Annotated in this window: 52 protein-coding genes (2 of these 52 only partly in view); 26 read left to right on the top strand and 26 right to left on the bottom strand. The window is 70.7% G+C overall.

The features are described from left to right. Positions 1-712, top strand: partial view of a cupin domain-containing protein gene (locus AB0C19_RS18805; RefSeq protein WP_357186734.1) — the 3' portion only. 566 nt of this gene lie to the left of the window's left edge; only the last 712 of its 1,278 coding nucleotides appear in the window; the start codon falls outside the window, past its left edge; its stop codon occupies positions 710-712. A gap of 131 nt (positions 713-843) precedes the next feature. Beyond that, on the top strand, positions 844-3,063 hold the full coding sequence (fxsT, locus tag AB0C19_RS18800) for an FxSxx-COOH system tetratricopeptide repeat protein (protein ID WP_357186731.1): 2,220 nt from the start codon (positions 844-846) through the stop codon (positions 3,061-3,063). Between the two features lie 91 nt (positions 3,064-3,154). On the opposite strand, the gene AB0C19_RS18795 is transcribed toward fxsT, so the two are convergent. The 5 genes from AB0C19_RS18795 to AB0C19_RS18775 form a co-directional block, all read right to left on the bottom strand. Next, positions 3,155-3,817, bottom strand: a complete 663-nt coding sequence (locus AB0C19_RS18795; protein WP_357186728.1) for a hypothetical protein — start codon at positions 3,815-3,817, stop codon at positions 3,155-3,157. Further along, a complete protein-coding gene (locus tag AB0C19_RS18790; RefSeq protein WP_357186725.1) occupies positions 3,814-6,489 on the bottom strand; it encodes an FtsK/SpoIIIE domain-containing protein in 2,676 nt (891 codons plus the stop codon). The genes AB0C19_RS18795 and AB0C19_RS18790 overlap by 4 nt, the downstream gene beginning before the upstream one ends. After that, positions 6,482-7,555, bottom strand: coding sequence for a hypothetical protein (locus tag AB0C19_RS18785; RefSeq protein ID WP_357186722.1), 1,074 nt, complete (start codon positions 7,553-7,555; stop codon positions 6,482-6,484). Before AB0C19_RS18785 ends, AB0C19_RS18790 begins: the two co-directional genes overlap by 8 nt. A gap of 6 nt (positions 7,556-7,561) precedes the next feature. Continuing rightward, a complete protein-coding gene (locus AB0C19_RS18780) occupies positions 7,562-7,822 on the bottom strand; it encodes a hypothetical protein (protein WP_030490934.1) in 261 nt (86 codons plus the stop codon). Between the two features lie 152 nt (positions 7,823-7,974). Further along, positions 7,975-8,367: a hypothetical protein gene (locus AB0C19_RS18775; RefSeq protein WP_210818727.1), complete on the bottom strand. Its 393-nt coding sequence runs from the start codon at positions 8,365-8,367 to the stop codon at positions 7,975-7,977. A gap of 140 nt (positions 8,368-8,507) precedes the next feature. Between AB0C19_RS18775 and AB0C19_RS18770 the strand changes: the two genes are divergently transcribed. Genes AB0C19_RS18770 through AB0C19_RS18760 form a run of 3 tightly spaced genes read left to right on the top strand, consistent with a single transcriptional unit; the run spans position 8,508 to position 11,625 of the window. Continuing rightward, a complete protein-coding gene (locus AB0C19_RS18770; RefSeq protein ID WP_355007897.1) occupies positions 8,508-11,066 on the top strand; it encodes an ATP-dependent Clp protease ATP-binding subunit in 2,559 nt (852 codons plus the stop codon). Continuing rightward, positions 11,063-11,275 (top strand): hypothetical protein, encoded by a 213-nt coding sequence (locus tag AB0C19_RS18765; protein WP_238685865.1) that lies wholly within the window; start codon positions 11,063-11,065, stop codon positions 11,273-11,275. Before AB0C19_RS18770 ends, AB0C19_RS18765 begins: the two co-directional genes overlap by 4 nt. Beyond that, positions 11,275-11,625: a DUF3140 domain-containing protein gene (locus AB0C19_RS18760; protein ID WP_091408434.1), complete on the top strand. Its 351-nt coding sequence runs from the start codon at positions 11,275-11,277 to the stop codon at positions 11,623-11,625. Before AB0C19_RS18765 ends, AB0C19_RS18760 begins: the two co-directional genes overlap by 1 nt. A 58-nt stretch (positions 11,626-11,683) precedes the next feature. On the opposite strand, the gene AB0C19_RS18755 is transcribed toward AB0C19_RS18760, so the two are convergent. The 3 genes from AB0C19_RS18755 to AB0C19_RS18745 all read right to left on the bottom strand — a co-directional run bounded on the left by AB0C19_RS18755 (position 11,684) and on the right by AB0C19_RS18745 (position 13,665). After that, entirely contained in the window at positions 11,684-11,929 is a 246-nt protein-coding gene (locus tag AB0C19_RS18755; protein ID WP_238646958.1) for a hypothetical protein, read from the bottom strand. 60 nt (positions 11,930-11,989) lie between these two features. Then, positions 11,990-12,970 (bottom strand): LysR family transcriptional regulator, encoded by a 981-nt coding sequence (locus AB0C19_RS18750; RefSeq protein WP_357186715.1) that lies wholly within the window; start codon positions 12,968-12,970, stop codon positions 11,990-11,992. An 83-nt stretch (positions 12,971-13,053) separates the two neighbouring features. Then, the gene (locus tag AB0C19_RS18745; protein ID WP_357186712.1) at positions 13,054-13,665 is read right to left on the bottom strand and encodes a hemerythrin domain-containing protein; all 612 of its coding nucleotides are present in this window, start codon (positions 13,663-13,665) and stop codon (positions 13,054-13,056) included. Between the two features lie 148 nt (positions 13,666-13,813). Between AB0C19_RS18745 and AB0C19_RS18740 the strand changes: the two genes are divergently transcribed. Together AB0C19_RS18740 and AB0C19_RS18735 are read left to right on the top strand one after the other, a co-directional pair. Then, positions 13,814-15,142 carry a M20/M25/M40 family metallo-hydrolase gene (locus tag AB0C19_RS18740; RefSeq protein ID WP_357186709.1) on the top strand — a complete coding sequence of 443 codons (1,329 nt, stop codon included), beginning with the start codon at positions 13,814-13,816 and terminating at the stop codon, positions 15,140-15,142. Between the two features lie 58 nt (positions 15,143-15,200). Then, complete coding sequence (locus AB0C19_RS18735; RefSeq protein WP_091408864.1) at positions 15,201-15,863, top strand: hypothetical protein; 663 nt, start codon at positions 15,201-15,203, stop codon at positions 15,861-15,863. Positions 15,864-15,914: 51 nt separating this feature from the next. On the opposite strand, the gene AB0C19_RS18730 is transcribed toward AB0C19_RS18735, so the two are convergent. The 3 genes from AB0C19_RS18730 to AB0C19_RS18720 form a co-directional block, all read right to left on the bottom strand. Beyond that, positions 15,915-16,106, bottom strand: a complete 192-nt coding sequence (locus AB0C19_RS18730) for a DUF5703 family protein (RefSeq protein WP_013734349.1) — start codon at positions 16,104-16,106, stop codon at positions 15,915-15,917. Between the two features lie 306 nt (positions 16,107-16,412). Further along, positions 16,413-17,321 carry an SseB family protein gene (locus AB0C19_RS18725; protein WP_357186705.1) on the bottom strand — a complete coding sequence of 303 codons (909 nt, stop codon included), beginning with the start codon at positions 17,319-17,321 and terminating at the stop codon, positions 16,413-16,415. Continuing rightward, a complete protein-coding gene (locus tag AB0C19_RS18720; RefSeq protein ID WP_266302641.1) occupies positions 17,318-17,737 on the bottom strand; it encodes a YbaB/EbfC family nucleoid-associated protein in 420 nt (139 codons plus the stop codon). Before AB0C19_RS18720 ends, AB0C19_RS18725 begins: the two co-directional genes overlap by 4 nt. Positions 17,738-17,829: 92 nt before the next feature. Between AB0C19_RS18720 and AB0C19_RS18715 the strand changes: the two genes are divergently transcribed. From AB0C19_RS18715 to AB0C19_RS18705, 3 genes are read left to right on the top strand one after another with little or no spacing between them, the layout of a single operon-like run. Then, positions 17,830-18,162, top strand: coding sequence for a hypothetical protein (locus AB0C19_RS18715; protein WP_238685858.1), 333 nt, complete (start codon positions 17,830-17,832; stop codon positions 18,160-18,162). Continuing rightward, positions 18,159-19,220, top strand: coding sequence for a WXG100 family type VII secretion target (locus tag AB0C19_RS18710; protein WP_357186700.1), 1,062 nt, complete (start codon positions 18,159-18,161; stop codon positions 19,218-19,220). The genes AB0C19_RS18715 and AB0C19_RS18710 overlap by 4 nt, the downstream gene beginning before the upstream one ends. A 13-nt stretch (positions 19,221-19,233) precedes the next feature. Next, positions 19,234-20,139, top strand: coding sequence for a hypothetical protein (locus AB0C19_RS18705; RefSeq protein WP_357186697.1), 906 nt, complete (start codon positions 19,234-19,236; stop codon positions 20,137-20,139). Between the two features lie 109 nt (positions 20,140-20,248). Here the strand turns inward: AB0C19_RS18705 and AB0C19_RS18700 are convergent, their stop codons facing one another. After that, positions 20,249-21,220, bottom strand: a complete 972-nt coding sequence (locus AB0C19_RS18700) for an aldo/keto reductase (RefSeq protein WP_112587412.1) — start codon at positions 21,218-21,220, stop codon at positions 20,249-20,251. A 186-nt stretch (positions 21,221-21,406) separates the two neighbouring features. Here AB0C19_RS18700 and AB0C19_RS18695 point away from each other — a divergent pair, with 186 nt between their 5' ends. From AB0C19_RS18695 to mshC, 6 genes are all read left to right on the top strand, one after another. Beyond that, positions 21,407-22,459, top strand: a complete 1,053-nt coding sequence (locus AB0C19_RS18695; RefSeq protein ID WP_030332780.1) for an LLM class F420-dependent oxidoreductase — start codon at positions 21,407-21,409, stop codon at positions 22,457-22,459. Next, positions 22,456-23,292, top strand: a complete 837-nt coding sequence (locus AB0C19_RS18690; RefSeq protein WP_357186692.1) for an undecaprenyl-diphosphate phosphatase — start codon at positions 22,456-22,458, stop codon at positions 23,290-23,292. Before AB0C19_RS18695 ends, AB0C19_RS18690 begins: the two co-directional genes overlap by 4 nt. 111 nt (positions 23,293-23,403) lie before the next feature. Continuing rightward, the gene (locus tag AB0C19_RS18685) at positions 23,404-24,108 is read left to right on the top strand and encodes an MSMEG_4193 family putative phosphomutase (protein WP_238682281.1); all 705 of its coding nucleotides are present in this window, start codon (positions 23,404-23,406) and stop codon (positions 24,106-24,108) included. Positions 24,109-24,265: 157 nt separating this feature from the next. After that, positions 24,266-24,850: a DUF3090 domain-containing protein gene (locus AB0C19_RS18680; RefSeq protein ID WP_357186688.1), complete on the top strand. Its 585-nt coding sequence runs from the start codon at positions 24,266-24,268 to the stop codon at positions 24,848-24,850. Continuing rightward, a complete protein-coding gene (locus AB0C19_RS18675; protein WP_112587406.1) occupies positions 24,847-25,665 on the top strand; it encodes an SCO1664 family protein in 819 nt (272 codons plus the stop codon). The genes AB0C19_RS18680 and AB0C19_RS18675 overlap by 4 nt, the downstream gene beginning before the upstream one ends. Before the next feature lie 66 nt (positions 25,666-25,731). Next, positions 25,732-26,970, top strand: coding sequence for a cysteine--1-D-myo-inosityl 2-amino-2-deoxy-alpha-D-glucopyranoside ligase (gene mshC, locus AB0C19_RS18670; RefSeq protein WP_238688824.1), 1,239 nt, complete (start codon positions 25,732-25,734; stop codon positions 26,968-26,970). Positions 26,971-26,995: 25 nt separating this feature from the next. Here the strand turns inward: mshC and AB0C19_RS18665 are convergent, their stop codons facing one another. The 3 genes from AB0C19_RS18665 to AB0C19_RS18655 all read right to left on the bottom strand — a co-directional run bounded on the left by AB0C19_RS18665 (position 26,996) and on the right by AB0C19_RS18655 (position 30,269). After that, positions 26,996-28,201 (bottom strand): acetylhydrolase, encoded by a 1,206-nt coding sequence (locus AB0C19_RS18665; protein WP_357186684.1) that lies wholly within the window; start codon positions 28,199-28,201, stop codon positions 26,996-26,998. Positions 28,202-28,483: 282 nt separating this feature from the next. Next, a complete protein-coding gene (locus tag AB0C19_RS18660) occupies positions 28,484-29,275 on the bottom strand; it encodes a GntR family transcriptional regulator (protein ID WP_357186681.1) in 792 nt (263 codons plus the stop codon). A gap of 124 nt (positions 29,276-29,399) precedes the next feature. After that, the gene (locus AB0C19_RS18655) at positions 29,400-30,269 is read right to left on the bottom strand and encodes a PAC2 family protein (RefSeq protein WP_030332815.1); all 870 of its coding nucleotides are present in this window, start codon (positions 30,267-30,269) and stop codon (positions 29,400-29,402) included. 261 nt (positions 30,270-30,530) lie between these two features. Between AB0C19_RS18655 and metH the strand changes: the two genes are divergently transcribed. The 3 genes from metH (at position 30,531) to AB0C19_RS18640 (ending at position 35,457) form a co-directional block, all read left to right on the top strand. After that, positions 30,531-34,046: a methionine synthase gene (gene metH / locus AB0C19_RS18650; RefSeq protein WP_357186677.1), complete on the top strand. Its 3,516-nt coding sequence runs from the start codon at positions 30,531-30,533 to the stop codon at positions 34,044-34,046. A gap of 371 nt (positions 34,047-34,417) precedes the next feature. Beyond that, the gene (locus tag AB0C19_RS18645) at positions 34,418-35,080 is read left to right on the top strand and encodes a hypothetical protein (protein ID WP_357186674.1); all 663 of its coding nucleotides are present in this window, start codon (positions 34,418-34,420) and stop codon (positions 35,078-35,080) included. An 86-nt stretch (positions 35,081-35,166) separates the two neighbouring features. Beyond that, positions 35,167-35,457, top strand: coding sequence for a DUF2625 family protein (locus AB0C19_RS18640; RefSeq protein ID WP_357186671.1), 291 nt, complete (start codon positions 35,167-35,169; stop codon positions 35,455-35,457). Positions 35,458-36,081: 624 nt separating this feature from the next. On the opposite strand, the gene AB0C19_RS18635 is transcribed toward AB0C19_RS18640, so the two are convergent. Further along, positions 36,082-36,558 (bottom strand): hypothetical protein, encoded by a 477-nt coding sequence (locus AB0C19_RS18635; protein WP_357186668.1) that lies wholly within the window; start codon positions 36,556-36,558, stop codon positions 36,082-36,084. Positions 36,559-36,820: 262 nt separating this feature from the next. Further along, positions 36,821-37,189, bottom strand: coding sequence for a nuclear transport factor 2 family protein (locus AB0C19_RS18630; RefSeq protein ID WP_357186666.1), 369 nt, complete (start codon positions 37,187-37,189; stop codon positions 36,821-36,823). Between the two features lie 563 nt (positions 37,190-37,752). On the opposite strand from AB0C19_RS18630, the gene AB0C19_RS18625 reads away from it, so the two are divergent. Continuing rightward, positions 37,753-38,505: an MBL fold metallo-hydrolase gene (locus AB0C19_RS18625; RefSeq protein WP_357186663.1), complete on the top strand. Its 753-nt coding sequence runs from the start codon at positions 37,753-37,755 to the stop codon at positions 38,503-38,505. Positions 38,506-38,512: 7 nt separating this feature from the next. On the opposite strand, the gene AB0C19_RS18620 is transcribed toward AB0C19_RS18625, so the two are convergent. Next, positions 38,513-38,791, bottom strand: coding sequence for a hypothetical protein (locus AB0C19_RS18620; RefSeq protein ID WP_357186660.1), 279 nt, complete (start codon positions 38,789-38,791; stop codon positions 38,513-38,515). A gap of 149 nt (positions 38,792-38,940) precedes the next feature. On the opposite strand from AB0C19_RS18620, the gene AB0C19_RS18615 reads away from it, so the two are divergent. Both AB0C19_RS18615 and AB0C19_RS18610 read left to right on the top strand, forming a co-directional pair. Then, the gene (locus AB0C19_RS18615) at positions 38,941-39,381 is read left to right on the top strand and encodes a VOC family protein (protein ID WP_357186657.1); all 441 of its coding nucleotides are present in this window, start codon (positions 38,941-38,943) and stop codon (positions 39,379-39,381) included. A gap of 385 nt (positions 39,382-39,766) precedes the next feature. Further along, positions 39,767-42,637 carry a BTAD domain-containing putative transcriptional regulator gene (locus AB0C19_RS18610; RefSeq protein WP_357186654.1) on the top strand — a complete coding sequence of 957 codons (2,871 nt, stop codon included), beginning with the start codon at positions 39,767-39,769 and terminating at the stop codon, positions 42,635-42,637. 53 nt (positions 42,638-42,690) lie between these two features. Here the strand turns inward: AB0C19_RS18610 and AB0C19_RS18605 are convergent, their stop codons facing one another. The 4 genes from AB0C19_RS18605 to AB0C19_RS18590 all read right to left on the bottom strand — a co-directional run bounded on the left by AB0C19_RS18605 (position 42,691) and on the right by AB0C19_RS18590 (position 47,801). Further along, a complete protein-coding gene (locus tag AB0C19_RS18605; protein WP_357186651.1) occupies positions 42,691-44,514 on the bottom strand; it encodes an ABC transporter ATP-binding protein in 1,824 nt (607 codons plus the stop codon). A 62-nt stretch (positions 44,515-44,576) separates the two neighbouring features. Beyond that, on the bottom strand, positions 44,577-46,154 hold the full coding sequence (locus AB0C19_RS18600; RefSeq protein ID WP_357186648.1) for a CPBP family glutamic-type intramembrane protease: 1,578 nt from the start codon (positions 46,152-46,154) through the stop codon (positions 44,577-44,579). Continuing rightward, positions 46,147-47,493 carry a sporulation killing factor system radical SAM maturase gene (gene skfB / locus AB0C19_RS18595; protein ID WP_357186645.1) on the bottom strand — a complete coding sequence of 449 codons (1,347 nt, stop codon included), beginning with the start codon at positions 47,491-47,493 and terminating at the stop codon, positions 46,147-46,149. Before skfB ends, AB0C19_RS18600 begins: the two co-directional genes overlap by 8 nt. Before the next feature lie 152 nt (positions 47,494-47,645). Then, positions 47,646-47,801: a hypothetical protein gene (locus AB0C19_RS18590; protein WP_357186642.1), complete on the bottom strand. Its 156-nt coding sequence runs from the start codon at positions 47,799-47,801 to the stop codon at positions 47,646-47,648. Positions 47,802-48,126: 325 nt separating this feature from the next. Between AB0C19_RS18590 and AB0C19_RS18585 the strand changes: the two genes are divergently transcribed. Then, positions 48,127-48,582: a GNAT family N-acetyltransferase gene (locus AB0C19_RS18585; RefSeq protein ID WP_357186639.1), complete on the top strand. Its 456-nt coding sequence runs from the start codon at positions 48,127-48,129 to the stop codon at positions 48,580-48,582. On the opposite strand, the gene AB0C19_RS18580 is transcribed toward AB0C19_RS18585, so the two are convergent. Continuing rightward, a complete protein-coding gene (locus AB0C19_RS18580) occupies positions 48,579-49,490 on the bottom strand; it encodes an NAD-dependent epimerase/dehydratase family protein (RefSeq protein ID WP_357186636.1) in 912 nt (303 codons plus the stop codon). The genes AB0C19_RS18585 and AB0C19_RS18580 overlap by 4 nt on opposite strands. Before the next feature lie 321 nt (positions 49,491-49,811). Here AB0C19_RS18580 and AB0C19_RS18575 point away from each other — a divergent pair, with 321 nt between their 5' ends. Both AB0C19_RS18575 and AB0C19_RS18570 read left to right on the top strand, forming a co-directional pair. Continuing rightward, positions 49,812-50,396, top strand: a complete 585-nt coding sequence (locus AB0C19_RS18575; protein WP_357186633.1) for a hypothetical protein — start codon at positions 49,812-49,814, stop codon at positions 50,394-50,396. A gap of 29 nt (positions 50,397-50,425) precedes the next feature. Next, positions 50,426-51,370: an acyltransferase domain-containing protein gene (locus tag AB0C19_RS18570; protein ID WP_357186630.1), complete on the top strand. Its 945-nt coding sequence runs from the start codon at positions 50,426-50,428 to the stop codon at positions 51,368-51,370. Here AB0C19_RS18570 and AB0C19_RS18565 read toward each other — a convergent pair. Then, positions 51,367-51,753 (bottom strand): nuclear transport factor 2 family protein, encoded by a 387-nt coding sequence (locus AB0C19_RS18565; protein ID WP_357186627.1) that lies wholly within the window; start codon positions 51,751-51,753, stop codon positions 51,367-51,369. The two genes, AB0C19_RS18570 and AB0C19_RS18565, sit on opposite strands and share 4 nt — an antisense overlap. A gap of 81 nt (positions 51,754-51,834) precedes the next feature. Here AB0C19_RS18565 and AB0C19_RS18560 point away from each other — a divergent pair, with 81 nt between their 5' ends. Then, positions 51,835-52,602: a helix-turn-helix transcriptional regulator gene (locus tag AB0C19_RS18560; RefSeq protein ID WP_357186624.1), complete on the top strand. Its 768-nt coding sequence runs from the start codon at positions 51,835-51,837 to the stop codon at positions 52,600-52,602. Positions 52,603-52,646: 44 nt separating this feature from the next. Here the strand turns inward: AB0C19_RS18560 and AB0C19_RS18555 are convergent, their stop codons facing one another. Beyond that, positions 52,647-55,478, bottom strand: a complete 2,832-nt coding sequence (locus AB0C19_RS18555; protein ID WP_357186621.1) for a PQQ-dependent sugar dehydrogenase — start codon at positions 55,476-55,478, stop codon at positions 52,647-52,649. A gap of 87 nt (positions 55,479-55,565) precedes the next feature. Further along, a protein-coding gene (locus AB0C19_RS18550) for a ThuA domain-containing protein (protein WP_357187043.1) crosses the window boundary here: on the bottom strand, positions 55,566-56,154 show its 3' portion. 551 nt of this gene lie beyond the right edge of the window; the window shows 589 of its 1,140 coding nt (coding positions 552-1,140); the start codon falls outside the window, past its right edge — the gene reads right to left on this strand; it ends in the stop codon at positions 55,566-55,568.

Below are 56,154 nucleotides of genomic sequence, written 5' to 3'. Positions count from 1 at the left end.
CCCGCCGGTGCTGCCCGACCCGCTGGAGAAGCAGCAGTGGGGTGGGCGCGCCGACGAGGTCGGTGCCACAGCGCAGGGCCCGGCCGCGCTGGACGTGGTGCTCGCCCCCGGTGACGCGCTCTACCTGCCCCGGGGGTGGCTGCACAGCGCGCAGGCGCAGGACGCCAGCTCGCTGCACCTGACAGTGGGTATCCGCGCGCTCACCCGCTACGCCCTGGTCGAGGAGTTGTTGGCGCTGGCCGCCGAGGACCAGCGGCTGCGGGCCAGCCTGCCGTTCGGCACCGACGTCGCCGACCCGGACGCCATCGAGCCGGAGCTGACCGAGACAGTGGAGGCGTTGCGGGACTGGCTGCTGCGCGCCGACCCGGGCACTGTCGCCGCGCGTCTGCGGCAGCGGGCCTGGCCGGCGGCCCGCCCGGCGCCGATCCGACCGCTCGCCCAGGCCGACGCGCTGGCCACCCTGGACGCCGACTCCCGGGTCGCCCTGCGGCCCGGCCTGCGCTGGCAGTTGGTGCCGCACGACCCGGACACGGTGGCGCTGCGGCTCTTCGACCGCACCATCACCCTCCCGGCGAGCTGCGAGCCGGCAGCCCGCGCCCTGCTGACCGGCACTGTCACCCGGGTCGGTGACCTGCCCGGCCTGCCCGACGACGCCGACCGGGTCACCCTGGCCCGCCGACTGCTCCGCGAGGCCGTGCTGATCCCGGCCTGACCGGCCGCATCGAGGGCGGGCGCCGGCCGTATCGAGGGTGGGCGCCTGCCCTGGGCACACCCTGCCCTGGGCGCTTCACAACCCGAGGACCTGGTGAACGGTCAGTGACACCAGACGCGACGTCCTGTTGGATGTGGGGGACGGTGCCGCGAAGGGATTCGTCCATGGGTTCTGATGGTCGCCGCTCGGCCGGATGGGTCGTGGCCGGTGTTCCGATATTTGCTGCGCTGAGCGGCCTTGCAGCTAACGCAGCTTCCGACCAGCAGCGTTGGCCCAGGGTCCTTGACCTGGTACGACAGAATCCGTGGTTGACCTTAGGCGTCATAACTCTCATGTGTGTGGGGTCCGAGGCGGTGTTGCTGTGGCCGCGCCGGAGATCCAAGACGGTTGTAACCGCTGAAACCGAGCAACCGGGCCCGCGTCGTATGCCCAGTCGGAATCCGTTGTTCACCGGCCGAGAACAAATGTTGGATGAACTTCAACTGCGACTCGAATCATCTGTCGTGTGTCTGTACGGCATAGGTGGGTCCGGTAAGACAAGTGTGGCAGTCGAATATTCGCACAGATTCAAAAGGCGCTTTTCTGTGATTTGGTGGATAGCTGCCGAACAGCCTCCGCTCGTAACAGAACAATTGGCGGCGTTGGCTATCGAAGTGGGTGAAGCAACCGAAGGCACACCGGTCAAGAATGCTGCCGAGAAGGCTCGAGGCTGGCTGCGTGACCACCGGGGCTGGTTGGTGGTGCTCGACAACATGCCGGGATCTGAGCTCTCTTCACCGGCAATTCCCGATGGTCCTGGCCAAGTGCTGATCACCTCGCGAGCCAACTTCTGGAATCAGCTAGGGGTGTTGATTCAAGTGGATGTATTTTCCCGGACGGAGTCAGTGTCCTTGTTGACGGCGCAGCTGAGCGGGATCAGCCCGTCGGACGCGGACAGGGTCGCGAATGCGGTAGGCGATCTGCCCCTGGCGGTAGCGCAAGCGGCGGGGTTCATGGTGGCAACGGGCATGCGTGCCAGTGAGTACGTCGATGCGGTCGAAGCACATGCGATCGAGATTCTGGACCGCGGCAGGCCCGTCGGATATCCACTGTCGTTGGCTGCGGTGGTCGCGCTCTCCGTCGAACGGCTCAGCGTTGAGGACCCCGTCGGGGTCAGCATCCTGAATCTGTGTTCGTTCCTGGGACCAGAGCCGATTCCCTTCACCTGGCTCACGCATACGCCGCAGGAGGGAAGTCGAAGCGCCCTCGCCAAGGCCTCACCCGTCAAACTGAGGTCATCGGTGGGACGGCTGGTGGAATTCGGCCTTGCGCGGCTCGACTCGGACGGGGGGTCGCTCGTGGTGCACCGCACGACGGCGGCAGTCGTGCGCGATCTGCTCACCGTACGGGCGCGGAGCAGGCAGTGGCAGTTGGCCGGTGAATTGCTCGCCGCGAACCGATCCGGCGACCCCGCTGAGTTGACCCTCTGGCCGCTCTGGTCCATCTTGACGGCTCACGTTGGCTTGCATTTACGGCTGGCGCCCGAATCCGCCAAGGCGGGCAGCCAGGATTATCGGAGTGTCGTTCTCGATGCCGCCCGGTACCTTGAGCTGTCCGGACAGGCCGCATCAGCGAATGAGCTCGCCCGGACCGCTCGCGAGAGATGGTCTCAATCGCTGGGCAGCGACGATCTGGATGTCTTGCGGGCAGCTCGGCGTCAGTCGGCGACGCTTCCCCCTGCGCATCCCGACGCGTTGGGCATCGAGACGGACACACTTGACCGCTTGCAGCGTCTGCTCGGCCCGGACGATCCGGAGACCTTGTCGTCGGCTGGCAACTGCGCCAGGGCCATGGCCGACCTCGGGAGATACCAGGACGCACGGCAGCTGAACCACGACACTCTCACTCGCCTGCGGCGGGTCTTCGGTGACGATGATCCCAAGACTCTGCTTTCCGCCAACAACCTGGCTAATCGAATGTCCGAGCTTGGTGAACACGAAGCTGCGGCGTCTCTGCACCGCCAGATTCTGGACCGCCGGGAAGTCGTGCTTGGTCACGATCATCCGGACACTCTGATTACCAAGGTCCAACTCGCTCTCGACCTCGCGAATCTCGGAGAAATGGACGAGGCGCGGACGTCTGGTCGCCTATCCCTTGCCGAACTCAGACGCAGGCTTGGTCCCGACCATCGCAGCACTCTGCAGGCGGCGGCCATCCTCGCTGAAATCCTTCGCCGGGAGGGGAGTCTCCAGGAGGCGCGCGCTCTTGACGAGGACACCCTTCAACGTCGCAAGCGGGTGTTGGGCACAGACCATCCCGAAACCCTGGCCTTGGCTCAGAGCCTTTCGCCGGACTCGTCCAAACAGGGATGAGCCGGCAATGCCGGTGCCTAGCTAGTGCTGTCTAGCGCAACGAGCGCCACGTCCGGTCGTCGACTTCGGCCACTCGGGGCCGTTCGTCGGGTCAGCGGCCGAGGATCAGCAGCAGCACGGTGGTCAGCAGACCGGCGCCGAGGACCACAGTGATCGGTCGGGGGCCGAGCACCGCGTGTCGGCGGTCGGCCAGCACCCGGGCCGGCACCAGGCCGACCAACGGCCCGAGCAGCGTCACCACCAGCGCCAGCACCGGTAGTCCGACCGCCAGGTCCCCGCCGTACCCGACGCCGAGCGCGCGGGCGCCGGCGCCCAGCGCGTACGCCAGCACACCGCCGGCCACCCCGCAGAGCGCCAGCAGCGGGTTGACCGAGCCCGGCAGCTCGCCCGGCTGGCCGGCCCGGTCGAGCAGGTCCCGGGCCTTGGCGAGCAGCAGCACCGGGTCGCTGGCCCCGACGCCGTTCGCCGGGGCGGGCGGGCCACCGAGACGGCGGGCACCGAGGCGCGAGCGGACCTGCTGCCACAGGTGGGCCACCTCGGCGTCGACCCGTTCCTGCTGCTCACGGGCGGCGACCAGCTCCTCCTCGGCGCTCTGGAGCTGCTCGGCCGCGTCGGTGACGGCCCGCTCGGCCGCAACGCACTGCCGCTCGTGCCAGGTGTGCGCCTCGGCGCGCTGCTCGCGCACCCGCGCGCTGAGGTCGGCCAGCCGCCGCAACTGTGCCGCGTACGTCTCACTGGTCACCGGTTCGTTCATCGTGTCGGTCCGTACGGGATGATCACCTGTCCGGTGCGGTGCACCGCCCGGTCGAAGAAGAGCCCCCGCCAGGGGCGGGGATACCAGTCCGGGCCGCCGGTGCCCGGATAGAGCGACGAGCCCAGCTCGCCGCCGTGTGCGTCCAGGGCCACCCAGGCGCCGATCTGGTCGGTACGGGCGGCCGGCCCACCGAGATCGGCGCGCATCCGGGCCACACCCCGCCACCAGGCCAGCACGTGCGTGCGTCGTTCCGGCCCGTCGTGCATGATCCGGCGCAGCTGCTCCAGGCCGGTACGTCGGCCCGCGCGGGCGGCAAGCGCACCCGCTGCCGCGTCGACAGCGAACAGCAGCAGGTAGTGCGGGCTTCCCGGGCCGCTGAGCCCGTCGGCCGTCTCGGCCATCAGCTCGCCGACGGTTTCCTCGTCGTACCAGGCGGCGTCGTCGGCCAGGTCGTCGTAGAGGGCGCGGGCGATCGGGTCGGCGTCCGGGTCGAGGCAGGCGATGGAGAACCGGGCGGTGCCCGGCGGGTGCTGACGGGCCAGTGACCGGGCCGCCGCGTCGAGCACCGCGCACGCCTCGTCGACGCGGGTGCCGAGCACCGCGAGGTTGCGGCCCGGGGCGCGCGGCAGTCGCAGTGACGCCGAGCGGGACTGCACGTCGATGATCTCGCCGAGCAGGGCCACCGGGTTGCGGGGCACGGTCCCATCCGGCGGTACGGCGAGCGCCCGGAAGTCCGGGGCGTCCGCCAGCCGGGGGATCGCGTCGCCGTCGAAGAGCCGGGCGGGTGCCGCGTCGGGGGCGCGCATCCGCCACAGCCGGTGCTGCAACCCGCTCCAGGTCTCCCAGTCGCTGGCCGATGGGATGCGGGCCACCTCGTTGCCCTCCACCATGCCCGACTCGGCGTTGACCACCGCGTGCCAGCGCGGCAGCGACTGCGCCGCGTCGTTGCGCTCGGCGAGGATGCGCAGCGCCTTGGGCAACGCGATGCGCAGGGTGAACTGGGCGACCAGCGCGGGGCGGCCCCACAGCGCCTCGATGCCCCGCACGTCCTGCGAGGCGAGGACCAGGTGGATGCCCTGGGAGCGGCCGCGTCGGGCCAGGTCCTCCAGCAGGTCGGCCGCCTCCCGGGCGACCACGTCCCGGCCGGCCAGCAACATCTGGAACTCGTCCACCACGGCGACGATGCGTGGCCAGTGCCCGGTCGGGTCGACCGCCCGCAGCTCGGCCAGCTTTGTCACCTCGTGTTTCTTGGCCGCGTCGGCGCGTCGCCGTAACTCCTCGGTGAGGAAGCGCAACAGCGCCAGCCCGAACTCCCGGTCGGTGTTGACGTTGATGCCGACCAGCCGCATGTGCGGCAGCCAACTCGGGTCGCGTCGGCCCTGCGCGAACCGCGCGAAGGAGACCCCCTCCTTGAAGTCCAGCAGGTAGAACTCCAGCTCGGCGGGGGAATAGCGGGACGCGAGGGCGCCGATCCACGCGAAGATCAGGTTGGTCTTGCCGGTGCCGGACGGCCCGCCGATCAGCGCGTGCGGTGGGTAGTCGCCGAGCGTCAACCGCACCGGCCGGCCCTGCGGGCCCTCACCGATCGGCGCGGTCAGCCCGTCGGCGGAGTCCTCGCGCCACATCAGCTCGGGCGGGGGCAGCAGGTCGGTGAAGGGGGTCGGCGGCGGGCCCGCGTTCACCCGGGCGGCGACGTCCCGGCAGGTCTCGGTGACCAGCGCCGCCGGTGGCGGGGGGTCCAGCCGGACCGGCAGCCCGGCCGAGCCGCCGATCCGCGCGCCGGACACGCCGGCCACCACCCGGGTCACCGTCGGATCCTCCGGCAACGGCACACCGTGCACCACCAGGTGTACGCCGCAGGCGGCGCCGGCCCGCACCACCCGGTCCAGTTGCCCGCGCTCGTGCCGGTTCAGCTCCTCCCCGCCGAGAAGGACCGCCACCCGCCACGGCTCGGGTCGTCGGCCGGTCGCCGCCGCCAGTTCGCGCAGCGACGCGTACTCGCCGGCGAGGACCGTCTCGTTGATCCGGCGGATCTGCTCCACCAGGTCATCCAGCAGTGGGCCCAGCCCACCCGGGCCGACGAAGGTGAGCAGCCCGGCCGTGCCCAACGGAGCGAACCCGGCCAGTCCGCCGCCGAGTTGGTCCGGGTCGTACCCGATGAGTCGTACCGCCCCGGGGTCGGCGCGGCCGACGGCTCGCAGCAGCAACGCGGACACGACCGCGTCGCAGCCGGCGCGGTCGTCCCCGGAGAGGTGGACGTGCCCGGCGTCGAGCAGCGGCACCAGCGCGGGCACCGGATCGACGTCGTCGATCCGGACCGTGCCGACCCGCAGCGCGCCGGGCGGCTCGGCCCGGCGGGCGGGCGTCGGCGCCCACCCGGCCCAGTCGGCGCCCGCGCAGCCGGGCGCCTCCTGCCGGGCCGCGTCGGCGGCCCGTCGGGCCAGTTCGGCGATCCGGGTGGAGTAGCGGGCGTCGATCTCGGCGATGCGGCGGTCCCGTTGGGCGCCCACCCGCGCCGGTACGGCGGCCGCCGCCCGCCGGACCCGGGCCAGTCGTTCCCGCCCAGCGGTCAGGTCGGCCTGGGCGGCGGACAGCCGGGTACGGCTGGCGCCCAACGCCTCGGCGAGGGTGTCCCGGACACGGCTGGCCAGCTGACCACGCCGGTCAGCCATCGGAGCCCCGACGCGTCGGCGCGTCCCGCCAGGGGCTGCCCGAGCGCGGCGGCAGGCCACCGGAGCGCTGCGCGGCGGCGCTGCCCGGCCGCTGGGCCGCACCGCCGACGCGGGGAACCGCGCTCGGTCGCCCGATCCCGCCCGATTGCTGCGCACCCGCCGGTTGCCCGGCCCGCGCCGGTTGCCCCGCGCCGGCCGGTTCTCTGGCGCCCGCCGGTTCTCTCGCGCCGCCGGTCGGCAGGTCCCGGCCGAGGCGGGCGAGCAGCAGCCCGGTCGCCACCCCGGCGGTCACCGCGGAGTCGGCGGCGTGCGGTGGCTCCCCGGAGGCGCGCGGCGGCGGCATCCGGCACACCCGGGTCAACAGCGTCTCCAGCACCGGCGGCGGCAACCCGGGCAGCAGGTCGCGGACGCGTCCGTCCAACTCGCCGCGCAGCCGCCCGAGGTCAGTGGCGCGCGGCGGGTGCCCGAGCAGCTCGCCGGCCAGCTCGCGCAGCAGCGGCGGCGCCAGCGCCGCCATGCCCAGCCCCACGTCGGCCGGGGCCCGGCGCAGCTCCTTGCGGAGCCGGTCCCGGTCGCCGGAGCGAACACCGCCCACCACTCGGCGCAGCAACTCCTGCGAGTCGTCCACCCGCTCGTCGGGTTCGTCGTCGGTGCCCTCGCGCCCGCCGGTCAGCTCGGCCACCCGCACCGACCACCAGCGGCGCATGCGCACCTGCTCGGCCGGCTCCGGCGCGACCTCGGCGGGCCCGGACGCCGGTGGCGTGTCGTGTCGGGGCGCGCGTTGCTCAGGGCGGGGCGCCGGGCCGCCGTCCGCGCCGAGGCCGATCGCCGTCAGGTAGGCCGACAGCTGCTCCTGGGCCACCCGCAGCGCGTAGCCGGCGCTCTCGGCGTGCTCGGTGGCGGCGGACAGCTCGGGCACCCCCATCGGGTTGGCCGACTCCTGTCGTACCCAGCGCAGCCGCTCCGCGGCCAGGCCGAACTTCTCCAGCGCCTGCCCGAGCAGCGCCACCGGGAACTCCTCGGTGGCGGCGCGGACCTGCCCGCCGACATCCTCGATGATGGACATGGCGGCCTACAGGGTGGAGACGTAGAGCTGCGCCTGCTCCACCGCGACAAGTGTCGCGGCGAGACAATCCTCCAGCTCCTGGCTGGCCTGGGTCAGCGACGCCTGGGCCGCCTCCACCGTCTCGTGCCCACTGCCCTCGAGGGCCCCGGCCAGGGTCTGCTGTGCCTCGGAGAGTTTCTCGCCGGCCGCCTGCACGGCTGTCTGCCCGTCTCCGATCTGTTGGAGGGCGACATCGATGGCAGCCTTCAGCTCGGCGACGCTCGCCACGGCGGAACCTCCTGGGGGCGGGGAGATCTCCATTAGAGCCTATCGGCGGTTCCGAAAGAACATCCGCCCTGTCGGTGTTCCTGCCCGCCTGTCCGGAAGGCCCTCGGAAGTGCCGGGAGTCCGATCTGTGGGAGTCCCAGTGCGAGAATTTCTCAGTTGTTGGTCGGGTTCTCGCGGAGCCAGCGTGGGCCGTACACCTCGGCGCCCAGCGCCGTCACCCGCCCGCGCAACTCCCGATCGGCGGTGACCACCAGCCGCCGACGCCGCGGAGCGCCCTCCACCAGCTCGACCACAGTGTCGTCGCCGGAACCGGCGGCGGAGACCACCCGGACCCCCTCGGTGCCCGGCACGTCCCGCGCGGCCCCCTCGACCACCAGGACCACCTCCACCGGGGCGGTCAGCCGGGCCGGCAACCCGATGGTCGCCACCGGGGCGAGCGAGTCGCGCAACCGGGCAGCGGCACCGGCACGGTCACGCCACCACCCGTTCGGGCGCGAGCCCACCACGTTGGCGCCATCCACGATCAGCAGCGGGGTCTCATCCATCCCGTCAGCCTGCCACCATCGCCCGGCCCTGACCCGACGCCACTCCCGGAATGCCGGTCCTCCGCCACCTGCGGCGTTTGTCGGGGCGCGCGCCGGGTAGCCCCTGCCGACCGTGCCGAGCCCTACTGCGGAGGACAGACATGATGGGACCCGGTGACATCGGCTCCGACCCGTGGGACGAATTCCTGGCCAGGTACTTCGGCCGGGGCGAGGGAGGGCGCCGACCGCCGCACCGGGTCGACATCACCCGACTGATGACGGCCGACGCCCGGGAGATGCTCGCCGACGCGGCCCGGCGGGCCGCGCAACGGCAGAGCAGCGACCTGGACACCGACCACCTGCTCTGGGCGGCGCTGCAACGCGAACCGCTGCGTGACCTGGTACGCCGGGCCGGTGCCGACCCGGACACCCTGCTCAACGCCCTCGGCGGAAAGGGCGACGGCGCGCCGCGCGGGGAGGTGCCGCCCAACCTGTCGTTGACCCCCGCCGCCAAGCGGGCGCTGCTCGACGCCCATCAGCTGTCCCGGGCGATGGGCGCCAACTACATCGGCCCCGAGCACATCCTGATGGCGCTGCCGCTCAACCCGGAGTCGCCGGCCGGGCGGATGCTGGCCGCCGGCCGGATCCAACCCGAGTCGTTGCAGGCCGCCAACGCCGAGCGTGGGCCGATGACCGGGCCGAAGCCGGACCGCGGCACCCCCACCCTGGACCAGTACGGGCAGGACCTCACCGACCTGGCCCGCAACGACCAGATCGACCCGGTGATCGGGCGGGCCGACGAGATCGAGCAGGCCGTGGAGATCCTGTCCCGGCGGACCAAGAACAACCCGGTGCTGATCGGCGAGGCCGGCGTCGGCAAGACCGCCATCGTCGAGGGGCTGGCCGAACGGATCTGCGACGGCGACGTACCGCAGACCCTGCTCGGCAAGCGGGTCGTCCAGCTCGACCTGGCCGGCCTGGTCGCCGGCACCCGCTACCGGGGCGACTTCGAGGAACGGCTGAAGAAGGTGATCGACGAGATCCGCGCGCACCGGGACGAGCTGATCATCTTCATGGACGAGATCCACACCCTGGTCGGGGCCGGTGGCGCCGGCAGCGAGGGTGGGATGGACGCGTCCAACATGCTCAAGCCCGCCCTCGCCCGCGGTGAGCTGCGGGTGATCGGCGCGACGACGCTGGACGAGTACCGCAAGAGCATCGAGAAGGACGCCGCCCTGGCCCGGCGCTTCCAGCCGGTGCTGGTGCCCGAGCCCAGCGTCGACGACACCATCGCCATCCTGCGCGGGTTGCGCGACCGGTACGAGGCCCACCACCAGGTGCGCTTCACCGACGAGGCGCTGGTCTCGGCGGCTGAGCTGTCCGACCGGTACGTCACCGACCGGTTCCTGCCGGACAAGGCCATCGACCTCATCGACCAGGCCGGCGCCCGGGTGCGGCTGCGCACCCGCACCCCCGCGTCCGACGTGCGCGAGCTGGAGCAGGAACTCGACGAGGTACGCCGGGACAAGGAGCAGGCCGTCACCGACGAGCAGTACGAGCGGGCCTCCGCGCTGCGTGACCGGATCTCCGAGCTGGAGGAGGACATCCGACGCGCGAACGGCGAGGACGGCTCGTCCGGATCCCAGGTGCCCGAGGTGGGCCCCAAGGAGATCGCCGAGGTGGTCTCCCGGGCCACCGGCATCCCGGTCAGCCAGCTCACCGAGGAGGAACGCGACCGGCTGCTGCGCCTGGAGGGTCACCTGCACCAGAAGGTGGTCGGTCAGGACGACGCGGTCACCGCCGTCGCCGAGGCCGTGCGTCGTTCCCGGGCCGGGCTGGCCGACCCGGAGCGGCCGATGGGCAGCTTCCTGTTCCTCGGCCCGACCGGAGTCGGCAAGACCGAGTTGGCGCGGGCCCTCGCCGAGGCGTTGTTCGGCGAGGCGGACCGGATGGTCCGGGTGGACATGAGCGAGTTCCAGGAGCGGCACACTGTCAGCCGGCTGGTCGGCGCGCCGCCCGGATACGTCGGCTACGAGGAGGCGGGTCAGCTCACCGAGGCGGTGCGTCGCCGCCCGTACGCGGTGGTGCTGCTCGACGAGATCGAGAAGGCCCACCCGGACGTGTTCAACATCCTGCTCCAGGTGCTCGACGACGGCCGGCTCACCGACAGCCAGGGTCGTACCGTGAACTTCAAGAACACCGTCCTGATCATGACGAGCAACCTCGGCTCCGAGCTGATCACCGGCGCCCAGCGCTCGGTCGGCTTCGGCACCGGGGACGTGGGCAGCGAGCAGGAGAGCAACGAGCTGCGGGAGCGGCTCATGCGCCGCCTGCAGGAGAACTTCCGCCCGGAGTTCCTCAACCGCATCGACGAGGTCATCATCTTCCGCCGGCTGGAGGCCGAGCAGCTGCGCGACATCACAGCGCTGCTGCTGGAGGAGACCCGCCGTCGGATGCACGCCCAGGACCTCCAGGTGGAGTTCACCACCGCCGGCATCGACTGGCTCGCCGAGCACGGCTACCAGCCGGAGTTCGGTGCCCGCCCGCTGCGCCGGGTGATCCAGCGCGAGGTGGACAACCACCTGTCCCGGATGCTGCTGGAGTCGGCGATCTCGCCGGGGCAGAAGGTCACTGTGGACGTCCGCGACGGCGCGCTCACCTTCGACGTGACCGCGGGCGAGCGGGGGTACACCGCCGCCACGACCACACACCCGCGATGAGCGGGCCGGCGCGAAGGGACGAACACGAGGACCCGCACCAGCACGCGGAGTCCGCGAAACCCCGGGACGAGGACGACCATCCCGACCCGATCCTGGCGCCGCCCACCGCGAACCCCCGCCGCACGCGGGTGCCCGCGGAGGGCCTGCATCCGAAGACCGACCAGGACGACCCGGAGACGTCCGGGCCGCCGCCCGGAGAGGAGACCTGATGGTACGCGAAGCGCGGCTCGACCCCGAGGTGGAAGTGCTCTGGGAGGACTTTCACGCCGAGGTCAACGTCCCGTCGGAGCAACTGCGGACCTGGCTGCTGACCAGGGGTTCGGGGGAGGAGTCGTTCAGCCCCAACCCGAACCTCGACCTGCCCCAGCCCGGCCGGGAGATCCTCAAGGTGCTCAACAAGCGCAAGGTGGACCTCACCCCGGAGGACATCGAGGTGATGCGGGAGGCGGTCGAGCGGATCCGCGAGCTGATGGACGCCAAGCCGTCGCGCGGCAACGCCGATGACAGCTGGCGGCACTCCCTGCTGGACCTGGGTCACGACCCGCTCGTCGAACGCTGAGCGAGGTTAGACCCGCGACGGTGCCGTCCCGAACCCGGGACGGCACCGTCGCGGCGCGCTACTGGCCCTGGTCGGGCTCCAGACTGGCGATGGTCAGACCCGCCGCGTCGGCGGCGGCGTCCCGGTCGCCCCGGGTCTGGTCCTCCCGGGTGAGCAGGTTCGCGTACTCGGTCACGTCGGCCGGGTCAGGCACCGTCGGCAGGCGGCGCAGGAACGCCTCCACCTCGCGGGTGGCGGCGGTGTGCGCGGCAGCAGCCTGGCGCAGCAGTTCGCGGTCGTCGGCGGGCGGGTAGAGGTCGGTCATGTCCGCCAGATACCCGGCCCACGGCGGTTCGCACCGCCAGCGGCCGGGAATACCGGCAGCTCAGCCCGGCCGTACCCCGGTGGGGTGCCGGACGCCGAAGCCCGGGTTGCGGGGCAGCCAGGCCAGGTACGCCGGGTGCGGCGCCAACGAGTCGACGTAGGCCGCCTTGGCCGTTCCCAGCACCAGCTCCGCGCCCTGGGCTGCGGGAGAGTCCGGATGCCAGCCGAGCAGCAGCCGCCAGCGCAGCGGCGTCCCGGCGAGTTGACGGGTGACCAGACCGCTCACCGGGCGGAACGTCGCCTGGCACAGGGCCACCGCCACGCCGGCCTCCACCAGGTCGACGCAGCCGCGGATGTCGGTCTCGTACACCTTCCTGGGCGTGAAGCCGGCGCGGGCACACGCGGCGGCGAAGCAGTCGGCGAAGCAGCCGTCACCCGGCGCGGCGACCCACTGCTCGTGGCGCAGGTCGGCCAGGCGGACCTCGTCCTGCGCCGCGAGAGGATGGGTCTCCGGCAGCAGCACCAGCACCGGGTCGACGGCCACCTCCTGCCAGCTCAACCCGAACCCGGCCGACGGACTGGCGTCGCCGCACACGCCGGCCAGCGCGAAGTCCAGCCGACCGCCGGCCACCAACTGCGCCAACTCGTCCACCGACCAGGACGCGTACGTGGTGATCTGGGCGGGCGGCTGCTCGGCCGCCAACCGGTGCACCAGCCGACCCAGGATCGGGCTGTTCACCCCACCGAACCGGTAGCACGGCGGCGTGTCGCCCGCCCCGGCCAGCCGGGCCGCCTCGTCCTGCAGCCCCTTCATCGCCGGCAGCAGCACCCGGGCGCGGGCCAGCACCAGCTCACCGAGCGCGGTAGGTCGAGCCCCGCGCCGGTCCCGGTCGAACAGCGGGCCGCCCAGCGTCCGTTCGATGCGTTGGAGCTGGGCGGTGAGCGCCGGCTGGGCCAGGCCGAGCGCCGAGGCCGCCTTCGTCACACTTCCCGTCTCCGCGATCGCGCAGACCACCCGCAGGTGACGCAGCTCCAGGTTCATAGGGTGACGGTAGGACTACGCGTCTGCTGGCGGAATAGCCCAAGCGGATCGGTGATAATGAATGCATTGCCGGCGGTCGCCGGTCACCGGTCGCGCGGGGGCTCCGGCAGGTCCGCCAGGTACGTCGGCCGCCGGGTCACCGCGTCGAGGACCTTGTCCACCACCCCGACCGCCGGCTCCACGATCCGGTTCCACGGAGGGGTGGCCGGCGTGCCCGGGTGCGGTCGCGTCGGCGCGGCCTCCTCTGCGATCTCCAACCGGTTGCCCAGCCGGATCAGCTCCTCCTCGGTCGCGACAGCGCGCAGCTCGGTGACCAGCGCGCCCACCCCGTCGACATGCCGGCGGACCCGCTCGGCGACAGCGGTCAGCGCCTCGTCCGTCAGCCCCTTCAGAGCGCTCAGCAGAGCCGCGTCGGCGTTGATCTCCGCGTCCACCCGCTCGGTGGCCGCCGGCAGCGCCGCGCGGACCGCCGGCAGCAGGTACTGCTCCTCGGCGGACAGGTGCCGCGACAGCGCGGCGGTGAGCACCGCCAACCCCTCCTGCGGAGTGGTCGCCGGGCCGGAGAGCTGGTCCAGCAGCGCCAGCAGTTGCCGGTGCTCCCGGTCGACGATGTCGGCGATGCTGCGACCGGCGGGTCGGTAACCCTCCTCGGGTGCGGGCGCGGGCGGCAGCGGCGGCAGGGGAACAGCGGACATGGTGCCCTCCTCGACTGGCGGGCGGAAGCTCCGGCAGGGACGTTCGGTCGTGGGCGGCGGTACCCGAACGCGACCAACGCGAAACCGACCCGTCGATGCGTCCACCCGCGCCGGCCTGTCGAGCGGCACGGGCTGGTATGAAGAGGCGATGACGAGCGATGCCGCCTCCGCCCTGCCCGACCCCACCGCAGAGGTCGTGGACCTCTGCCGCGACCTGCTGCGCATCGACACCACCAACACCGGTGACAACGACACCAGCGTCGGCGAGCGCCGCGCGGCCGAGTACGTGGCGGAGAAGCTCGCCGAGGTGGGCGTGGAGTCCGTCCTGCACGAGTCCGCCCCGGGCCGGGCGAACGTGGTGGCCCGCATCCCGGGCACCGACCAGAGCCGGGGCGCGCTGCTGGTGCACGGCCACCTGGACGTCGTGCCCGCCGACGCCGACGAGTGGTCGGTGGGCCCGTTCTCCGGCGAGCTGCGCGACGGCTACCTCTGGGGCCGGGGCGCCATCGACATGAAGGACTTCGACGCGATGGTGCTCGCCGTGGTCCGGCACTGGCAGCGCACCGGCGTACGCCCCCCGCGCGACATCGTGCTCGCGTACACCGCAGACGAGGAGGCGGGCAGCGACTACGGGGCGCGCTTCCTGGTGGACAACCACCGAGGCCTCTTCGACGGCTGCACCGAGGCGATCGGCGAGGTCGGCGGCTTCTCCTACTCGGTAAACGACAACCAGCGGCTCTACCTCATCGAGACCGCCGAGAAGGGCATCGACTGGCTGCGGCTGCACGCCAAGGGCCGCCCCGGGCACGGCTCGATGATGCACGACGACAACGCCGTCACCGCGCTCGCCGAGGCGGTCGCCCGGATCGGCCGGCACCGCTTCCCAGTGGTCGTCACCGACACCGTGCGGGCCTTCCTGACCGAGGTCTCCGACCTGCTCGGCATCGAGTTGGACCCGGACGACCCGGAGACGGCCATCGCGAAGCTCGGTCCCATCGCCAACATCATCGGCGCGACCATCCGCAACACCGCCAACCCGACCCGGTTGAGCGCCGGCTACAAGGACAACGTCATCCCCGGCCGGGCCACCGCCACCATCGACTGCCGCAGCCTGCCCGGGCAGTCCGAGCTGCTGGAGCGGCAGCTGCGCGAGCTGGTCGGCCCGGACATCGCGATCGAGTACGTCCAGCGGCAGCCGGCGCTGGAGACCACCTTCGACGGTGACCTGGTCGAGGCCATGTCGGCGGCCCTGCGCGCGGAGGACCCGGGGGCGCGGCCGGTCCCGTACATGCTCTCCGGCGGCACCGACGCCAAGGCGTTCTCGCAGCTCGGCATCCGCTGCTTCGGGTTCGCCCCGCTGCGGCTGCCCGCCGACCTGAACTTCTCGGCGTTGTTCCACGGCATCGACGAGCGCGTTCCGGTGGACGGACTACAGTTCGGCGTGCGGGTTCTCGACCGGTTCCTCCGCACCTGCTAGTCGTGTCCGGCGGTGGCCGCCGGCGCGCAATCTCCCCAACGTGAAGGGACTGCCCCACATGACCGACCAGCATGGTGAGCTGGACGCCGCTCTCGAGCGGGTGATCGAAGCGGCCCGCCACCACCTGGCTGCCGTACGCGCCGCGCAGGGCCGCGTCGACGACGACGACGTCTGGCAGGCGTACGTGGCGTTGAACAACGCCTCCTTCGCGTACGACGAGCGACTGCTCGACGCCTTCGGCGAGGTGACGCCGTGGGATGTCGACTCGATCGACCCGGACGAGGCCGACGAGCGTTTCGGCGGCGGCGAGGGCGCGGAGGCCAGCGACCCGCACCCCAGGGTGATCTCGGTGCGTCAGCGTCGTGACTACCGGGTGCCGAGCGTCGCCGCGCTGCTGCGGGTGGCCGAGGCGGCCCGCCGCGAGGGCACCCCGGAGGACGACGAGCCGGCGCCGGTGGAGGGCGTGGGCGAGGCGGTGCTGGAGCTGCTGCAAAGTGGTGACGGCTCGCTCGGCGCGTTGGACGTCCCCGAGTTGGAGCCGCTCGACGGGGTGGTGATGGTCAGCGAGGTGGGCACCCCGGTCGACCTGGAGTCGTTCGACGACGACGACGCGGTTGGCCCGTTCCAGCCGGCTGCCGACGACCGGCTGGTCGGTCGGCTCGACGAGCACCCGTTCCTGGAGCTCGACGACGACCACGACCACGCCGGGCACCAGCACTAGGCCGGGTGCCGCCCGAGGCCGACTCCGGCCTCGGGCGGCACCGCCCGGTCGTCAGTACGACAGACCCGGCTGCGGCTGGTTGACCCTCCGACGACGCAGCACCACCTGCCGCGTGCCGTCCCGGTACAGCCGCACCCGGGCCAACTCCCATCCGGAGAACTCCGCCTGGATCGCCAACTGCGCCGCGGCGGTCAACCGGTCGACGTTCGGCGGCAGCCGCAGTGGCGCGTACTCGTAGTCCATGCCTCCATGCTGCCCAGCCCAGCGGCCGTTCGCCACCCCCTCCGGAGTGACCAACGACGCCACCGCGGGCGGTTCGTGCCGCCCCGTGCCCCGTCGCGCCGATCTTGCGGTTCGGTCGCCGAGGTGCCCCAGGTGGGAGGGCAAATCCTGAAGATGCCGGCCCCGGTCGGGTCGATCATGGAGTCTTGGTGCCTGATTTGGCCCTGTTGCGGCGACCTTGTCGCCCACCACAACTCCATGATCGGCGAGGCGGTGCGGTGCGGTGCGGTGCCGTGCGTTTCGTCGTCGCCCCGCCTTGGCGCGAAGTCAGCCCGCGGGGGCGTTGGCCGTCAGCAGGGCGGCGAGGGCCGGGGCGGCCAGGGCGACCGCTCGGGCGCTGCCCGGGTCGACCGCCAGCCCCCAGGACGGGTCCGGCCAGTCCTCGAACAGCTCCGCGCAGGGCAGCGCGACGAACGGCACCCCGTCCCCGCTGAACGCGGCGAGCGCCCCCGGCGAGGTGAAGACCGGCAGCAGCGGCGCGCCGGTCGCGTCGCCGACCACCGTCCACGGGAAGTCGGCGTCCGGTGTCGGTTCCCCGGCCAGGGGGACGCACACAGTGGTGCCGGCCAGCGCTCCGAGGTAGCCGGGCAGGTCGCGCCGGCCGACGGCGGCCGCGAGCACCGCCACCACCGCCGGCTCCGCGTCAACGGCGGACGCCGATCCAGGTCGCGTGGCCGGCACCGCTGGTCCAGGCTGAGTGGCCGGCACCGCTGGTTCAGGCTGAGTGGCCGGCACCGCTGGTTCAGGCTGAGTGGCCGGCACGGTCGTTCTGGGCCGCGCGGCCGGCACCGTGGGGCCAGGTTGAGCGGCTGGCGACGCCGCCGGGCCGGGGCGCGCGGCTGGCGGCAGCGCCCGGCAGGAGAGCGTTCCCGGCTCGTCGGTCAAGACCTCGGCGGCGGTACGGGTCACGAACACACTGAGCCGCTGCACCTGCTCCGGAGTGCGCTCCGTCTCGTACCACCAGCCCTCGTCACCGGTCGGGCGGTGCCAGCCGAGCGCGGCCAGGCGTGCCTCGTCGTGGCCGGGGCAGATCACCCGCACCACCCGGCGGCGCACCAGCAGCCGGATCCCGCGTGGGCCGGTGGAGAGCTCCAGGTCGGTGTCCCGGTCGCAGCGGGCGACGGTGTCCCGCAGTCGAGCGGCGATCTCCGGCCAGGTCGGCGACGGCGACGTCACGCCGGTGCGCCCGGCAGGCGGTCGTCCAGCCGCCCGAGCCGGGCCACGGTCTCCTCCAGCCGGCCCAGCGCCGAGAAGTCCCCCGGCGTGCCGAACAGGTCGCCGAGCCCCGCGCCGAGCGCGACGTCCAACCCCTCGGTGTGCTCGTCGACGTGCCCGGAGGCGACCTCCCGAGCCCGCCGGTACGCGTCGAGCACCAGCTCGGCCACCCCCTCCGTGCCGACGCGCAGGGCGGCGGGCGCGAGGGTGAGGCCGGTCAGCGCGCCGGTGGCGTCGACGGTCGCCGAGACCAGCCCGCTCTCGTCGACAGCGGTGCCGGACAGCTCGGCCAGGTCGTCGCGGAGGCCCGCGAACCGGCGCTCGATGTCGGCGATCCGCCCGGCGAGCGCGTCGAACGCGGACGTCGGGTCCGTCATGAGATCCCTCCCCGTGGATGGTGCGGCCGGGTGGTGCCCGGCGGCCGGGAGATCGTATCGTCGGTGCGCTCGACTCATGGGGGAGGAACGGCATGCCACCGGATATCGATGTCGACGTGCAGGCGGTCCGTCGACTGGAGACAGCCGCCAAGCAGGTCGCCAGCTCGCTGGCCGCGCTGGAGCGGCAGATCGTCTCGGCCGGCGACGTGCCGTCGGACGCCTTCGGTCACCTGCCGTTCGCCAGCGACATGCTCCGCGACAAGTACGCCGAGCAGGTCACCGGCGGCAAGGAGTTGTTCGCCACCGCGAACGCCGCGTTCGGCCGGGTCGCCACGGCGCTGGCTGACACTGTCGAGGCGTACGAGCACAACGAACGGGATCTCGACGCCGGGTTCAAGGCCATCCAGTCGGGCCTGCCCGGATGAGCGGTCCGGCCGGCAGCGCCGTCCAACTGTGGAACGGCCTGGACAGCGCGCTCTCCGGGGTGCAGGACGCCGTCGACAGTGTCTGCCGGACCCTTGCCTGGCCACTGATCCAGCTCGTCGACATGGTCGACGGCGAGCCCGCCGTGCTGCGCGCGAAGGCCGCCGAGTGGGACGCGCTGGCCGCGCAGGTGCGCGACCTGGCCCAGGGGCACCGCGGCGCCAGGGAGTCCGCGCAGGCCGGCTGGCGCTCACCGTCCGGTGTGGCGTACGGCCAGCGGTTGGCCGAGGTGGAGCAGCAACTCCTCGACGTCGCCGAGCAGTTCGCCGCGACCGCGGAATACCTGCGCAGTGTCGCCGACGGCCTGCAGACCGTGCACGACGTGCTCGTGGACCTCTGCGTGGAGTTCGTGAACTTCCTCCTGGTGACGCTGGTGACGGCGTTGCTGATGGCTCCGGTGACCATGGGGGCGTCCTGGGCGGTCGGCGTGGGCGTGACAGTGGCCAGGGCCCTGGTCGTCGTCACCCGGATGCTGAAGGTCATCCGGCCACTGGCGGCGCACCTGCAGAAGGTCATCCGCCTGCTCCAGCGGGTCATGCTGGCCCTGCGCAAGCTGCAGGCACACCTCGACAAGTTGGTCACGTTGCAGGACAAGCTGCGTACCGGCAAGAAGTACGCCGACAAGCGGCACGCCGCCGGCAAGGCCGACAAGTGGTTCCACAAGATTTTCGACCCCACGAAGGGCACCTACAAGCTGGGCAAGTCCGGTGCCCCGTTCGACATGGGCGCCCTCGAACGAGCCGCCGCGCTGCGGGCGCACGGGGTCGCCGACGGGGCCCGGGTGATCGCCCGGGACTGGGCGACGAACCTGCCGTGGAACGTGCCGAACTCCGTCGTGCACGGTGTCACCTGGGGGACTGTCGCGTTGACCAGTGGGCTTTCCGTTCCCGGTGGCGAACAGGTCGGCGACCAGATCGACCAGGCGGTGCAGGGCGGGGCGGACTGGATCGACCAGAATGTCTTCGGGCAGCCGCCGGCGGGTCAGCCGGCGGGCCGGTAGAGAGGAACGCGTGATGTCAGGGGAGCGAGGCCGGCTCGGTCGGTTCACCGACGCGGTGCTCGGCGGCGCGCGGGCCGCCCGGGACAAGGCCCGTGAGCTGCGCGACGAGTTCCGCACCAGCGACGAACCCGAACGCGCTCTCGTCGCACCGCTGCTGCCCGGGCAGGAGCTGCGCTATGTGGGGCTCGGCCCGGTCCGCGTCCCGCAGACCCACAAGGCAGGTCGGCAGCTCGCCGATGTGATGGCCGACGAGTTCGTCGACTCCCTCGACCCGATGGTGCTGTTCGGGCTCCTCAACATCGTCAACCCGGTGGTCTGGGTGGACGCGGTGCTGACGCCGGTACGGCTGGCCGCTGGCGTGCTGCTGCTGCCCGGCAAGGCCGGTGCCGTCGCCGCCGGTGTGCCGGAGGCGGCCGAACCGGAGCCGGCCCCACCACACCGGCGGGTGCAGCGGGATCCCATCCCGCTCACCGAGGAGCAGGAGGCGTTCCGCGCCTTGTTTCGGCTCAGCCTGTACCGCCCGTTGGCCGAGCAGCTCGCCGAGATCGCCTACCGTCGCCGGTTCGTCTTCAGCGGCGACCTGGCCACCCTCGCCGGCAGCCTGCTGCTCTTCCTGGAGCGTTACAACGGCACCCCGCTGGCGGTGACCGACACGCACCTGCACCTGCTGCGGATGGGCCCGCGCCCCGACGCCGACCGGCCCGACCGACGGCAACCGCGGGTGCTGTGGGGCGTGCGACGCGACCGGGTGGCCCGGATCGACTCGGAGCGCGGCGCGACCGGGCTCGTGCAGCTGACGTCCACGATCGTCTTCGACGACGGCTCGTGGATCCGGCTCACCCAGCCCGCGCTCCGCGACGACCAGTCGCGCTTCCTGACCGCGATCCACGACCTCCCCGGGCAGCGCCCCCAGCCGTGACCCGGCGCGCGGGGCCAGCCGTGACCCGGCGCGCGGGGCCAGCCGTGACCCGGCCTGCGGGGCCAGCCGTATGCGGGCGTGCGGGGCCACCCGCGACCCGGCCGGCTGGTCAGCCGTCGCGTTCGGGGTAGCCGACCGGCACCGCGGAGACGTCGTCCAGCGCGGTGGTGATCTCCTCGGGCAGGGTGATCCGCTCCACTGCGAGCGCGCCGAGCAACTGCCCGACGGTCCGCGCGCCGAGGATCGGCGCGGTCACGCCGGGCCGGTCCCGGATCCAGGCCAACGCCACCTCCAACGGAGACACCCCCAACCCGCCCGCCGCTGTGGCCACCGCCTCCACGATGCTGGAGCAGCGCGGCTCCAGGTAGGTCGAGACGAACCGTTCGAAGTGCGGCGACGCGGCCCGGGAGTCGGCCGGACGGCCGTGCCGGTACTTGCCGGTGAGCACGCCCCGGCCCAGCGGCGACCAGGGCAGCACGCCGAGGCCGAGCGCGTCACACGCGGGCAGCACCTCCCGCTCCACGCCCCGCTCCAGCAGCGAATACTCCACCTGGGACGCGACCACTGGCGCCCGCCCCGGCCAGGCGGTCTGCCAGGCGGCGGCCCGCGCGGTCTGCCAGCCAGAGAAGTTCGACACCCCGACGTAGCGGACCTTGCCGCTGGCCACCGCGTGGTCCAGGGCGGCCAGGGTCTCCTCCAGAGGGGTGTCCGGGTCGTACCCGTGCACCTGGAACAGGTCGACGTGGTCGGTGCCGAGCCGGCGCAGCGACGCGTCCAACGTACGCAGCAGATGTCCCCGGGAGCCGTCCCGACGTCGGCCACTGCCGGGGCGCAACCCGGCCTTGGTGGCGATGAGCAGCTCCTCACGGGGGACGAGGGAGCCCAGCAGCGAGCCGATCACCGACTCGGCGTCGCCGTCGCCGTACACGTCGGCGGTGTCGATCAGGTTGCCGCCCGCGTCGAGGTAACTCTTCAGCTGAGCGGCCGCATCGTCGGCGTCGGTGTCCCGGCCCCAGGTCATGGTGCCGAGCGCGAGCCGGGAAACCGCCAGCCCGCTTCGGCCGAGCGGTCGCTGTTGCATGGGTGAACCTTATTTCGAACCTGCCGCCACGGATATCCTCGCTCCCGTATCTCTGCCGGTTCTGCCGGTTCCGCCGCCCCGGGCTGCCCCGATGGAGGGGGGATCAAAGGGGTCGAGCCGGTGATCGAGTCCGTTATCGGCATTGCGTAACCTGGGGCGACCTGTGCCACGGATGGGGGAGGACCAGTGCGACTCGGGCTCAGTCTCGGATACCAGACGGCGTGGAGCACACCGGCCGACCACCTGGCGCTGGCCCAGGAGGCGGACCGGCTGGGCTATTCGGTGGTGTGGGCGGCGGAGGCCTACGGCTCCGACTCGCCCAGCATGCTCGCCTGGATGGCCGGCCAGACCGAACGGATCGACGTCGGCGCCGCGGTGATGCAGATCCCCGCCCGTACACCGGCGGCCACCGCCATGACCGCCGCCACGATCGACGCGCTCTCCGGCGGCCGGTTCCGGCTCGGCCTGGGTGTCTCCGGCCCGCAGGTGTCCGAGGGGTGGCACGGCGTGCGTTTCGCCAAGCCGCTGGCCCGGACCCGCGAGTTCGTCGACATCGTCAAGTTGGCCATCGCCCGCAAGGAGGTGGCGTACGACGGCGAGCACTACACGCTGCCGCTGCCGGACGGCCCGGGCAAGGCCCTTCGACTGGGCTTCCACCCACCCCGCGAGCACATACCGATCTACCTGGCCGCGGTCGGCCCGAAGAACCTGGAGCTGGCCGGCGAGATCGCCGACGGCTGGCTGGCGGTGTTCTACGCCCCGGAGTTCGCCGAGGAGCAACTCGCCTCGGTCCGAGCCGGGCGGGCCAAGGTCGGCAAGGAGTTGGCCGGCTTCGACGTGGTGCCGTCGGTGCCCGTGGTGATCGGCGACGACGTGGCCTCCTGCGCCGAACTCGTCCGCTGGTACGCCGCGCTCTACGTGGGCGGAATGGGCAGCCGGCAGCAGAACTTCTACAACCAGCTCGCCACCCGGATGGGCTACGGCGACGCCGCCCGCGAGGTGCAGGACCTGTACCTGGCCAAGCGGCAGCGCGACGCCGCAGCCGCCGTACCCATGGAGTTCATCGACCGCACCTCGCTGCTCGGCCCGAAGGAGCGCATCGCCGAGCGGATGCGGGAGTACGCCGCGGCCGGCGTCACCACGCTGTCGGTGACCCTCTTCGTGGCCGACCGGGACAGCGGTGTGCAGACCCTGCGTACCGTCGCCGAGGCTCTCGACCTCTCGGGAGTCGGCGAGTGACCTGGGTCGAGGCCATCGTCCTGGGCATCGTCCAGGGACTGACCGAGTTCCTTCCGGTCAGCTCGTCGGGGCATCTGCGGATCACCTCGGCGATCTTCTTCGACCGCGACGCCGGCGCGTCGTTCACAGCGGTCACCCAGCTCGGCACCGAAGCGGCAGTGCTGATCTACTTTGCCAAGGACATCTGGCGGATCACCCGGACCTGGCTGGTGGGCATCCGGGACAAGTCGGTCCGCTCCAGCCTCGACTACCGGATGGGCTGGTACGTGATCGTCGGCTCGATCCCGATCGGGCTGTTCGGTTTCGTGTTCAAGGACCAGATCAAGACCGCCGGGCGCAACCTGTGGGTGGTGGCGACCACGCTGATCGTGTTCGCCTTCGTGTTGGCGTTCGCCGAGTACTGGGGGCGGCAGACCCGCACCCTGGAGAACTTCCGGATGAAGGACGGCATCGTGATGGGCTTCGCCCAGGCGATGGCGCTGGTCCCCGGGGTGTCCCGCTCCGGCGGCACGCTCACCGCCGGCCTGCTGCTCAACCTGACCCGGGAGGCGGCGGCACGGTACTCGTTCCTGCTGGCCATCCCGGCGGTGGTGATGTCCGGGGTGTTCAGCCTCGGCGACGTCTTCGAACCGTCCGCGCCGGGCACGTCAGTGCCCACAGTGGCCCAGACGATCGTGGCCACCCTCATCGCGTTCGGCATCGGGTACGCGGCCATCGCCTGGTTGCTGCGTTACGTCGCCCACCACACCCTGTACGTCTTCGTGCTGTACCGGGTCGCGCTGGGCACCCTGGTCCTGGCCCTGCTGCTGACCGGCGCCATCGACGCCACCTGACCGCTCTGCCCGCCGGCCCCCGGCTCCGCCTTCCGGCGGAGCCGGGGGCCGCGGTCGTCGGGTCGCCGCCCGCGACGGCCCGCCGCGGTGCCCAGGTCATAGGGTGGTCCCGTGGCGACCCTTCTTCTTCTGCGACACGGCCGAACCACGGCGAACGCCGATGGCGGCCTGGCCGGTCGGCAACCGGTCGAGTTGGACGACACCGGGCGCGCCCAGGCCACAGCTGTCGGCGAGCGGTTGCGGGCGGTGCCGCTGGCCGCCGTGGTGACCAGCCCGCTCATCCGCTGCCGGCAGACCCTGGAGTTGGCGCTCCCGCAGGCCGCCCCGGTGGTCGAGGACGGGCTGATCGAGTGCGACTACGGCAGCTGGGAGGGTCAGCCGCTGAAGAAGCTCGCCAAGGAGCCGCTCTGGCCGGTGGTCCAGCAGCACCCCAGCGCGGCGGTCTTCCCGGGCGGCGAGGCGATGGCGGCGATGGCGGCGCGTGCCGTGGCGGCGGTGCGTTCCTGGGACGCCCGGGTCAACGCCGAGCACGGGCCCGAGGCGGTCTGGTTGGCGTGCAGCCACGGCGATGTGATCAAGGCCATCGTGGCGGACGCGCTCGGCGTACACCTGGATGCCTTTCAGCGGATCGTGGCCGACCCGGCGTCGGTGACGGCGATCCGGTTCACGCCGCTGCGTCCGTTTCTGGTGCGGCTCAACGACACCGGTGGCGACCTGGCGGCGCTGGTGCCGCCGCCGGCCAAGCGGCGTCGGCGCGCGAACCGCGTTGCCGACTCGGACGCGGCAGTCGGTGGTGGGGCGGGTGCGTCGCGGTGAGGCGCGTCACGACACCGCCCCCGGCCGGGGCGTCAGCGCACCCCGGAAAGGCCGCCACGCCCGGGTTTAGCCCCTGGTACGCCGGGCGCGCCGCCGCTGTGGCGATTCGCGTCGGTGGGGTGCGCGAGGCCAAGGCGGGCCGGATAGGGTCGTGGGTATGACCCACCAGGTGCACGCCTTCGAACCGCCGGAGCGGTTCGTCGCCGGGACTGTCGGGCCGCCGGGGGAGCGCACGTTCTTCCTGCAGGCCCGCGGCGGCGGCAGGCTGGTCAGCGTCGCGCTGGAGAAGGTCCAGGTGTCCCTGCTCGCCGAGAAGCTTGAGGAGCTGCTCACCGAGGCGCAGCGTCGCTTCGGGGTGGACCTGCCCGAGCTGGCGCCGGTGATCGGCGACAACGAGCCACTGGACACTCCCGTCGACGAGGAGTTCCGGGTCGGGACGCTCGGGCTGGCCTTCGACGTGGACACCGCGACAGTGGTGATCGAGGCGATCGCCGCGGGCGAGGTGGAGCCCGAGGTCGAGCTCGGCGACGAGGACGACGACGACGAGGACGACGACGAGGACGAAGAGCCGGACGAGGACCTGGATCGACTCCGGGTCCGGCTCACCCCGCAGGCGACCCGCCAGTTCATCGAGCGGGCCCGGCGAGTGGTCAACGCGGGCCGGCCACCGTGCCCGCTCTGCGGCCAACCGTTGGACCCCGCCGGGCACCTCTGCCCGCGGCACAACGGTTATCACCGGTGACCTCGTCCGGCCTCCAGCCTCGCCAGGACGGCGACGCCGCGCTGCGGCTGCTGCGTGACGGCGTCCTCGACCTGGAGGGTCGGCTGGTCGACGCGTCGAACACGACGCTGCGCGGCATCCTGACGCTGGACGGGCTGACCGCCCGCTGCGTCTACAAGCCGGTCCGGGGCGAGCGCCCCCTCTGGGACTTTCCCGACGGCACCCTGGCCGGTCGGGAGGTCTCGGCGTACCTGGTCTCCCGGGCCACCGGATGGGACCTGGTGCCGCCCACAGTGCTGCGGGACGGCCCGTTCGGCCCCGGCTCCTGCCAGCTCTGGATCGACGAGCCGGAGGACGCCGAACCACTTGTCGGTTTCCTGCCCGCCGGGGAGTTGCCGCCACGCTGGATCCCGATCGCCGCGGCCCGGGACGACGACGGCGCCGCGTACGCCCTCGCCCATGCCGACGACCCGCGGCTGGCCCGGCTCGCGGTGCTCGACGCGGTGCTCAACAACGCCGACCGTAAGGGCGGTCACGTGCTCGTCGGTGCCGACGACCGGATCTACGGCGTGGACCACGGGGTGAGCTTCCACGTGGAGGACAAGCTGCGCACCGTGCTCTGGGGTTGGGCCGGTAAGCGGCTGCCCGCGGACGCCGTGGAGATGCTCGACGCGCTGGCCGGGCAGGTCGCCGGTGCGCTCGGCGCGGAGTTGGCCGACCATCTGACGATCAGCGAGGTGGCCGAGGTGGCCGCCCGGGTCGACCGGCTGCGCGAGACCGGCTGCTTCCCCCAGCCTCCGGAGGACTGGCCGGCGATGCCCTGGCCGCCCATGTGACCCGCTGTCATCTTGATCACCCGTGGGGTGCTCCGGCGTTGTCTCCGGGCTGGCTAGGCTGATCCCATGGAGTCTTGGGCGGGACACGAGGTGCCACGGCTGCCGGGCAGGGGCGAGCCACTGGCGTTGTACGACTCGGCGCGGCAGGGTGTCCACCCGAGTGAGCCGGCCGACGCGGGCAGCATGTACGTCTGCGGCATCACCCCGTACGACGCCACGCACCTCGGCCACGCCGCCACCATGATCACGTTCGACCTGGTGCAGCGGATGTGGCGCGACGCCGGCCGCCCGGTGCGCTATGTGCAGAACGTCACCGACATCGACGACCCACTGCTGGAGCGGGCCGCCCGCGACGGCGAGGACTGGGTGGTCCTGGCGATGCGCGAGACGGCGCTGTTCCGGGAGGACATGGAGGCGCTGCGGATCATCCCGCCGGCGCACTACGTGGGTGCTGTCGAGTCGATCCCGGACATCGCCGACAAGGTCGAGGTGCTGCTCAAGGACGGTGCCGCGTACCGGCTCGACGACGGCACCGGCGACGTCTACTTCGACATCTCCGCCACACCCCGCTTCGGCTACGAGTCGAACCTGACCCGTGAGCAGATGCTGGAGATCTTCCCCGAGCGCGGCGGCGACCCCGACCGGGCCGGCAAGCGGGACCCACTGGACCCGCTGCTGTGGCGTGGCGCCCGCGAGGGCGAGCCGTCCTGGCCGGGCGGCGAGCTGGGCCCGGGCCGCCCCGGCTGGCACATCGAGTGCGCGGTGATCGCGCTCAACCTGCTCGGCGACCGGATCGACGTGCAGGGCGGCGGCAACGACCTGCTGTTCCCGCACCACGAGGCCTCCGCCGCGCACGCCGAGCGGCTCACCGGCCAGGCGCCGTTCGCCGAGCACTACGTCCACGCCGGCATGATCGGCCTGGACGGCGAGAAGATGTCCAAGTCCCGTGGCAACCTGGTCTTCGTGTCCCGGCTGCGTGCCGACAAGGTCGACCCGATGGCGATCCGGCTGGCGCTGATCTCCGGGCACTACCGCAGCGACCGCACCTGGACCGACGACCTGCTCACCGCCGCGCACGAGCGCCTGGACCGTTGGCGGCGGGCCGCCGCCGCGCCCGCCGGGCCGTCCGGGGTCGAGCTGCTGGCCGAGGTACGCGCACGCCTGGCCGACGACCTGGACACCCCCGGAGCCCTGGCGGCGGCCGACCGCTGGGCCGAGGCCACCCTCGCCGGCGCCACCGACGACCCCGAAGCGCCCGCTCTCTTCGCGAACACTGTCGACGCCCTCCTGGGCATCCGGCTCTAACTGCCCGGGCGCGCCCTCGATCGGGTCAGGGAATGAACGCCACCTCGGGGAAGGACCGGCTCGGACCGTTCAGTAGGTGGCCGCCCCGGTGCCGCAGGTGCAGGTCGAAGAACGCCAGCGGGTACGCCTGCCCGATGCGGACCGCGCGGGCGGGGTCGAGCGCGCCGACCCAGCCGGCGAGTTCCTCGTCGCTCATCCCGACGAGCCGTGCCAGTTGCGGCACGAGCCACTGGTTGTCGCCGTAGGACGAGTGGATCGCGTCGGCGGCCTGGACGTTGAGTCGCCATCCGCGTAGGTGCGTGAAGAATTCGGCGACGGCGGGCTCCGCGGCCCGGCTGAACTCCGCCGTCATCAGCATGAACGGCCGGCTCAGGTCGGCGGAGGGCAGCGGCTGCGACAGCATCGGGGCGTCCAGGCTCAGCCCCGCCCGGACCCGTCGGTCGGTACCCATGGTCAGGGCCGTCGCGGTGCCGCCCTTCGACCAGCCGAACATGCCGATCCGGCTCAGGTCGAGGGCAGCGCCCAGCCCGGTCGGCAGCGGCGCGTGGTCGACGTCAGGGTTGCCCCCGGCGGCGAGGTCGGCGATCTGATCGAGGACGAATCGGACGTCCCGGGTGTAGGTCCACGGGGTGGAATCGACGTCTTCCTCCTGGACGGTGACTCGGCCGTCGGGGAACTCGCCGAACCCGTCGTACGTGTGGTCCACAGTGACCACCGCGTACCCGTGGCTGGCGAGTTCCTGCACCACGATGGTGGTGTCCGAACGGTGGCTGCCGGCGCCGTGCGAGTACAGCACCACCGGCAACCGCCGGCCCGGGTGCCGCACCGGGGCGCCCTCGTGCCCGGCCGTCAACGGCGCCAGCGCGGCGTGAGGGTCGAAGCCGGCGGATTCCAGCAGCATGCGCATCGAAGCGGCGGTCATCCACGGGGAACGCGGGTAGCGCCGCTCGTTCCGGGCGGGATACCAGACGCTGACCATCAGTTCCCGATACCGCCCCGGCCCGGCCAGCGGTTCCGGCCGCGACCTGTCGACCAGATGCAGCGGCACCACACCTACGCGGTACGGCCCGGTCGGCCGGGGGAGAGTGAGCCGGACCGGGCCCGAATCGGCGATTGCCGCCGTGGCGCGGCCGGCGATGCCCATCGGTACGCCGGCCCCGACCGCCAGCGCGGCTCCGACAAGGCCACGGCGCGTGATCCCCCGTGCACCAACAGGTCTCACGGTTGGCATTGATCCTCCAGTGGGTTGCTCGACGCCGGAACCGGGCCGCCCGACCATCGATATACCCGCAGTATATATACCGAGTGTATAGATGCAACGATGACGGCGTGCTTCGATGTCGGAGAATTCGCAGGGGCCACCCTGGCCCGCCCATCGCCCCGCGATCTTGCAGTTTCTGCCCCAGCGAAAGGCGCAAAACGGGCATAAGTACGACCGAAAGCGCAAGATCGCCGGGCCGGGCCGGGCCGGGCCGGGCCGGGCCGGGCAGGGGCGAGGGGCGAGGGGCGAGGGCTAGCCCAGGACCAGGCCGGGGTCGGGTTCCGGGTCGGGGGTCGGGCCGGGGATCTTGTACTCCTCGGTGAGGGTGGTCATGGGGCCGGGCCAGGTCGCCTGGGACACCTCGATCGGCTTGCGGTGCGCGTCGTACGCGATGTGCAGCAGGTGCAGCACCGGGGTGTCCGGCCGGATCTGGAGGGTCTCGGCCTCCTCCCGGCTCGGTTGGCGGGCGCTGATCGTGTCGGTGGCCGAGACGTACCGCCGTCCGGTGGCTTCCTCGGCCTCCTGGTAGAGCGGCCGGCCGAACGCCTCGGTGCGCTCCAGCGAGGTGCCGGCGGTGTCGCGGGGCAGGAACCAGGAGGCGCCCACCTCGACGGGGGAGTCTTCGGTGCGGACGAGGTGCCGCCGGCAGAGCAGGTTGGTGCCGTCGGACACGCCGAAGGCGTCGGCCACCTCGGCGGGGGCGGGGGCGTGCCCCACGGAGACGAGCTGTTGACGGTATCGGGCGGCCAAGTCGGTGTGGTAACCGCGGAAGCCGCCGTACCGGCCTCGGGAGAGGCGGTTGAGCCGGCGGCGGGTGCCCCGGACGTACGTACCGGAGCCGGGTTTGGTGATCAGGATGCCCTCGACCCGCAGCTGGTCGACGGCGCGTTGCACCGTCTGCTTGGCGACGCCGAACATCTCGGCGATGGCCGGGATGGACGGCAGCCGCTCGCCCGGCCCCCAGTCGCCGCGGCGGACCTGGGCCTTGAGCTGTGCGGCGATCTGTCGGTGCGGGAACTCGGCGGCCCCGGGATTGATCTGCACACCCGCCTCCTTGATCACATCTAGGTTCCTAGGATGCCCTAGCGGGTGTGACGGCGCCACCCCGGACACGCGAAAACGGGCCCCCGGACCAGAAAAGGTCCGAAGGCCCGCAGCCGAAACAGTGCTACCAGGAGCCGGCGGTGGGGCCGGCCGAGCCGCCCCTGCGGCGCAGGTACTTCTCGAACTCCTGAGCGATCTCGTCACCGGTCAACGGGGTGATCCCCTCGTCGCCGACCCGTTCTTCCAGCTCGCGGACGTACTCGCCAAGCTCGGCGTCCTGCTCGGCGGCGCTGCGCACCCGCTGCTCCCACTCGGCGGACTCCTCGGCCAGGTCGGCCATCGGCACCGGCAGGTCGACGACCTCCTCGACCCGGTGCAGCAGGGCGAGGGTGGCCTTCGGGCAGGGCGGGTTGTTGGCGTAGTGCGGCACGTGCACCCAGAACGAGACGGCGTCCACCTCGGCGCGGGTGCAGGCGTCGTGCAGCACGCCGACGATGCCGGTCGGCCCGTCGTATCGGGTGGGGGTGAGCTGGTAGCGCTCCGCGGCCTGCGCGTCGGAGGCGCTGCCGCTGATCGGCAGCGGCCGGGTGTACGGCACGTCGGCCAGCAACGCGCCGAGCAGCACCACCCGTTCCACCTCCAGGCTGTGGCAGATCTCCAGCACCTGCTCGCAGAACGTCCGCCAGCGCATGCTGGGCTCGATGCCGCGGATCAGCACCACGTCGCGGTCGGTGCCCTCTGGGCTGGCCACCATGAACCGGGTCGTCGGCCACTCCACCCGCCGGGTCTCCCCGTCGGCCATGGTGATGGTGGGCCGGCTGACCTGGAAGTCGTAGAAGTCCTCCGGATCCAGCTCGGCGATCTGCCGGGCGTTCCAGACCTGCTCCAGGTGCTCGACCGCGGCGGTGGACGCGTCGGCGGCGTCATTCCAGCCCTCGAACGCGGCGATCGCCACCGGGGACCGCAGCACCGGCAGTCCGTCGAACTCGGTCACGCCGTCACCTCACCCTGCTCGTCGCGGCTGGCGCCGGGACCGCGCCCGGTCGTCATACCGTGTGGCACGGCGGCGTCCCTGTTGTCCTTCACGTCCGTCAGCCTACGTGCAGGGCGAGGGTGCGGCCCGTCGGCCGCGCCGGTCGGCCGCTCCGGCAGCAGGTCATACCCGAACGAACCAGACAGGGTGATCCCCGTGACACAATAGGGGATCGCTCGAGGATGGTCGTGGAGTCCGGCCGAATCGCACTAACCTGAACGGGTGCGGACTTCATTGATGGATGTGCTGGCTGAGCGGATTCTCATCGCCGACGGCGCGATGGGCACGATGCTTCAGGCCGCGGACCTCACGCTCGACGACTTCGACGGGCTGGAGGGGTGCAACGAGATCCTCAACGTCACCCGCCCGGACGTGGTGCGCGGGGTGCACGACGCCTACCTGGCCGTCGGTGCCGACTGCGTGGAGACCAACACCTTCGGGGCCAACCTCGCCAACCTCGCCGAGTACGACATCCCGCACCGCATCCGCGAGTTGTCCGAGGCGGGCGCCCGGATCGCCCGGGAGGCCGCCGACGCGGCCAGCACCCCGCAGCGGCCCCGGTTCGTGCTCGGCTCGATCGGGCCGGGCACCAAGCTGCCCACCCTCGGGCACGCCGCCTACTCGACCCTGCGCGACGCCTACCAGGAGAACGCCGCGGGTCTGATCGTTGGCGGCGCGGACGCGCTGATCATCGAGACCTGCCAGGACCTGCTCCAGGTCAAGGCGGCAGTGGTCGGGTCGAAGCGGGCGATGGCCGAGCTGGGCCAGTCGGTGCCGATCATCTGTCACGTGGCGGTGGAGACCACCGGCACCATGCTGGTCGGCAGCGAGATCGGGGCGGCCCTCGCCGCGATCGAGCCGCTCGGCGTGGACCTGATCGGGCTCAACTGCTCGACCGGCCCGGCCGAGATGAGCGAACACCTGCGCTACCTGTCGCAGCACTCCCGCATCCCGCTGTCGGTGATGCCGAACGCCGGCCTACCGGTGCTGACCGCCGACGGGGCGTACTTCCCGCTGACTCCCGTGGAGCTGGGCGAGGCCCTGGAGCGGTTCATCACCGAGTACGGCGTGGGTCTGATCGGCGGGTGCTGCGGCACCACCCCGGAGCACATCCGGGTGCTGTCCGAGCGGCTGCACGGCGTCACCGCCCCGGCCCGCGAGCCCCGCCACGAGGCGGGCGTCTCCTCGGTCTACCACCCGGTGCCCTTCGCCCAGGACGCGTCGGTGCTGATGGTTGGGGAGCGGACCAACGCCAACGGCTCGAAGGCGTTCCGGGACGCGATGCTCGCCGGCGACTGGCGGGCCTGTGTGGAGATCGCCCGCAGTCAGGCGCGCGACGGCTCGCACCTGCTCGACCTGTGCGTGGACTACGTCGGCCGCGACGGCACGCAGGACATGCGGGAGTTGGCCGGCCGGTTCGCCACCGCGTCGACGCTGCCGATCATGCTGGACTCCACCGAACCAAACGTGGTGGAGGCCGGCTTGGAGATGCTCGGCGGTCGCTGCGTGGTCAACTCGGTGAACTTCGAGGACGGTGATGGCCCCGAGTCCCGCTACGCGCGGGTGATGCCGATCGTCCGTGAGCACGGCGCGGCGGTGGTGGCGCTGCTCATCGACGAGGAGGGCCAGGCCCGTACCCAGGAGTGGAAGGTCCGGGTCGCGGCACGGTTGATCGACGACCTGACCGGCCGCTGGGGCGTGGACCGCTCCGACATTTTGATCGACGCGCTGACCTTCCCGATCGCCACCGGCCAGGAGGAGACCCGCCGCGACGGCATCGAGACGATCGAGGCGATCCGGGAGATCTCCCGCCGCTACCCGGGTGTCAACTTCACCCTGGGCATCTCGAACATCTCGTTCGGGCTCAACCCGGCGGCCCGGCAGGTGCTCAACTCGGTGTTCCTGCACGAGTGTGTGCAGGCCGGCCTGTCCTCGGCGATCGTGCACGCCAGCAAGATCCTGCCGATGTCGAAGATCCCCGACGAGCAGCGCGACGTCGCCCTGGACCTGGTGTACGACCGGCGTCGCGAGGGGTACGACCCGGTACAGCGTTTCCTGGAGCTCTTCGAGGGCGTCGACGTGACCAGCGCCCGAGCCAGCAGGGCACAGGAGTTGGCCGCGCTGCCGTTGGACGAGCGCCTCAAGCGGCGGATCATCGACGGTGAGCGCAACGGCCTGGAGGCCGACCTGGACGAGGCGATGGCCGGCGGCCGGTCCCCACTGTCGATCATCAACGACATCTTGCTGGACGGCATGAAGGTGGTCGGTGAGCTGTTCGGCTCCGGCCAGATGCAGTTGCCGTTCGTGCTCCAGTCGGCCGAGGTGATGAAGACCGCGGTGGCCTACCTGGAGCCGCACATGGAGACCCTCGAGGACGGCGGCAAGGGCCGCATCGTGCTCGCCACGGTGCGCGGCGACGTGCACGACATCGGTAAGAACCTTGTCGACATCATCCTGTCCAACAACGGCTACGAGGTGGTGAACATCGGCATCAAGCAGCCGATCAGCGCCATCCTGGACGCCGCCGAGCAGCACCGCGCCGACGCGATCGGCATGTCCGGGCTGCTGGTCAAGAGCACTGTCATCATGAAGGAGAACCTGGCCGAGATGGCCACCCGCGGGGTCGCGGAGCGCTGGCCGGTCCTGCTGGGCGGCGCGGCGCTGACCCGCGCGTACGTCGAGGACGACCTCCGGTCGACGTTCCCCGGGCAGGTGCACTACGCGCGGGACGCGTTCGAGGGCCTGTCCCTGATGGACCGGGTGATGACCGCCAAGCGCGGCGGCGCCCCGGTGATCGACCCGGAGCGGGAGGCCGCGCTCGCGGCCCGGCGGGCGCGCCGGGAACGGCAGCGCTCGATGGTCACCACGTCGCTGCCGGAGCTGCACGACTCGTCGGTCCGCTCCGACGTGGCCGCCGACGTGTCGGTGCCCACCCCGCCGTTCTTCGGCACCCGGGTCGTCAAGGGCGTGCCGATGGCCGACTACGCGGCGCTGCTCGACGAGCGGGCCACCTTCTCCGGGCAGTGGGGGCTGCGCGGCGTCCGGGGCGGCAGCGGACCCTCCTACGAGGAGCTGGTCGAGACCGAGGGCCGACCGCGGCTGCGGTACTGGCTGGACCGGCTGATCGCCGACCAGGTCCTTGAGGCAGCCGTGGTGTACGGCTACTTCCCCGCGTACTCCGAAGGCAATGACCTTGTGGTGCTCGACGAGAACGGGCACGCGGAGCGCGCCCGGTTCTCCTTCCCCCGGCAGCGGCAGGAGCGGCGGCTCTGCCTGGCGGACTTCTTCAGGCCTCAGGGCGACCAGCTCGATGTGGTCGCGTTGCAACTGGTCACCGTCGGCCAGCCGGTCAGCGAGTACGCGGCGAAGCTGTTCGCCCGCAACGAGTACCGCGACTACCTGGAGGTGCACGGCCTCTCCGTGCAGCTCACCGAGGCGCTCGCCGAATACTGGCACCAGCGCATCCGTGCCGAGATGACCCTGCCCGACGGCCGTCCGCTCGGGCACGACGACCCGGCGGACCTGGCCGGCATCCTGCACAACGACTACCGGGGCTGCCGGTACGCGTTCGGTTACCCGGCCTGCCCCGATCTGGAGGACCGGGCGAAGATCATGGATCTGCTCGGCGCGGACCGGATCGGGGTCGAGCTGTCCGAGGAGTTCCAGCTCATGCCGGAGCAGGCCACCGACGCGATCGTGGTCCACCACCCGGAGGCCAACTACTTCAACGCCAAGTAACGGGCGCAGGTGCCCTGACCTGCACCTGAGGCCGTCCGGAAGGCCGCTTAGCCGTGATCATGCCGTCTCCAGGCCGTCAACGGCTTCCGGGCCGTCCTTGGCGGCCTGGTTCTCGCCGAACGCGGTGTCGATGGCGCGCCGCGTTCGGTCCTCACTGGTCGGTCGGAGATGCGTGTCTTCTTGTCGGGGAATGACTGCGACTTCTCTCTGCCGTCCGGAGCGAGGTACCGGACGCGGTAGCGCGTCCCTTGCCCGCGCTTCGGCTGCGGTTCTTGCCGTGGCCGTGATGCCGCTGGGTCCTGGCTCGGTCGGCTGCCGGAGGGCATGGCGACTTGCAGCGCTGGTTCGCCGTCGGGACATAGGCTCCCGGCGTGACCGTCTACGACATCGCCGCGCGGCTGCCTTCCATCGACGTGTTGCGCGAGCGCTGCAAAGCCCTGGCGATGCTCGATGCGATCGTCGGGGGCGACTACTACGCCTACGACCGCGAATGGGGCGAGGACGAGGCGGCGTCGATGCGCAACGGCAGCGGCGAGGAGTACGACATCGTCTTCGCCGCCAACGGCGTATTCGTCCGGGGTATCTACCATGAGTCGTCGATGTTCAGCCACACCGACGGGCGGCTGTGGCCGGGCCTCATCGACGGACTGCCTGAGCAGTTCCAGAAGCAGGTGTACGAGCCTGCGTTCTGCCGGCAGGACGGCACTCTTGACGCCACCTTCGTCCTCTGGCGGCGCACCAACGACGAGCGGTGGCATGCCGGCAACGACATCGACTTCTCACCTGCGGACGACGATGAGGTCGACCCAGACGGCTCATGGCTGCTCGACATCCTCTGCGACGACATCGTCTCGGAGTACATCGAGCACGCCAAGGATGTCTTCGAAATCGACTTGGATCGCGCTGCGGTTGAACACGTCGTTGCGCTCCGTCCACTGACCGACGCAGCCGTAAGCGCGCTCAATCCGGAAGTCGAACTGGCCGACCTGCGCGAGAAGGCAAATGAGTACGGCTACCCGACCACGGCGGCATAGGCCCCTGGGTCAACCCGGACGAACCTGCCGCGATTGCGGTCCTGTCACCGTAGTGGTTGCAGGCGGAGCCGGGTGTAAGGCCGACCGTGCACTACTTCGGTCCGGAGGATCTGGCCTGGCAGGATCTTGAGCTTGGGTACGGCGACTGGCTGGAGGCGATGCTCGCCGGTGCCGTGACTCAGTTCTATCAGGGCTTGCGGTGGCCGGGGTGGGAAACTGAGGTGGCCAGTGTTGCTCTGGATCAGGGGATCAGCGCGTTGCTGCCGCCGTGGACCATGGAGGGCAAGAGTCTTTCGGCAGTGTCTCGCAAGCCGATTCGGCTTGCTGAACTCGTTTCGGCTCATCAGGATGCGGCCCGTCAGCTCGGCCTCCTATAGAACGCCGCCTGCCTCTCCGCTCGACGTTCGGACGTGGTGTCATGGTGGCGTTCCTCAGCACCCGGAGTCCTCGGCAGCTGGCGCGGCGTTCAACCCGCACGGTGCGGATGCCGTGGTGGGTGAGGGCTGGCGGGGCGGGCATCTCGGGGACGGCACCCCGAGTCGGACGACATCGACGCCGAGGCGGTGCATCTGCACGGCTTCCGCGTGACCGACCCGTCCGGCGAGGTGCAGGCCGTGCGTGAAGCTGGATACGCGAAGGCACTACGGGCTATGGGCCCGCCGCGGACGTTCCGGATGGGACCGGACGGGACAATGCACGAGGTCAGCCTCGAAAGCTCTTGGTTCGCCCGGGGGACCTCCGCGATGAGCTGGTCGCCGTCGTGGATGCGGAACGCTGTGTCGGCGCCTTCAACGGTGTGGGTTTGTGCCGACGTGGATGCGTTGACCGGCGGCCCTCCCCGCCATGGGGCAAGTCACCGCCGTTCGTGGTGGGGATGCGGCGCGGAAGATGAAGTGCTGCCCCGAGGAGAGGAGCCGTCGGGGGCCCATCGGTAGCGGCCGAGCCGAGACAAGCAACCTGACTCCGAAGCTGACAGCAGTTCTACGCCCACAGCCACAGGGCTAGCGCCACGAGTGCTCGTGACCGCCGAGTCGGCCGAGCGTCACGTTCTCATCGCGGCTTTGCAGCAACACGAGGAGTCGGTTTCCCATGAGTAGGTGCTCGTACGAGACCTGGGCGATGGTGTCGGCCATGGTCCGGGCCCAGTGCGGGTCGGCTTTGAACGTCTCGTCGAACTGGCGGATGGCCAGAGCCCAGCCCGTGACGCCGGTGAAGTCGATGTAGCGCAGGGCGTCACAGAAGGCGTCCAGGTTCTGGACCGACCAGCCGCAGTACCGCATCGTCACCTGGGAGAGGAGCTCTCCGAGCAGGCCCGTTCCGTTGCCACCGCGAGCCTGAGCGACGCCGTATCCGAGACTCATCAGCTCGCTCACGACGCGGTCGAGTTGCTTCTCATCCTGGAAGCCGGAGACTGCGCCGTCCTGAAGCAGCTCGTAGTCCCACTGCCGTTCGGTCTCCGCAGGGGTGAAGGACGCCATGGCAGGGACCCTAGCGACTTGCCGGGTGACTGACCGAGTGGGTTATGCGGCCAGGGCGCGTGGGGCAGAGGCTGGTTGTCGCAGCCAGGGGGCTGTGATCGAGAGACTTCGATCTGGTTCAGCCTGTGAATCGCGAGGCTGGATGTCGCGGTTCTCGCGCCGGTCGGCGTCCAATGAGGACTGCGAGATGAGAAACGGAGCGGGCCGGTGGCGCGAACCGATCGGTTTCGTTCCGATCGTGGACGAGGCCGTGAAGTGCTGCCTACTTCCACTCGCCTTCCCACGTGTACAAGTCAGCGGTCGTGGCGTACTCGCGCAGCGCCGCGATCTTTCCATCCCGTACGGTGGCGATCGTCAAGCCCTCGAAGGACCGATCCTCGTTCTCCTCGCGGTAGTCGAAGCGCCACTCAGCCACGGTCGTGTCACCAGAGGTGAACTCGTTCGTGATGACCCAGTTCAGAACACGGCTGCCCCGGCCAAACCACATGTCCGCCCACTCTCGGATGCGCTCCTGCCCGTGGTAAACGGGTCCGTAGCTTTCGGTCACGACGGCATCAGGTGTGACCGTCGCGGCGATGCTCTCCGTGTCGTTGCTGTTCCAGGCGTTGATGTAGTCGGTGAGGGCGCTCATGCCCCCAACCCTACTGGCGTTGGACAGAAGAAGACCGTGACGGCGTTCAATGACCGGTATTGGTGCGCAGGCGATTGGTTTCTACCCAACCGTAGCCGCGTCGACGAGAGTGTGAATCGGGAGGCAAATGTCGTGGTTCCCGCGCAACTTAGTGCTTGAAACCGTAGATTCTTCAGGGTTATGCGGCCAGGGCGTGCGGCAGGCTGGTTGTCGCAGCCGGCGGGTTGCTGGGGGTTCTGCTCTTTCTGTTCGTGTCGCTCGATCCGGGCCATCAGGTCTTCGAGGTCGGCCGGGCTGAATCTCCATCTGAAGCGCTTAGCGGAAAAGCTCAAGCCCCGCCGGCGCGTCGATCGCTATCACCGGGTCGGCCACACGCCAGCGCTCACATCAGTAGTTGCTGGAAGCGGCGCGCCGCGGCAGACCGGACAGCGGGTCAAGATCATGTCGTTCCGGGACCAGAGTCACCGTTCACTTGTGCCGGTGCGTCTTCCGGTGGCTCAAGGCGGGCCGCATCCCATACCAGCGGTTGTCCATCCCACCTCAGGAGATGACACGCTGTGCGGATGCGACAGGTCACCGTGCTCGGCAGTTCCGGTGCCTTTCCCGAACCAGGCCGTGCCTGTAGCGGCTTCGCGGTGGACTGGGACGGCTTCCGCGTGGTGCTTGACCTGGGCTACGCCACGTTGCCGCGGTTTCTCAGGCACTGGCCCGATGGTGCGGTGGACGCTGTCGTCATCACCCACGAGCACCCGGATCACTGCGTCGACCTGCACGGTCTGTTCAGGATGCGGTTCTACGGCCAACCTGGGGGACCACGGCTGCCGTTGTTCTGCCCACCCGGCGTGCTCGACCGGCTCAGCGGCTTGGAACCCGACGTCGACCTGCACGCGGTATTCGACCTGCACCCCCTGCCGGGCAGCTACCGGGTCGGGCCGTTCGACCTTAGCGGGCTGTCTCTACCGCACTTCGTGCCCAACGCCGGCATTCGGCTTCAGGCCGACGGGATTGCCCTGGCCTATTCCGGGGACACCGGGCCGACTCCCGCGTTGGCCGAGCTGGGTCGTGGCGCCGACCTGTTCATCGTCGAGGCGACGGACCACGACGGCGAGACCAGCCGTCCCACCCGTAACCTCATGACCTCCAGCGAAGCCGGTCTGTGGGCTCGCCGGGCGGGTGCCCGCCGCCTGATGCTCACCCACTTCTGGCCGGGCAATGATCGGGCAGCCGCGGTGGCCGCCGCACAGGTGGAGTTCGACGGTGCCGTACTGGCGGCTGAGGAAGGGTTCACCCTGATGCTGGGGACGCCAGATAGCTGACTGCCCCTCACTCGACGAACGTGCCGTCCGGATTCATGATCTCGTCACGCACCAGCGGTACGAATGCCGACCAGATCCCGTGATCCACGGCGACCGACATGCGGATGCGCCCGTCGCCGTCATCAAGGGCGTAGCTCACCACGTTGTACCGCGTACCGTCCGCGCCGAGAACGGTGTTCAGGTCCTTGTCGCCGAGCATCGCCCGCCAGGCGCCGTAGTCGACGCGTTGCCATTCGGCAAGGCGTTCCTCGGCAAGCCTCGCCGCCAACTCGTTCCGCAGTCCCACTCACTCAGCCTTCCAGCCCCCCGTGGATGACGGCTGGTGGGGGCCGTCCCGCGGCAGACAGCCCGTTCTTCATGTCGAGAACGGCCGGGTGGCTCCGTCCTCGGGGAGGATGCGGTCACCGTGACCGCACCAGAGCAGGGAGATTCAGCATGGCGATCCAGCGGATGGACAACGTCCTCATCGTTGTCGAGGACCTCGACGCGGTCATCGCGTTCTTCGTCGAACTCGGCATGGAACTGGAGGGGCGAGGGCCGGTCGAGGGGCGGTGGGTGGAGCGCGTCATCGGGATCGACGACGTCCGGCAGGAGGTCGCGATGCTGCGGACCCCGGACGGCCACGGCAAGGTCGAGCTGGCGATGTTCCACCAGCCGACGGCGATCGGCGGGGAACCGAAGAACGCGCCGGCGAACACGCTGGGCATTCGACGGATCATGTTCGCCGTCGACGACATCGAGGACGTGATCACCCGGCTGCGCGGCCACGGCGCCGAACTCGTGGGGGAGTTGGAGCAGTACGAGGACGTCTACCGGCTCTGCTACGTCCGCGGCCCGGAGGGCATCCTCGTCGGACTGGCCGAACAGCTCACCTGAGACTCGACGCCGCCGACTACGGATCCGGCTCGCGGCCCATCACCGCCGCGTCTCCGGCATTGCCACGTGCATTCCGAAAATACGGATTTGATCAGCCGGTCCGTCAGGTCGGCCGGAGGCTTGCCTACTGGCCGGCCCATCCGTCGCATTCGGTGTGATCCCACCTTGTGGTCGCATTTAGAAACGGACCTGGCCTGTCCATCATTCGAGATCGACCCCTCGTAAGTCCTGGGTGGACTGTGTCTGAACAAGCCACTGGAGCGATCTTCGGAGCGTTCGGATTCGTTCCGCACGACCCGGCCCGTCACCTAGCGGACGCCCCTTGAACAAACTTTGTGGGAAGCTTGAATCTGCTGGTGGGGGCAGGTGCGAACAGTGGGGGCTCATGGTCGCGCAATTCAGGCTGCTGGGCGATGTCGAGGCCTTCATCGACGGCAATGCGATTGACCTGGGGCATGTCCGTCAGCGATGCGTGCTGGCAGTTCTGCTGGTCGAGGCAAACAAGGTCGTTCACGTCGACCAGTTGCTCGACAGGGTGTGGGTGGACCGGCCGCCGCAACGCGCACACGGTGCGCTCTACAGCTACCTCTCCCGGTTACGGCGCTGTCTGAGGAGCGCCGACGACGTCGCCATCGTCAGGCAACAGGGCGGTTACCTGCTCAAGGTCGATCCCCTGATGGTGGATCTGCACCGTTTCCAGGAGTTGGTCTCCCGCGTCCGGCTCGCCGTGGACGACGACGACGCGCTGCGGCAGTTCGACGAGGCGATCGGGCTGTGGCGCGGTGACCCGTTCGCGCGCCTGGACACCCCCTGGTTCAACACCCTGCGTACCGCTCTGCGTCAGACGCGGCTGGCCGCCGAGCGCGACCGTACCGACATCGCCCTGCGTCGCGGTCAGCATTCGGCGTTGTTGTCCGAGCTGTCGCGTGAACTGGCCGAACAGCCATTGGACGAGCGTCTCGCCGGCCAGCTCATGCTGGCGCTGTCCCGCTCCGGTCGACAGGCGGAAGCCCTCGACCAGTACCACCAGATCCGGCAACGCCTGGCCGACGTCTTGGGCATCGACCCGGGGCGTGACCTGCAGGAGCTGTTTCTCCGGATCCTCCACGGCGATCGTGAGTTCGCCGCCTCGGCCGTGGTGCGGGCACCTACTGAGCCGGCCACGGCTCACCCGCCCCGACAACTGCCACCGCCGCCGGCGCACTTCGCCGGTCGGGCTCGTGAGCTGGCGGCGCTGACCCATGCCGTGGACCGCCAGCCCGAAAGCGGGCCCGCCGTCATGACTGTCGCGGGGATGGGTGGGATCGGTAAGACCTGGCTCACGTTGCGGTGGGCCCACGACAACCTAGACCGGTTTCCCGACGGACAGTTGGCTGTCAACCTGCGCGGCTTCGAGCCCACCGCGGAGGCGCTGCCACCGGCGGTAGCGCTACGCGGCTTCCTCGACGCCCTCGGTGTGCCGCCCGATGCGGTGCCGCTGGATCTGGACGCGCAGGTCGGGTTGTACCGCAGCATCGTCGCCGGTCGGCGAATGCTGATCGTGCTCGACAACGCCCGCGACGCCGAGCAGGTCCGTCCGTTGCTGCCCGGTGTCGCGGGCTGCGTGGTGGTGGTGACCAGCCGACAGCAGTTGTCCGGCTTGGTGGCGGTCGAGGGCGCCCACCCGGTCACGCTCGACCTCCTCAGCACCGCTGACGCCCGGGAGCTGCTGGCACGTCGGCTCAGCGGCGACCGGGTGGAGTCCGAACCGCAGCCGGTGGACGACATCGTCGAGCGGTGTTCCGGGTTGCCGCTGGCGCTGGCGATCGTGGCGGCCCGCGCGGCGACCCGGCCCGGGTTCCCGCTCGCCGCGCTCGGCCGGGAATTGGCCGAACTGCAGGGCGGCCTTGACGGCTTCTCGGGCAGCGGGGACCCGGCCACCGACCTACGGTCGGTGTTCTCCTGGTCGTACCGCGCGCTCGGCGAGCCGGCGGCGCGGCTGTTCCGCCTGCTCGGGCTGCACCCCGGGCCGGACACCTCGGTACGGGCCGCCGCCAGCCTCGCCGCCGTGCCGGAACGGCAGGTACGTGGCATCCTCGCTGAACTGACCCGGGCGCAGCTTCTGGTGGAGTGGGTGCCGGGCAGGTACACCTGCCACGACCTGCTGCGGGCGTACGCGGCCGAACTGGTTGAGTCGGAGCCTGCGGAGGCGCGCCGCGACGCCCTGCACCGGATCGTGGAGCACTACCTCCACAGCGCTCAGTGCGCCGACCGGCGGCTGTCCCCGCTGCGGAATCCGAGCGAGCCACAGCCAGTCCAGGCGGGCGTTCAGCCGGAGGAGCCAGCGGACAACGCCCAGGCGTTGACCTGGTTCACCGAGGAGTACGCCGTGCTGAGGCAGGTGGTCGAGCTGGCCGCCAGGGACGGGCTTGACCGGTACGTCTGGCAGCTCGCCGGGGCACTGACCACCTTTCTGGGTCGCCGGGGGCACTGGGAGGACCTCATCGCCGTGCAGAACCGCGCGTTGGCTGTCGCCGAGCGCAATGGTGACCGGGCCGCGCAGGCGCAGGCGCACCAGGACATCGTTCCCGCCTACTCGGAGACCGGCCGGCTCGAATTGGCCCGGGCTCACCTGGAACGCGCACTGACGTTGCTGGACGAACTCGCCGACCGGGTCGGCCAGGCACACGCGCTGTTGACATTGAGCTGGGTCAGCGACAAGGAAGGCGATCAGGCGGCAGCGTTGCGCCATGACCAACGCGCGCTGAAGCTGTTCCGCGACAACGGGCATCAGGCAGGTGCGGCTCGCGCTCTCAACGCGCTCGGTTGGGATCACGCGATGCTCGGGGAGTACCAGGAGACGGTCCGTTACTGCCAGCAGGCTGTCGTCCTGCAACGTCAGCTTGGGGACCGTACCGGTGAGGCGAACAGTTGGGACACGCTCGGCTACGCCCATCACCATCTCGGTCGCTACCAGCGGGCGGCCCGCTGTTACCGCCGGGCGCTGGAACTCAACCGGGAACTGGGCCACCGCTACAACGAGGCGGAGGCCCTACGGCACCTTGGTGACACCCAGCAGGCCCTCGGCCACCCGGAGGCCGCCAACCTCTGCTGGCTGCGCGCCCTGGAGATCCTCACGGCGATCGGGCATCCGGAGGTCGAACAGGTCCGCGACAAGCTCGCCGCGAGTCAGGGCGTGCTTGCAGATGCTCGCCCGCGGTCGGCTGGCTTCGTGAGGCCGCCAGCCGACCCGACCGCGCTGACCAAACCTCGCTGAGCAGAGAGCCACCCAGGTCGGTTCGCAGCCTCAGTGGTGGACACGATTCCAGGTCAATCCACGCGAACAGCTTCTCTTCGTTGCTCGGCCAAGAGCTCGGTCGGTATGCCGGCCCCGGCTGGAAGCCGGTCGGAGGTACCGGTCGCGGAAACCTCTCCGTCGGCGAGCACCACGATCCGGTCGGCGGCTCGAACCGTCGAACTCCGGTGCGCGATCATCAGTACGGTGCATGAACGCGAGATGTTTCGCACCAACTCCGCCAACCCCGCCTCGTTGGCCGCGTCCAGATGCGCGGTCGGCTCATCGAGCAGCAGCAACCGAGGTCGGGGCAGCAACGCGCGAGCGATCGACACCCGCTGGCGTTCCCCACCGGAGAGCATGCTTCCGTGCTCGCCCACCTGGGTGTCGAGCCCGTCAGGCAGTCGGTCCACCACTTCGTCGAGATTGGTCACCCGGAGCACCTCGGCGAGTTCGTCATCGTCCGCACCCGGGCAGGCGTACGTGAGATTGTCACGGAGGGTGCCGGCGAGCAGCGGGCACTCCTGCTGGACGTACCCGACCATCGACCGCAGTTCGTCGACCGGCATCGACGCGATGTCCCGACCGTCAAGCAGGATCGTTCCCCGGGACGCCTCGTAGAAGCGTTCGACCAGGGCGAAGATGGTGGTCTTGCCCGCACCGGACGTACCAACGAGAGCCACACTGGTATGCCGCGCGACGTCGAACGACACACCCCGCAGCACCTCCCGCCCCGGACCGTAGGAGAAGTGGACATCGCGCAGTTCCAGGGCCGGCGTCTCCCGCCCGGCAATCGAAGTGGGCGGCCCGTTCCCGTCGTCGGCGCCGTCCCGCTCGTCGTCGGCGGTCTGCTCGAGGTCGAGCGCCATGGTCTCGTGGATGCGTTGCAGAGCGGCCATCCCCTTCTGCACGGCGCTTCCCCCGGCGAAGACGGCGACCAACGGCACGAGCAGGAACGACACGTACAGGAGGAAGGCCACGAACTGGCCGATGTCCAGGTGGCCGGAGGCGACTCGGGCACCACCGAGACCGAGTACGAGGAGGAATGAGCCGTTGGCGCTCAGGGACACGGCCGGAACGATCATCGCGTCCAGCCGAGCCACCCGGATGCCCGCGTCATACGCCTCCCTGGCTCGTCCACCGATCCGTTCGGCCTCCCGATCCTCGGCCCTGGCGGCGCGAACCGTCCGCATCGCCGCCAGGGCCCGCTCGAGATCGGCGAGGAGCAGACCGATCCGCCCTTGTGCATGTTCCGACCAGCGCCTGATCCCGATCATCACGAACGCGAGAATCGACCCGCCCAGGGCCACCGACGCGACCGCGAAGACGAACAGGAACCAGTCGAGCCAGAGCATCAGCGCGACCGCACCCGCCAGTGACGCCACGCCGATGACCGCGTTGACGATCCCGTTGGCCACCACTGCCCGTAGCAGGGTGGTATCGGTGCCGACCCGGGACAGGAGGTCTCCGGTGCGGAGTTGGTCGTACTCCCGCATCGGCAGCCGCAGCAGCCGGTCGGTCAGACCGATTCGCAGCCGTAGCACCAGCGCCTCGCCGCCGCGTTGCAACAGGAAACTCTGCACACCAGAGATCGCCGCGGCGGCGAGGAAGAGGAGGACCAACCAGATCGCGAGTGACGCGACCGGTTGGCCGAGCAGCATCGCGTTGATCGTGCGCATGGCCAGCAGCGGCTGGACCAGGGCGAGACCGGCGGACACGATGCCGAGGACGGCCGCCACCAGCAGTACCGGTCGTTGTGGGCGGAGCAGGCCGAGCAGCTCACGCAACGGCACCGCGACGGGACCTGTCGGAGGCACCGGGCCGGCCTCCAGAGGGTGACGGCGGATATCGGTACGCATGGTGGGACTCCCTGGGTTCTGACGAATGGACAGGGCGGGCGCGGGCGGCACGTCCGGGACCCTCAGGCGGCGGAGTTCGCCGATACTCGCCGAGCCTCAGTCGGCGTCTCCTCGCCGACCCGCCGCCGGCCGGAGTCGACGCCGAGCAGCGGGGCGCTGAGCACGACGAGGTTGTAGAGTGCGTGCGCGACCAGGGCGGCAACGATCCCGATCTCGATGGCCACGAGCCCCAACGTCACGCCGATGAGGGTCAGTTCGGCGAATCGGATCCACCGCGGGCGGACCATGCTCCCGCTGTGCGTACCGGCCCACAGCACCGCGGCGACCAGGGCGGCGAGCAACGGCTGACCGGTCAGCCAGAGTACGACCGGCACCGCGAGGAGCCGGAAGACCGCCTCCTCGCCGATCGAACTCTGCGCGGTCAGCGAGAGCACGTGGGGCAGGTCCATTCCGACCGTACGCAACGAACGTCGGTCCGGGTTCGGAGAGACCCGGGCGAGTCCCGTCCGACGCAAGAGCGCGTACCCGGCCGCGGCGAGTCCCAGCCAGATCGCTGCCAGGCAGGCGCCCCAGATAACTTGCCGACCAAGATCCGAGGTTGTGGGCATCCCGACCCGCTGGGCGACCAGTGAGCCGGCCAGGGCGGCGACCACCACCACGGCACTCATGGTCACCGCCGTCACCGCCGACGTGAGCGCGTTGATCGCCCTGAAGGACGCCCATGATTGCGTCCCCTCGTAACCGTGCACCGCCGTGTATCGGAACCGGCCGCCCTCACCGAAGAGGACCGCCAGCAGGACGGGCACCGCCAACACTGCGGCCAACGACGCCTGCGCCGTACCACCGGCGAACGCGAGGAGGGCCACCCCGCCGACCAGTGCCAGCACCGAGCCGAGCAGCGCTCCCGCACCGGCGAGGACTTCCCGCTGCTCGGCCCGCTCGAGTGCCGGTATCTGCTCGTTGGTCAACTCCACCAGGGAGTCGACGCGCAGCACCGTCGCGCCGAGTGACTCCACCTCGAACTCGATCCGGACGTCCGGACTGGTCGCCCGGAACCGGCGGGTACGCTCGGTCGACTCGTCCTCACGGGTCCAGTACCCGGCGCCCACCGGCTCCGCCCCGGCCCAGACCCCGTCGGGGACGCCGAGCCGCTGTCGCAGCCCCTTGTCGTCGCCGGTGCCCGGCGCCACACGGCCGTCGCCGCCCCGATCCGTGCCGTCGCCCGGTCGGGCAGGTACGACGCGGTCGAGCACCCGGCCGCGCAGATCACCGGCGAGTTCGAAGAGCACGACATCGCCCCGGGGTGAGAGTCCGACCAGGACGCTGCCGTCGGCGCCAATGAAGCGGACCCGCCACGAGCCCTGTAGACCCCACCCGTTAAGGAACTCCCGTTGCCGGGCGACGAGCCCGAGGTGGTGCAACCGGTCGACGATGCCATCGAAGTGCAGGACGGCGAAGGAGCGCCAGCCCGTGACGTCGAGACCGCAGAGGCGTCGTACCGTCGCCGCCGCCTGATCCGTCGCGGCCGCGGCGTCCATCACCGGGGGCATCGGCTCGGTGGGGTACGCCCGGGTCCGTAGGACGATGAACAGCGCACCGAACAGCAGACCGACAACGGCCAGAACAACACTCTCAGTCATCGCCGCACCCCGAGCCGCAGCGCGCCGTACCACAGCAGCCGCCGGTCGCCGCGTCCATGCGGACCGACGGCCCCGGCGTCAGACCGAACGGCAGGTCAACGTCTTCGGTGGGATTCAGCCGCTGGATACAGCGGCAACCTCGGGCAGTGGACCGGACGGTGGCCAGCCGACCCGGTTCCCCGATCAGCTCGAGTGGCTCGGCGAGGATCCGACCGAGGGACTCCGCCTCGATCTGGCACGGGGTCACCTGGCCATCGGCACGGACGTGCCAACTCAGGTAGCCGGGAGTGAGGAACTCGACGGGCAGCCCGATCGGCGCCAACTGTTCACCGAGATCCGCGCACTGGTCCCAGCCCAGCGACTCGAGGTTGAGGTGGCGTGTCTCCTGGAACTGCCGGATCACATCGGCGACCTGATCCGGTGTCAGTCCGAACCCGTCCTGGTCGCCCCTGCCCACTGGTACCACCCGACCTGCCCGGAACAGTCGGGCGCCGGCGCTGTCCACGTCGGAGACGACGGCGGCGACGTCCTGGTAGTTCGCGGGGGTCACCGTCATCGCGACGATCACTGGTACCCCTGCTGCGGAAAGGCGTCGCATCGTGTGCAGCGACTCGTTGTAGGCCCCGGCCCGCCCCCGGATGAGATCGTGCCGTTCGGCGCGTCCGTCGATGCTGATCTGGGCCCGGATGTTGCCGCAGGCGGCTGCCATCGCGACCAGTTCGTCCGACCAGTGCAAGCCGTTGGTGAAGATGTCGACGTGGTCGATCAGCGCGGTGGCGGTCGCCAGGATGCGCCGAAAGTCCCGGGCGATGGTCGGCTCACCACCAGTGAGGGTCACGGCCGCGATCCCGGACTGGGCCAGCCGCTCCAGCACCTTGACCCAGTCGTCGGCGGTCAACTCGCCGGGCAGGGCGGGCCCGGAACTCGCGTAACAGAACGAACAGCTGAGGTTGCACCGGTTGGTGAGTTGGAGCGACGCCAGTAGCGGCAGGTACGCGTCGGTCGAGCCAGACACCCGCAGGGGCTGGTCGAGCGCCCCGTTGAGCCAGGAGGAGGTCAACCACGATCCGTTCAGTGCCTCGACCATCTCCGCCTGAACCTCGTCCGGGTCACGGCGGGAGGTGCCGGCCCGGATCCGGGCGGTGCGGGCCACGCTGCGCGTCCGTGCCAGTTGGAGGGCGATCTCCAGCGCCTCGCTGGACAGTCGTACGTAGTTCAGGCTGTTGCGATCCACCAACAGCCCACCGACGGGTTGCAGGTGAATGCCCCAGTCAGGCGATGGTGGGTCAGCGGTGCCGGCGACCGAGTCACCGGACGCGTGGGAAAGCGCGGTTGTCATAAGGGTTCCCTCGGGATTGGCCGGCCGTCGGCCCGGCAGCTGGGTCGGCACCGTGTGGTCCGGGACTGGCGGGATCTCGTCGTCCGAAGAGGTACGGCTCCGGCCGTCCAGGGCGGGCGTCACGCCCGCCCCGAACGGCCGGCCGGAATCGGTCACATGGCCTGCGAGTACGGCGGCGGCCCCAAGCACGCCGCGACGAACGGCGCCCAGCCGCTGGCCCAGCAAATGCCGCAACCCACGGACTTAACCATCGGTTCGGCCCGCTTCTCCGAGCCGAGTCGGTTGAGCGTGCTGCTCGACTTCTGCATGTCAATCACCCCCTCCCCGGATCACTCGGTCGACATCCCCGGAACAGTGCGACCCGTGATGGCCCGCTCCGGAGCGGGCCATCCAGCGCCCGACTCCTCGCGGAGCGAGACGAATCTCTGATCCGGGCCGCGCGTCGCCCGGATCCCCCCGTGTCGTACTGTTTATCGAGGCCGTGACCGAAAATGTGCCGGGCCGCCATGCAGCAGATCTGGAACTAACCTTGAATCGCCTGACCAGCAGGGTGGTCCACAGCTAGGGCCGCCCACGGGGTCATGCGCCGAGTGCCAGGCCCCGATCTGAGCCACTGTTGGTTAGGCTTCAGCCATGTTCCGTGCGGCCCTGTCGGACGACTTCGAGCAGATCATCGGCCTCTACCGGCAACTGAATCCCGACGATCCGGTGTTGCGCGACGGATCTGACGTCGCGGCCTTCCAGCAGATCCTGGGCTCGCCGGCGCTGCGTCTCTTCGTTCTCGAAGTGGATGGAGTCGTCGTCGCCACGACGTACCTCAACGTGATCCCGAACCTCACCCGGTCGGCGTCGCCGTACGCGGTCATCGAGAACGTCGTCGTCGAGGAGTCGCGGCGCGGCACCGGCCTGGGTCGGCTGATCATGGCCGGCACACTCCAGGCCGCCTGGGATGCGGGCTGCTACAAGGCCATGCTGATGACAGGTTCGCGCGCGCCTGCGACGCACGCCTTCTACCGGGCCTGCGGGTTCTCACCCGACGCCAAGAGCGCATATCTGGCCCGACCGTCGCAGCGACGGCCAGGCTGCTAGGCGGCGGGGAAGGTCTCGCGCAGCGCTGGGTCCAGCGGTCGACCGCTCGTCGGTTCGATGAACAGCTCGGCGAGCAGGAGGTCGGCGAGGTAGGTGGGGTTGACGCCCGACTCCTTGCGCCCGAGGGACTGTAGCGCGCCGCCCAGTCGCAGGGCGGCGCTCGCGACGCCGGACGGCATCCGCGTGACCCGGCGGCGCCGACCGACTGCCTCGGCGATGCGCCCGATCATGTCGGTCCAGGTGAGGTTCTCGTCGGCGACCGGGATGTCCGCGTCGCTGGCCTGCTCCAGGGCGTCGACCGCGACTTCGGCCACGCTGCGGGCGGAGGCGGCGGCGCTGCCGCCGGCCGGGGCGACCAGCGGGGTACGCGAGCGGGCCCACCGGTCCAGCGGGCCGGCCCAGTTGGGCAGTCGGTCGCCAGCCCGGCCGAAGACGAAGGGCAGTTCGAGTACGGCGACCGGCAGGCCCTCGCCGGCGGCCGCCCGTCCCTCCCGGGCCTGCTCCAGGCGGCACCGGATGTACGTGTGCCGTTCGGCGAGGCGCCACTGCGGGTGGAGCCTGTCGAAGTAGGTGTAGTAGGAGCCCATCACGACGCCACGGGTGAGACCTTCGAGGCGGGCGGCGGTGAACAGGCGTACCACCGGGTCGACGTTGTCGCGGCGGAACTCGGGGTAGATCGGCTTGGGCAGCGGTCGTTGCTCCTCGGTGCGGGTGGCGTACACGACGCCGTCGTGCCCGGCGAGCAACGGCCGCAGGTCCTCGATCGAGGCGGAGCCGACATCGAGCAGATGGTCGACGCCCGGCTGGGCGCTGCGCGCCACAGTGGTCGCGGCATGGCCACGCTCCCGAAGCACGTCCACGACGTGAGCGCCGATCAGGCCGCTGCCACCCACCACAAGAATTCGCACGGTGCATCGTCCACTCTGGAACCCGCCCTTTGTCAAGCCGCTGCCGCTGCGGCAAGGGCGTCGAGGAGTTGTTGGTTCAGCATGAGCGCGTGCTGCGCCTCGGCGGTCGGCTGTTGTGCGACCGCATCAACGACCCGGACGAGCCCCTGCACGTGTACGCCGACCTCGCCGGGCACGCCTTCTGCGTCTTCGTCGGCTGAGGCGGGTTGCCGCCACCTCGCTCGGAGCGCAGGTTGACAACGGGCGGGGATGGCGTCCGCAACCCCGACATTGGCATAGGTTCGAGGTACGGAACGCCATCGCTGTGAAACGGGGTTGAGGATGCCGGAACCGCGCGCCTTCTGGCTGGACGAGCAGTTCGACCGCGAGCACGGCACCGACGGGAGCGGCCGGTACGAGGCCGAGGTGTTTCGTCGGATCGACGAGTTCGCCGACACCTGGGGTGACTTCGCGCCCGTGGCGTTCGCGGTGACCGCCTGGCGGCTGGCCACCGAGCTGTCGCCGGGCTTCGTGCGCTGGCACCGGCGGATCATCTCGGCGACCTGCGCGCGTAGCCCATGGGACGGCAGCCTGGTCTGCGCGGTGACAGTGGCGTCCCGCTGGCCGGCCGAGCTGACCTGGACCAAGCAGTGGCAGCGCGACCGTGGTTGGCAGAACTGGCCCCAGCTGTTCGGCCAGTTCACCACACCCACCGAGCAGGACCAGACGCGCCGCCCGCATCTGCGCGCGTTGCTCCAGGTGGAGGCGCCGGTCCCGCTGGACGACCTGCCGCCAACGCCCGACGGTCCGGACGACGAGGTCGCCGCAGCCGCGCGCCGGGCCGTGGCGGTGCTGGCCCGGGAGCTCAACGACCTCCTCGCGCCCATGATCGGGCAGCTCGACGCCGGGGTGCCGGCGGACTCCTGAGAAGCCCGCCGGCCGGTAGGGTCGTCGGCGTGGATCTGGACGCCATCGCCGCCCGGCTCGGGGTGCCCGTCGAGGAGGTCGACCGCGTGCACCGGCTCGCCGGTGACGGGCCGTCAGCCCCGTTGCCAGCCAAGGCCGACGCGCCCGCGATCCTCGACCGGCTCGCCGTGCGCCCGGACGACGCCGCCGAGGTCATGGCGGGCTGGCCCGACCCGGACTCTCCGCTCTGGACCCCGGAGCTGCGCTGGCTGCTCGACCGCTCGACCGCCCTGGTCCGCGCCGACCTCGCTGGCTACGAGTGGCTCTCGCCCGGCCCGGAGTTGCCGCGCGAGCGCGGGCCCGCGTGGCGACACCTCTACGTGTACGCGTACCTGGCCCAGGTCGACGTGGTGCGCGGGTACCACAGCGACCACGGTGTCCCCGAGGCCGTGACCTGGGTGACCCTGGCCGATCTGGGCCGCAACCTCGCCATCGACCGACGGATGCGCGGCGAGGGCTGGCCGATCATGCAGAGCTGGCTGACACTGCACTCGCGCGGCAGCGTCTACGAGCTGGGCCGGCTACAGCACCAGCGTGGCGACGGCGCCATCGGCCTACACGTCCCCGATTCGGGGCCGTTGACCTCGGAGGCGGTCGCGGCGTCCCTCGACGAGGCCCGCGCGTTCTTCCCCCGGCATTTCCCCGACGAGCGCTACACAGCGTTCTCCTGCGCCTCGTGGCTGCTCGACCCACAACTGCGGGAGTACCTTCCCGAGGACTCCAACATCGTGCGGTTCCAGCGCCGGTTCGAGCTGGAGCCCTACGACGAGTCGGCGGGGCCGGATGCCGACATCGAGGTCCTGCGGTTCGGGTTCCGGACCCTGACCACGCCACTCGACGAGCTGCCGCGCCGCACGGTGCTCCAGCGCGCGATCATCGACCACCTGCGGGCCGGCGGCCACTGGCACTGGCGTCACGGCCGCTTCCCGATCTAGGCGACCGCGTCCCACCACGCGCCGTTGGCGGCCGCCTGGCCTGCCGGTTCGATGATTTCCCACACCTCCGCGATGAGTCCGTCGGCGATCCGCAGGATGTCGACCACCACGATCTCCGGCCCTCCACCGGGGAGTCGGCGTCGCGAGTGCACGACGACGTGGTCACCATCGGCCAGCAGGTGCAGGATGTCGACCCGCATGCCGGCGGTCGGGCCCAGCGCGGCGCGGACCGCGGCGAGCCACTGCGCCCCGGTCGATGTCGTCGCATCCGACCGGTGATGGGTGAAGTCCTCGCTCAGACAAGACGCGAGCGTGTCGACGTCGCCGGTGTCGACCAGCCCCGCCAACGCACGCCCGACGATGCTCTTGTTCTCGGTGGTCATGGCCGCAAGTGTTTGCCCGCCCTCGTGCGCTTGTCGATGACATAGCACTTCATGGCGTCCCGGGCGACGATGAGTAGGCTCATGATCGTGTATGCGGTCGGGGAACTCCTGCGGCAGTGGCGTAAGCGCCGAGGGCTCAGCCAACTCGACCTGGCGATCGCCGCGGATGTCTCGGCTCGGCACGTCAGCCTGGTCGAGACCGGCAGGTCCACGCCGAGCGCCGACATGATCCTCCGGCTCGCCGACCAGCTCCACGTGCCGCTGCGTGATCGCAACCAGCTGTTGCTCGCCGCCGGCTTCGCACCCCGGTACGCGCAGCGCCCGCTCGACGACGCCGCCCTGTCGGGTGCCCTCGACGCGGTCCGCAGGGTGCTCCAGGCGCACGAGCCGTACCCGGCGCTGGTCTTCGACCGCCGGTGGAACATCGTGCTGACCAACCGCGCGGTCGACCCGTTCTTCGCCCACGCGGCACCCGACCTGTTGCGGCCACCGGTCAACCTGGTTCGGCTGGGCCTGCACCCGCGCGGGCTCGCCCCTCTGGTCGTCAACCTGGCCGACGTACGGGCGGTGTTCCGCAGCCGGATCTCGCGCCAACTCGCCGCCGCGCCCGACCCGGAACTCACGGCGCTCTACGAAGAACTGCTGAGCCCGCTGCCCCAGGAGCCGCCGGACGAACGGGTCGACGCCGACGTGGTGATCCCGATGATCCTGCGGATCGGTGGACGCGAGCTGCGGCTGTTCTCGACCATCACCACGTTCGGCACCCCGATGGACATCACCGTCGAGGAGATCGCTGTGGAGTCCTACTACCCCGCGGACCAGCAGAGCGCCGCCTACTTCACACGGTAGGGCCCGGCCTGGTAACCGCCCAGGCCGGGCCCACCACATGCTGGTCAGCCGGTGGTCAGGACGAACCTCTCCCAGGACCCGACCGACGTCCGGTTGGCGATCAGTGATCCGGCCCCGGCGTTCTCGGCGGCCACGATCTGGTTGTTGGCCAGAGCCCGCAGACCGACAGTCCCGTCGGAGTTGTTGATGATCTGGAACGTCTCCCATGGTCCGATCGTCGTGCGGTTCGCGATCAACGGATTGGCGCCGGCGTTGTCGGCGCAGACGTACAGCCCGTTGGCGCGCGACCGCAGGGCGATGTTGCCGTTGCCGGCGTCCACCCGATCGAACTGCTCGGACGTCGAGACGCTCGCCTTGTTGGCGATCAGCGGGTTGGTGCCGACGGCCGACACGTACTGGTTGTTCACCTGCGCCCTCAGCGTGATCCCCCCGCTGGGGGTGGTGGTACCGGTGGTGAAGGTGAACGCGTCGACGTCGAACAGGTTGCCCGAGCCACCCTTGAAGACCAGGTACAGAGTGGTCGACGCGCTGGGCGGGTTGCTGATGGCGGTGGAGACGTCGACGAAGGTCTCCCAGCTACCGGTCACCGGCACCGTGGCGGTGCCCAGCAGGGATCCGGTGGCCGACCCTGCGCGAACCTCGATGGTGCCGCCGGCGCCGGCCGACGAGACCCGCGCGGTGAACCGGTTCGCGTTGGACAGGTTGTACGGCTGGTAGGAGATCCAGTCGTTGTTCTCGATGAACCCGGCCGTGCGGCCACCCTCGGCGTTGGTGTGGTCGGTGGCCTGGACACCGGACTGGGCGCTGAAGTGCTCACCCTGGCGGTGTTTCGGTTGCAGCGTCTTGATGCTGTGCGTGGTGAGCCCACCGTTGTCGGTGTACGCGGCGTCGAAGACCCCGTAGATGTTGGCCGCCGAGTCGTGCTCACCGTCGGTCGGGACGGTGATCGTGCCGCTGCACCCGGTCTTCGAGGTGATCTGGTGGGCGTGGCTGTCGTGGCCCAGCGCGTACGTCAGGCTCACCTTGGAGCAGTCGATGGTGCCGTCCTGCGGGTCGCTCACCGAGATCTGGTACGGCACCGTGTCACCGAAGGTGAACAGCTGACCGTCGGTGGGCGAGGTGAGGGACACCGTCGGTGCGGTGTTGCCCACTGTGACGATCAGGCTCGCCGTGCCGGACAGGCCGGTCGGGTCGGTGACCTTCAGGGTGGGGCTGTACGAGCCGTTCGTGGTGTACGTCTTGGTGGGGTTGGCCGCCGTCGACGTGGTGCCGTCGCCGAAGGTCCACAGGTAGCTGAGCGCGCCACCCTCCGGATCGGAGCTGCCGGCCGACGAGAAGTTGACGGTCAACGGGTTGGCCCCCGACGTGGGGTTCGCCGAGGCGACAGCGATCGGGCTGCGGTTGCCGCCACCGATGTACTCGATCCGGAAGAGCGCCTGGTTGTTCGAGCCGGTGCCGTAGTCCAGCACGTACAGGGCACCGTCCGGGCCGAAGGCCATGTCCATGACCTGGGTGCCGGTCCACGGGAAGTTGGAGATCTCCCCGCGCGAGCCGTCGGAGTTGACAGCGATGGCCTTGATCCAGCGGCGGCCGTACTCACCGGCGAAGAACTGACCGTTCAGCGAAGACGGGAACTTGATGCTGGAGTTGAGCGAGGCGTCGTACCGGTAGACCGGCCCACCCATCGGCGACTCCGAGCCGCTGCCGAACTCCGACGGTGAACCGGAGTCGCCCGCGTACTTGATCCAGGCCGGCTTCGCCGCAGGCAGCGTGCCGAGCCCGGTGTTGCGGAACGAGTTGTTGGTCGGCCCACCCGAGCAGTTGTACTTGGACTGCGACGGCCCGGACGGGAAGGTGTATTCATTGTATGTTTCCGTGCTGGTGTTGCTGCCGGTGCAGTACGGCCAGCCGTAGTTGCCGGGCGCCGCGATGCGGTTGAACTCGACCTGACCGGAGGGGCCACGGCTCGAGTTCGTGGACCCGGCGTCGGGGCCGTAGTCGCCGAGGTAGACGACACCGGTCGCCTTGTCGACGCTCATCCGGAACGGGTTGCGCAGACCCATCGCGTAGATCTCCGGGCGGGTGCCCGAGGTGCCGGGCGCGAACATGTTGCCCGACGGGATCGTGTACGTGCCGTCCGCCTGCGGCTTGATCCGCAGCACCTTGCCCCGCAGGTCGTTGGTGTTGCCCGCCGAGCGCTGGGCGTCGAACTGCGGGTTGCGGTTGGTCCGTTCGTCAAGTGGCGCGTAGCCGGACGACTCGAACGGGTTGGTGTCGTCGCCGGTGGTCAGGTACAGGTTGCCGGCGGCGTCGAAGTCCAGGTCACCGCCGACGTGGCAGCACTGCCCACGGTCGTTGGCGACCTGGAGCACGATCTTCTCGCTACCCAGGTTGAGCGTGTCGTCGCTGTTGAGGGTGAACCGCGACAACCGCAGGTGCCCCTTCCACCGGTCCCAGTCAGACTGTGAGCCGGTGGTCGGGGCGTCCCCGGACGGGGTGCTCAGCGTGGGGGAGTAGTACAGGTAGATCCACCGGTTGCTGGCGAAGTTCGGGTCGACGGCGACGCCCTGCAACCCCTCCTCGTCGTGGGTGTAGACCGACAGGGTGCCGGAGACCTTGGTGTTGCCGGCCACGTCGGTCACCCGCAGAACACCGTTGCGGGCGGTGTGCAGCACCGAGCGGTTCGGCAGGACGGCCAGGGACATGGCCTCACCGAGCTCGCCCGAGCCGGTGGCGAGCTTGACCTGCTGATAGTCGGAGGCGGGGATCACCGCCGCCTGGGCGGTGGACGGTGCAGCCACAGCGAGGGCCGCGCTCGCGACGGTGAGGACCGCCGCGAAGAGCGCCCGGGGCCAGCGCCGGGGGTACGAGAGCATGATCGTCCTTTCTCGACGACCGGTGGACGGGCGCGCGGGGGCGCACCACGACCAGGTGGGGTGGTGGAGACGAGCGGGGGGACCAGGTCAGTTGGTGGTGACCAGGTCGAACTTCTCCCACTGACCGATGGAGGTCCGGTTGGCGATCAGCGGGGACCCGCCACCGTTGTCAGCGGCGACGTAACGGTTGTTCACGGTGGCCCGCAGGCTCACAGTGCCGTCGGAGTTGCGGACCAGCTGGAAGGTCTCCCAGGCACCGGCGGTGGCCCGGTTGGCGATCAGCGCGGCGGCACCGGCGTTCTCGGCGGCGACGAACTGCCCGTTGCCCTTGGCGCGCAGCGCCACGTTGCCGTTGGCGAGGTTCACCAGGTCGAACCGCTCGGTGGTGCCCACCGAGGTCTTGTTGGCGATCAGCGGGGTGCTGGCGTTGGGGGAGCTGACGTACTGGTTGTTGGCGCGGGCCCGCAGGGTGGAGCCGCTGGCGGTGGGCGGCGGGGTCGTGGTGCGCGGCGAGCAGTCGGCAGTCACGGAGCCCGCGGCGACCTGGAGGCCACCGAGCAGCATCCGGGTGAAGTTCGGGTCGGTGTACGACGCCTCGGTGTGCCCGAGGCCCGTGTACCAGGCACGCCCGCCGCCGTACGCCTTGCACCAGGTGATCGGGTGGTCGCCGCTCATG

This window comes from Micromonospora sp. NPDC048842 (assembly GCF_040649935.1).
GTDB classification, from domain to species: domain Bacteria; phylum Actinomycetota; class Actinomycetes; order Mycobacteriales; family Micromonosporaceae; genus Micromonospora; species Micromonospora hortensis.
This window is presented reverse-complemented; position numbering and strand designations above follow the sequence as displayed.

Coding starts and splice junctions, on each gene's coding strand:
- AB0C19_RS18625 (WP_357186663.1), top strand. CDS start 37,753: ATGCGACAGGTCACCGTGCTCGGCAGTTCCGGTGCCTTTCCCGAACCA.
- skfB (WP_357186645.1), bottom strand. CDS start 47,493: ATGACAACCGCGCTTTCCCACGCGTCCGGTGACTCGGTCGCCGGCACC.
- AB0C19_RS18565 (WP_357186627.1), bottom strand. CDS start 51,753: ATGACCACCGAGAACAAGAGCATCGTCGGGCGTGCGTTGGCGGGGCTG.
- AB0C19_RS18740 (WP_357186709.1), top strand. CDS start 13,814: ATGACGAGCGATGCCGCCTCCGCCCTGCCCGACCCCACCGCAGAGGTC.
- AB0C19_RS18585 (WP_357186639.1), top strand. CDS start 48,127: ATGTTCCGTGCGGCCCTGTCGGACGACTTCGAGCAGATCATCGGCCTC.
- AB0C19_RS18665 (WP_357186684.1), bottom strand. CDS start 28,201: ATGCCAACCGTGAGACCTGTTGGTGCACGGGGGATCACGCGCCGTGGC.
- AB0C19_RS18720 (WP_266302641.1), bottom strand. CDS start 17,737: ATGACGGACCCGACGTCCGCGTTCGACGCGCTCGCCGGGCGGATCGCC.
- AB0C19_RS18770 (WP_355007897.1), top strand. CDS start 8,508: ATGATGGGACCCGGTGACATCGGCTCCGACCCGTGGGACGAATTCCTG.
- AB0C19_RS18610 (WP_357186654.1), top strand. CDS start 39,767: ATGGTCGCGCAATTCAGGCTGCTGGGCGATGTCGAGGCCTTCATCGAC.
- AB0C19_RS18795 (WP_357186728.1), bottom strand. CDS start 3,817: ATGAACGAACCGGTGACCAGTGAGACGTACGCGGCACAGTTGCGGCGG.
- fxsT (WP_357186731.1), top strand. CDS start 844: ATGTGGGGGACGGTGCCGCGAAGGGATTCGTCCATGGGTTCTGATGGT.
- AB0C19_RS18785 (WP_357186722.1), bottom strand. CDS start 7,555: ATGTCCATCATCGAGGATGTCGGCGGGCAGGTCCGCGCCGCCACCGAG.
- AB0C19_RS18715 (WP_238685858.1), top strand. CDS start 17,830: ATGCCACCGGATATCGATGTCGACGTGCAGGCGGTCCGTCGACTGGAG.
- AB0C19_RS18600 (WP_357186648.1), bottom strand. CDS start 46,154: ATGACTGAGAGTGTTGTTCTGGCCGTTGTCGGTCTGCTGTTCGGTGCG.
- AB0C19_RS18575 (WP_357186633.1), top strand. CDS start 49,812: ATGCCGGAACCGCGCGCCTTCTGGCTGGACGAGCAGTTCGACCGCGAG.
- AB0C19_RS18555 (WP_357186621.1), bottom strand. CDS start 55,478: ATGCTCTCGTACCCCCGGCGCTGGCCCCGGGCGCTCTTCGCGGCGGTC.
- AB0C19_RS18635 (WP_357186668.1), bottom strand. CDS start 36,558: ATGGCGTCCTTCACCCCTGCGGAGACCGAACGGCAGTGGGACTACGAG.
- AB0C19_RS18750 (WP_357186715.1), bottom strand. CDS start 12,970: ATGAACCTGGAGCTGCGTCACCTGCGGGTGGTCTGCGCGATCGCGGAG.
- AB0C19_RS18765 (WP_238685865.1), top strand. CDS start 11,063: ATGAGCGGGCCGGCGCGAAGGGACGAACACGAGGACCCGCACCAGCAC.
- AB0C19_RS18730 (WP_013734349.1), bottom strand. CDS start 16,106: ATGGACTACGAGTACGCGCCACTGCGGCTGCCGCCGAACGTCGACCGG.
- AB0C19_RS18775 (WP_210818727.1), bottom strand. CDS start 8,367: ATGGATGAGACCCCGCTGCTGATCGTGGATGGCGCCAACGTGGTGGGC.
- AB0C19_RS18745 (WP_357186712.1), bottom strand. CDS start 13,665: ATGTCCGCTGTTCCCCTGCCGCCGCTGCCGCCCGCGCCCGCACCCGAG.
- AB0C19_RS18705 (WP_357186697.1), top strand. CDS start 19,234: ATGTCAGGGGAGCGAGGCCGGCTCGGTCGGTTCACCGACGCGGTGCTC.
- mshC (WP_238688824.1), top strand. CDS start 25,732: ATGGAGTCTTGGGCGGGACACGAGGTGCCACGGCTGCCGGGCAGGGGC.
- AB0C19_RS18615 (WP_357186657.1), top strand. CDS start 38,941: ATGGCGATCCAGCGGATGGACAACGTCCTCATCGTTGTCGAGGACCTC.
- AB0C19_RS18790 (WP_357186725.1), bottom strand. CDS start 6,489: ATGGCTGACCGGCGTGGTCAGCTGGCCAGCCGTGTCCGGGACACCCTC.
- AB0C19_RS18630 (WP_357186666.1), bottom strand. CDS start 37,189: ATGAGCGCCCTCACCGACTACATCAACGCCTGGAACAGCAACGACACG.
- AB0C19_RS18590 (WP_357186642.1), bottom strand. CDS start 47,801: ATGCAGAAGTCGAGCAGCACGCTCAACCGACTCGGCTCGGAGAAGCGG.
- AB0C19_RS18755 (WP_238646958.1), bottom strand. CDS start 11,929: ATGACCGACCTCTACCCGCCCGCCGACGACCGCGAACTGCTGCGCCAG.
- AB0C19_RS18700 (WP_112587412.1), bottom strand. CDS start 21,220: ATGCAACAGCGACCGCTCGGCCGAAGCGGGCTGGCGGTTTCCCGGCTC.
- AB0C19_RS18710 (WP_357186700.1), top strand. CDS start 18,159: ATGAGCGGTCCGGCCGGCAGCGCCGTCCAACTGTGGAACGGCCTGGAC.
- AB0C19_RS18760 (WP_091408434.1), top strand. CDS start 11,275: ATGGTACGCGAAGCGCGGCTCGACCCCGAGGTGGAAGTGCTCTGGGAG.
- AB0C19_RS18735 (WP_091408864.1), top strand. CDS start 15,201: ATGACCGACCAGCATGGTGAGCTGGACGCCGCTCTCGAGCGGGTGATC.
- AB0C19_RS18560 (WP_357186624.1), top strand. CDS start 51,835: ATGATCGTGTATGCGGTCGGGGAACTCCTGCGGCAGTGGCGTAAGCGC.
- AB0C19_RS18680 (WP_357186688.1), top strand. CDS start 24,266: ATGACCCACCAGGTGCACGCCTTCGAACCGCCGGAGCGGTTCGTCGCC.
- AB0C19_RS18605 (WP_357186651.1), bottom strand. CDS start 44,514: ATGCGTACCGATATCCGCCGTCACCCTCTGGAGGCCGGCCCGGTGCCT.